Below are 55,192 nucleotides of genomic sequence, written 5' to 3'. Positions count from 1 at the left end.
TTAGGGGCGGATCAATTACGATACATAATAAACTTGAGCGTGAGATATTGACGCTACTTGGTGGGGTGAATTCGTTTTTCCCGGCAATACCATCCCATGCATTAATTACAGGGAACACGGAGCAGCGATATCTTCGATTGTATTTTATTCGCAACGTCAGCGACTTCATGATGGCAGAGATCGGGTCTAATTTATCCGATACCGCCGCCGGAGGGGCTGGGGCGTTGGGGGCATTGTTGGAGAATCTGCCGCCCGATCTCAACCTTCTCCATCTCAGTCTGAATCGCATACAGACGAATGGTTCCCAGGATACCGGCATAACCAGAATTGTTGGGAACTGGTCTGGGCATAGCGAAAAACATATTAGGACTTACGCAAACGTTTAAATCAAACTAGATTATTTAATATATCGGCGCCGATTTCGTGGTATTTGTGATAATATATTCACCATGAAACCCACGAGCCGAGACTACTGCCAATTTCTGATATCCACACAAATCAACTACACGCAGACCTATTTTGCGGATCACCATCAGAGGTTTTCTCATGACGCCATAAATCGCTACTTGCAGGCTGCCAATATCAGCCCGGCCGATGTCTGGAATCTGGCCCGACGAAACATCGAATTTGACGACGATGCCTGCCTGGTTTTCGATGACAGCGTTCTGGACAAGAACCACTCGCACAAAATCGAGCTGGTGCGCAAACAGTACAGCGGCAACGCCCACGGCCTGATCAAGGGCATTGGGGTGGTCAACTGCCTGTACGTGAACATCAAGACCGGCCACTACTGGATCATCGACTGGCGCATCTATGCGCCTGACGAAGACGGCAAGTCCAAGCTGGATCATGTCCAGGAGATGTTCGACAATGCCATGGCGCACAAGAAGCTGCCCTTTCGCACCGTGCTGATGGACTCCTGGTACGCCACCATGGATCTGATGAAGCACATCCACCGGGCGGGCAAGCACTTCTACTGCCCGCTCAAGAGCAATCGCAAGGTTGACGACAGCCAAGGCCAGCAGCCCTACAAGGCGGTCAGTACGCTGCAGTGGAGTGCCCAAGAACATGTGCATGGCAAACACGTCAAACTGTTCAAGTTTCCCAGTGACATCAAGCTGAAACTGTTCCGGGTTGTGGTTGATACCAATCGCACGGACTGGGTTGTGACAAACGACCTATCTCAAGATTCGACGGACGATACGCATGAGATGTGTGCCGTGCGCTGGAAGATTGAGCAGTACCACAGGGAGATCAAGCAGGTTCTTGGCATCGAAAAATGTCAGTGCAGAATGGCCCGGTCACAGAAGAATCACATCGCCTGCGCGATATTGGCCTGGGTCCACCTCTGCGAGACGGCCAAAGCGCTGAAGACAAACATCTACAGCCTGAAGAAGGGAATCCTCTCGGAATTCCTCAAGAAGGAACTTCGGTCACCAACCATTCGCATGGCACCCATCTGACATATTGAGTCGAAATGGCGAATCATTGCGCTAGCTGAAGTGACCCTGCGTAAGTCCTACATATGCAAGATCTTGTGGAGGCGCTCGAGTTCGAGGATATTGAGGGCAAGGTTCACAAGGGAATCTATCATCTAAAAGATTACGCTACCCCCTCAAGTGCTTATCCTCGCGTCTATGTGTCGTACTCCACCCGATTGGACGAAGATCGGTTGAGTTACTTGAGGAATTCCTTGGTGGAAAACAACTTCGACCCCCATGTGGGAACCGATCTCTCAGAATCAGCGATGCTCGGCGGCGGGCCTGTTTCCCCTGATGTGCTGACGTCTGCGATGAATGTAATTCCGACATGCGTGGCATTCGTCTCACTTCAGTCAAAGCGATCGGACTTTTCTCACCCAGACGGACGGTATACGTTGCCACCTTGGCTCATTGCAGAGGAGGTTTTTGCCTTTTCTCGGAATGTGAGGTATCTCGCTAGAATCCGCGAACGCGGTGTGGAGGATCCACGATACAACCCAAGTGCTTTCAACTATGAATTTTCTGATGAATCACAGTTTCGTGTCTGTGTCACCCAACTAATGCGCGACCTAAACGCGATGCGTCAGGCACCGGAGTTCGCCAATGCTCTGCGTGCGGCTCGACAGGCACAGGTTCGGATTCGATCAATACCGAACTAGCCACAAAGGGTTGCCATGCAACGTCCGCCGCGCGGCTTGCTCTCGGGGGGCACCGTTGACGCAACCGAATGATGTTTCTAGACTGGTCATTTGACTGGGCGGATTCAAGACTGAAGTGCAACACCTTGCCAACCCGGTAAGGTGTGAAGATGACGACGAGATACAAACAGCTGCAGCCTGAAGAACGCGTGACGCTGGCGAGCCTGCGACAGCAAGGACACGTATCTATTCACCCCCGCCCCCCAAGCGCCAACGCAGGCTTGCACCCTTACCTCAGCCGTGACTTGAAGGTCTACTTGTAAGTGGATGATTTTGCGAAGACACTGGCCGCATGAACAGCGCTGAGAGCGAGGACAATGCACCGTTCCAGCCGGTATCGATGACGATGCCGGCGACGCTGCCGGAGTGCCACGCGGTGATCGAGACGATGGCCCTGGAACTCGCCCAACTGCGCGAGCAGATGGCGTGGCTGCAAGAGCGGCTGAAGGTGGACTCGCGCAACTCATCGAAGCCGCCGTCGTCGGATGGACCGGGCAGCGGTAACCGCGCCCAGCGCCGCGCCAGCCAGCGCAAGCGCGGTGCCCAGAAGGGCCACCCCGGCGCGTACCGGGCGCTGCTGCCCGAGACGGAGGTGGACGGTGTCCAAGACTGTGTGCCCCCGGCGCAGTGCAACTGCGGCGGCGCGGTGAACGTGCAGGGCAAACCGGTGCGTCACCAGGTCTTCGACATCCCGCCGGTGACCCCCGATGTGCAGGAGTACCGGCTCTACAGCGGTGTGTGCACCCAATGCGGGCTGGGCCATCGGGGCGTTCTGCCGCAGGGTGTTCCCAGCGGGCAGATCGGGCCGCGCGCGCTGGCGCTGGTGGGTGTGCTGGGCACGCGCTTTCACCTCACGCAGGGCAAGATCCGGGACCTGCTGGCCCAACTGCTGGGGCTCGATTTCAGCGTGGGGGCCATCTCGCAGGCCCACGGCAAGGTAGCCGCTGCGCTGAAGGCGCCGGTGGCGGTCGCGGTGGCCTCGCTGGCGCAGGCCCCGGTGCTGCACATGGACGAGACGCGCTACCCGCGTGAAGGCTCGGCCAATTGGGTGTGGGGTGTGATCCAGCCCAAGCTGGCGGTCTTCAGCATCCTGCCCTCGCGGGCACGCTATGTCATTACGGACCTGATCGGCCAGGCGCCGCAGGGCGTGGTGGTGTCGGACCGCTATGCCGGCTACGCCCACCTCGACGCCAGCCGGCGCCAGGTGTGCTGGGCGCATCTGCTGCGCGACTTCACGCGCATCTCCCAGCGCAGCGGGCGTGCCGGGCACATCGGCCGGCGCCTGCTCGGGCTGGGCTGCGTGCTGTTTCGCTGGCGCGAGCAGGGCCGCAGCGCCGCGCAGTTCGAAGCCTTGCAGCGCCGGGTCCGGGCGGCATTGGATCGGGGCGCGGCACAGACCGGTTGCCGGCGCACGCAGGCCACCTGTCAGAACCTGCTCAAGCTCTGGCCGGCGTTGTGGGGCTTCGTGAACCACCCTCAGGTGCCGCCCACCAACAATGACGCCGAGCGCTCGATCCGCTCCATCGTGCTCAAGCGCAAGATCTCCGGGCCCACGCGATCACGGCGTGGCGACGAGTTCATCGCCCGGGGCTTCAGCGTGCACGAGACCTGCCGTCGCCAGGGCCTGGATCTGTGGGCCTTCCTGCACCGCGCCGTCACCGCCTGGATCGACAAGGCCACCCCGCCCAGCATGCTCCCGGCACCCACCGGTTGACTCCCCTCCTCGGGGCCGATCACCTCTGCTGGCGTTCACCTCAGCACTTCAGCGGGGGGGGTGAATAGATACCAAGGACACAGCCTGCGCTCGATTGCCAAGACGCTGGGGCGTAGTGCCAGCAGCCTGAGCCGAGAGGTGGCACGCAATGGGAGTGCGTCGGGCTATGCGTCCAGGCCTGCCGAACAGGCGGCGAGCCGGCGGCGCACACAGGCCAGGCGCTTGCCCAAGCTGCATCCCGAGGGCGCCTTGTGGGGCGTGGTCTCGCACCTGCTGACGTGGTTGTGGTCGCCACGGCAGATCGCCCGCACACTGCGCAGGATGTGGCCCGACAACCCCGAACGACATGTCTCGCACGAGAGCATCTACAACGCCATCTACGCCCACCCCAAGGGTGAGCTGCGCAAGTGCCTGGTGGCTTGCCTGCGCCAGTCGCGCAACACGCGCCGGCCGCGCTCGGGCGGTGAGGACCGTCGCGGCCAGATCCCGGAAATGGTCAGCATCCATGTACGCCCGCCCGAGGTCAACGATCGCGTGATGCCTGGTCACTGGGAAGGTGACTTGATCAAGGGTGCGGCCAACCGCTCGGCCGTGGGTGTACTGGTCGAGCGAACCACCCGTTTGGTGCTGCTGGCCAAGATGCCTGATGCCACCGCCGAGTCGGCGCTGGCGGCCTTTACGGCCAAGCTCAACGACATCGCCCAGCCGCTGCGCCAGACGCTGACCTACGATCAGGGCAAGGAGATGGCGCGCCATCGCGAGCTCGCTCGCAACACCAACATCCGCGTGTACTTCTGCGACCCGCACAGCCCCTGGCAGCGCGGCAGCTGCGAGAACACCAACGGCCTGCTGCGCCAGATGCTGCCCAAAGGGACGGACTTGTCTGTGCACGATCAACAGGCCCTCGACTCCATCGCCGATCTGCTCAATAACCGGCCCCGTCAAACCCTGGACTGGCGCACACCCGCCCAACTCTTCCGCGACCTCATGCAGGGCATCTCAGAACAGCGCGGCGCCACAATCCATTAATCCTGCGAGTGTTGCACTTCGAGTTTGAAACCGCCCTCAATCCCTTCGAGAGCAACAGCAACGCGTGAGGGGTGGGGCGGTCAGCGCCAGGCCGACACGCCCGCGTTCACAGCCGCAACCTCCCCACATACCCCGTCATCTCCAGATACCCCAGCCCCACGCGCCGGCCGGTGGCGGGGTCGAGCAGTTCGCTCAGGCCTTCCCAGTAGACGGTGCCGGTGGAGGCGCGGCTGTCGAGTTCCTGGTCGTCGGCCAGGGCGCGCACGAGGAAGCGGCCGGCGGGGCAGTCGATGGCCCATTCGACCGGGTAGCTGACGGGCGGCTGGTGGCGCGGGCTGGTCCAGCGGCGTTGGGGGGTGAAGCGCACCGCGTCGGGGGCGAAGCTGCGGGCGGGGCCGCCGGTGCTGCCGGCGCCGGGGCGCCAGGAGCCGCCGGCCCACAGCGCTGGGCCGGCCGGGTGGCCGTCGGGGCGGCGCAGGCGGAAGGCGGTGAGGGCGCTGCCGTCGAAGAAGTTGATGCCGATCCAGTCCCAGCCGACCGCGTCGGCGTCGAGCAGGGATTCGCTCCACTCGTGGTCCAGCCAGGCGCGGCCCTGCAGGGGGCGCTCGGGCTGGCCGTCCAGCGCCAGGCGGGCGCGCACGGCCAGCTGCGGCTGGCTGTAATAGAAGCTGGCCTGCGCCGGCTGCGGGCCCTTGCGTGACCAGCCGGCCTGGCCCTGCAGCAGCAGCGGCTGGGTGGCCGCCAGCTCCACGTCCAGCGTGAAGCCCGCGGCGGGGCTGGCGATGCGGCCCCGGTAGCGGCTGAGGTAGTGGCTGAGGTCGCGGCCCGGGTCCCTCGCCGCCCCGGCGTCATTGCCTGCGGCGGCGCCACCGTCACGGACCAGCTCCCAGCGGTTGCCGGCGTGCAGGTGCACCCGCGTGTCACCCACCGCGGCCTCGGCCAGGCCCAGGCCGGCGCGGGCGATACGCTGGTCGTGGCGCAGGGCCTTGCCGCCGAGGTCGCCCAGCGTGGTGACGGCGGCGTGGGCGAAGATCAATTGCCGGGGTGCGAAGGCGCTGCGCGAGTCGGCAGCCAGCCCGGTGCGCTGGCGGAAGAAGGTGAGCTGGAAGCCGTGCGTGGGCTGCGGGCCGGCGGGGGCCGGCGCGCTGGCTGCTGCCGGCGGGGAGGTGCCCGCTGCGGGCGCTGCCAGCCAGCCGGTGAGGTACCACCACTCGGTGCGCCAGCCGGGGTGGGCGCCGAAGTCGGCGGGAAAGCGCAGCGGGCGTGGGCCGCTGCCGGGGCGGTCCGTGGCCTCGGCGATTGCGGCGGCGGGGCCCTGCACGGCGGCGGGCTCGGGCAGCCAGCCGGTGGCGGCCAGGGCGGCCAGCCAGTCGCGGCGGCGCATCATCACCAGTCCTCCTTCACCGCCAGCGCCATCTGCCGGCTGGCGGCGGCGCGGCCGGCCAGCCAGGCGGTGCCGGTGCCGGCGGCGAGCACGGCCAGCGCGAGCAGGGCGAGGCGGCCCAGCGGCAGCGAGAGCTCCATCGTCCAGTGGAAGCTCTGCGGGTTGACCACGTGCACCAGCACCACCGCCACCGCCAGGCCCAGCGCCAGGCCGAGCAGGGTGCCCACGGCGGTCCACACGGCGCCCTCGGCACTGACGAGCGCCAGCACCTGCGCCCGGCTGGCACCCAGGTGCTGCAGCGCGCCGAATTCGCGCCGCCGCGCCAGCACCTGGCCGGAGAAGCTGGCGGCGATGCCGAACAGGCCGATGCCCACCGCCACCGCCTGCAGCCAGTAGGTGACGGCGAAGCTGCGGTCAAAGATCTGCAGCGAGGTGGCGCGGATTTCGCCCGGCGTGGCCAGCTCCAGCAGCGCCGGGTCGGGGGCGAGGCGGCGCAGCGCCTCGCGCACCGGGGCGGCGTCGGTGCCGGGGGTGAGCCAGAGCGCCAGGTCGTTGACGCGGGTGTCGCCGGTGGCGGCCAGCCAGTCGCGCCGGTCGATCACCAGCGTGCCCTGCTGGCGGGCGTAGTCGCGCCAGACGCCGCGCAGCCAGACGCGCAGGCGGCGGCCGTCGGGCAGGGGCAGGTCGAGCGTCTGCCCCAGGCGCAGGCCGCGCAGCGCCATCGCGGTCTCGCTGGCGTAGAGCGCGGGAACGGGTTTGCGGTCGGCCGTGAGCGGGCGCTCGCTGTCTTCGAGCAGCTCGCCCACCAGCGGCAGGTCGCTGGCGCCGGGGCCGACCTCGCGGGCCAGCAGCGCCATCGGCGGCTGGTCGGGGTCGAGCGAGATGGGCTGCAGGCGCTGAGCCTGCAGGCGGGTCACGCCGGGCAGGGCGGCGGCGCGGCGCAGGAAGTCCGGGCCCAGCCAGGCGGCATCGGCCTGGCTGGTGCCGGTGGCGGTGCGGGCGTAGAGATCGGCGGGCAGCACCTGGTCGAGCCAGCGGGTCACCGAGTCGCGGAAGCTCGCCACCATCACCGTCATCGCCACGGCCAGCGCCAGGCTGGCGACCACGCCGGCCACGGCGACGGTGGCGGTGGCGCGCTGGTCGCGGGCGCGCTCGATGGCCAGCAGCGCCACCGGCTGCAGGGGCGTGCGCAGCAGCGCGAGCAGGCCGCCCACGCCCATCGGCACGCAGAGGATGCCGCCCAGCAGCAGCAGCGCCACGCTCAGGTAGGCCGCCAGTGGCAGGTCACCCAGCGGCGGCAGGAAGGCCAGCAGCACGCCGCCGATCAGCAGGGCCGGCCCGCGCCAGGCGCCGCGCTGGCGGCGGCCGTCGTGCCCCAGGCCCTTGAGGCTGAGTGCCGGGGCGAGCCGCGCCGCCTGCCGGGCCGGGTGCCAGCCGCCCACCCAGGCGGCCAGCAGGCCGAGCGCGCCGTAGACCAGCGCCGCGCCGGTGGACCACTGCAGCGGCGGGGCCCCACCGCCGGTCTGGCCACCGATCAGGCCGCTGCCCAGGTCGCCGCCCAGCCACTGCAGCGCCAGGGCGGCGAGCGCCGTGCCCAGCGCCAGCCCGAGCAGCGCGCCCACCACGCCCAGCGCCAGCGATTCCACCTGCACCAGCCGCAGCCGCTCGCGCGCGGCCATGCCCAGCACGCCGAGCAGCGCCAACTGCGGGACGCGCTTGGCCACGCCCAGCGACTGCACGGAGAAGACCAGGAAGGCGCCGGTGAACAGCGCCACCAGCGAGAGCACGCCCAGGTTGACGCGGTAGGCGCGGGAGAGGTTGGACACGCGCTGGGCCGCTTCCTGCACCGGCGCCAGGCGCAGCCGGGCCGCGCCGGGCTGGCCCCGGTTGAGCTGATCGAGCAGCGCAGTGGCGTCCGTGCCGGCGGCCAGGCGCAGGTCGATGCGGCTCAGCTGGCCGAGGTGTCCGAAGTGCTGCTGCGCGCCGGCCAGGTCCATCACCACCAGTGGCGGGCCCTCGGCCGCGACGCTGCCGGCCACGCGCAGCGAGAGCATGCGCTCACCGGACTGCAGCTGCACCGCCTCGGGCAGGCCGCCCGAGCTGCCAGAGCCTCCCAATAGGCGCTGCGCGGCGGGGTTGAGGAAGACGCGGTCGGGGTCGAGCAGGGCGAGGCGGTCGGCGCCTTCGCGCGGGCGCGGCAGCAGGTCCGGGGCCAGGGCGGGGGCGCGCAGTGCGTCGATGCCCAGCACCCGCACCGCCTGCTTGGCGCCGCGGGTCAGGCCGGCGCGGGGGGCGGTGGGTGCGCTGCCGCTGCCGGAGGCGGCATCGGCGCGGCGGGGGGCGAGGGTCTGGGTGTCGATCTCCAGCACCGGGCTGGCCAGCGCCACCTGCGGATGCAGCGCGGCGCGCGGGTAGGCGGCCTCGTCGAGCCGGGTGCCCTCGGCCGGGCGCAGCACCGCGTCGGGCTGGCCGTTGACGGCGCGCACCGCCTGGCCGAACTCGGCCAGCGCCGAGGCGTTGATCAGGTGCACCGCAAAGGCCAGCGCCACGCCCAGCGCGATGGCCAGCACCGCCAGCAGGGTCTGCCCCGGGTGGTGGCGCCACTGCGCGAGCATCAGGGTCACCAGCAGGCGCGGCTGGCGCCCGGGGGCGGCGCGGGCGACCGTGGGCAGCGTGGGGGCGGTGGGGTCGATGCTGTCGTCCGTGCGCCCGGGCCGCGGGGCGACGATGTTCTCGGCGGGGGGCTTGGGCGGTGGGGGCATGGCAGCGGCGCGGGGCCCTGCAGTGTCGCTCAGGTCGGCGACGGGCGCCCGTCGCCGGGGCCGTGGACTGCCTGTTCAGGCGGGGAGGGCGTAGTGCTCCGGCGTCATCAGGTCGATGCCGCACTCCAGCGTCTGCACCCAGGCGATGAACTCCTGCACCGCCGGCCCGACCAGCGGGGCGCCGTGCTGCGGCGCGATCATCGCGATCGGCAGGCCGGCGACCATCTGCGCCCACAGCCGCAGGATCTTGTTGCTGGACATGTAGCGCCGGTGAAAGGGCGCCATGTAGGGGATGGCCTCACGCAGCGAGCGGATCGGCCGGCGCGGGTCCAGCCCCAGCGACACGCCCAGGTCGCCGGAGAACAGGATGCGGCTGGACGGGTCCCAGAACTGGAAGTTGCCCTCGGCGTGCAGAAAGTGCGCCGGCAGCGCGACGATGTCCCCCAGGCCGACGCGGATGTGCATGCCCGCATCGGGGATGCCGAGGATGCGGCCCTCGGTCTTGCCGGGCTTGCAGAAGTGCGGGACGAAGCGCTCCCAGACCGTGGAGATGTAGACCTGCGCGGGCGTGCCGGTCATCCAGCGGTCCAGCGAAGCAATGATGTCCGGGTCGGCGTGCGAGGCCAGGATGGCCGACAGCCGCGTGGGCGGGAAGTGCTCCACCATGCCCAGGTAGAGCGGGTGGTAGGCGAGGTTGCCGCCGGGGTCGATGATCGCGCCGGTGTCGCCGTTGACCAGCAGGAACTGATTGCTCTGCACCGCCTCGCCATGCTCGTTGTGCAGGTCGCAGAACATCAGGCGCAGGCACTCGCCCTGGCGGAACAGCTCGATCGGCATGGCGGATTCCGGACGGCGCCCCGCAGCGCGAGGATCCCGGGAAGGCGGTGGGAAAAGCTGCGAACTGTGACCGATTGCACACGATGCGCACTTGACCGGAGTCAATTCGGGCGCGTCGGTCCCGGGCCTCAGTTGTCAGCAGTTGTATCGCGTGGCGGCGGTGGCGACAGCGGCGTGGCTGCTGTGGGCGGCGTGGGCGGTGTGGCGCCGCCGTGGCCCTGGGCGAGGTGGCGCAGCAGGTCGCCGGGGGCCAGGTTCTCGATGCCTTCGGGCGTGAGCCAGAGGCTGCGGTCGGCGCGCTCGGTGGCGGCCGGCGCGTGGCTGACGATCAGGCAGGCGGCGTTCTGGGCGCGCGCCTGCGTGACCAGCAGGTCGAGGATGCGCGCGGCGGTGGCCGGGTCGAGGTTGCCGGTGGGCTCGTCGGCCAGGATCAGCGCCGGGCGGTGCACCAGCGCGCGGGCGATCGCCACACGCTGTAGCTGGCCGCCGGAGAGCTGGCGCGGCTGGCGTGCGCCGAAGCCGGGCAGGCCGACGGCTTCGAGCATCGCGCGCACGCGGTGCTCCACCTCGTCGCGCTCGCGCAGGCCCTGCAGCAGCAGCGGCAGGGCGACGTTGTCGGCCACGCTCAGGTGCGGCAGCACATGGAAGGCCTGGAAGACGAAGCCCAGCTTGGTGCGCCGCAGCAGCGAGGCGGCGTGCTCGCTCAGGCCACCCACGTCGTGGCCGGCGATGCGCACCGTGCCGACGTCGGCCTGGTCCAGCCCGGCGATGCAGTTGAGCAGGGTCGACTTGCCCACGCCGGATTCGCCCAGCAGGGCCACCACCTCGCCGCGGCCCACGCTGAGGTAGACCTCCTGGAACACCGGGGTGTTGCCGTAGTGCTTGGCCAGGCCGTGCACCTCCAGCAGCGCGGGCGCGGTGCCGGGCGCTGTGCCGGGCGGCAGGGGCGATGCGGCGGAGGGGGGCAGGGCGGCGGAGGGGGCGGTGGAGGCTGGGGTCATGGCGCCGGTGCGCCACCCGTACCGGAAGCGGCGGGGCCGAAGCGCGCCAGCAGTGTAGCCAGCGCGTCGGGCGCGTCGCAGGTCAGGACTTCACGCTGCGGCAGGCTGCGCAGCCAGGTGAGCTGGCGCTTGGCGAGCTGGCGCGTGGCGGCGATGCCGCGCTCGGCCAGCGTCGCCATCGGCGCCGCGCCGTCGAGCCCGCTGTCCATGAGTTCCCAGGCCTGGCGGTAGCCGACGCAGCGCATCGAGGGCAGATCCAGGTGCAGGTCGCCGCGCTGGCGCAGGCGCTGCACCTCGTCCATCAGCCCCTCGGCCAGCATCTGCTCGAAGCGCCGGGCGATGCGCGCGTGCAGCCAGGCGCGGTCGGTGGGCTCCAGCGCGACCAGCCGGCAGGGCAGGCCGGCGATGGCCAGCGGCGCGCGGTCGGCATGGGCGTCGCGGTCGAAGCGGCCGCTGTGGAAGCTCGACAGCGGCTGGCCGCTGACCTGCCAGACCTCCAGCGCGCGCTGGATGCGCTGGGCGTCGCGCGGTGCCAGCCGGGCGGCGGTGACAGGGTCCACCTGCGCCAGCTCGGCGTGCAGCGCCGGCCAGCCGAGCTCCCGGGCGCGCGCGTCGATGGCGGCGCGCACCGCGGCATCGGCGGAGGGCAGGGCGTCCATGCCACCGAACAGCGCCTTGAAATAGAGCATCGTGCCACCCACCAGCAGCGGCAGCGCGCCGCGCGCACGGATCTCGCCGACCCGCCGGGTCGCGTCGGTGACGAACTCGGCCGCGGAGTAGGCCTGCGTCGGCTCGATCAGGTCGATCAGGTGGTGCGGGAACTCGGCCAGCTCAGTGGCGCTGGGCTTGGCGGTGCCGATGTCCATGCCGCGGTAGACCAGCGCGGAGTCGACGCTGACGATCTCCACCGGCACGCCGGCCGAGCGCCAGGCGCGGCCCAGCGCCAGGGCTGCGGCGGTCTTGCCGCTGGCGGTGGGGCCGGCGATGGCCAGCACGGGGAGGCAACGGGGATCCATGTGGTCGATTAGAGCAGCGCCGCCGCCGCCTGCCTCCGTGGGGGATCAGCCCCGGCTGGCCGCGGCGCCCGCCGGCAGGGCGCTGCCAGGCGCGCCGTGGCGGCGCACCAGCGTCCAGCCGACCACGGCGGTCAGCGTGGCCCAGAAGGCGATGCCCAGCGCCATCGGGCGGGCTGTGCCGTCCATTGCCCAGCCCAGCCAGCGGCCGATGCCGAAGGCCACGGTGGCGAGCAGGCAGCCGGCCAGCGCGGCGGCGGTGCCGGCCTGGTCGCGGAAGGGGCCTACCGCGCCGGCCTGGCCGCAGGACTGGTGCATGCCGTGGCCGAAGGCGATCGCCATCTGCGGCAGGGCAATGGCCCAGATCGCCTGCACTCCCGCCAGCGAGAGTGCGCCCATCGACAGGCCGCCCGCCAGGGTGAAATAGCTGGCGCGGCCGATGGTGCCGGTCATGCCCAGGCGCACCAGCCAGCTGCGGCAGACGAAGGTGCCGATCAGGTAGGAGATCGAGCTGGAGCCCAGCACCAGGCCGTACAGCGTGGGCGAGAGGCCGAGCGTGTCGATGTAGACGAAGGACGAGCCGGCCAGGAAGATGAACAGCGCGCCGTAGGTGCAGGCCGTCAGGCTGGACCAGGCCAGGAAGGTGGGGTGCACGAGGATGCGCCGCCAGTTGGCCGCCAACGTGGGCGGGTGCAGGGCGCGCAGGTTGCGCTGTGGCACCGTCTCGGGCAGCTTCAGCCAGACGAACACGGCGATCGCCAGCGTGCTCAGGCCGATGAAGGCAAAGGTCCCACGCCAGCCGAACTGCTGCGCCACAAAGCCGCCGATCACCGGGCTGCTGATCGCGATCAGCCCCAGGCCGGACAGTGCCAGCGACATCACGTGCGCGCCCTCATGCGGTTCGTACAGGTCACGCACCGTCGCGCGCGCCACCACCACCGCGGCGGCCAGACCCAGGCCCTGCACGATGCGCGCGGCCACCAGCGCGTGCATGTCGAGCGCCAGCATGGCCCCCAGGCTGGCCAGGATGTACAGCAGCAGCCCGGCCTGCAGGACCGGGCGGCGGCCCCAGCGGTCGGCCAGCGGGCCCCAGACCAGCTGGGCCGCACCGAAGGCCAGCAACAGGGCCGACATGGTGAGCTGTGCCAGGTGCATCGGCGCGCCCAGGTCGCGGGTCAGGGCCGGGAAGGCCGGCAGGTACAGGTCGGTGGTCAGCGGCTGCAGGCCCAGCAGCAGCCCCAGCGCGGTGGCGGCGACGGCGGCGCTGGGCCGTGCCGCCTGCTGCGCGGCGGATGTCGGCGGGGAGGATTCGGAAGGCGGGGCAGACATCGGCAAAGACTAGCAGGCGCTTGCGGCGCGGCGCGGCGGCCTGTCCGCAGCGCGCCCGTTGCAATCGAGGGGCATTCAGGTGGGCGGAGGCGGCGCAGGGGTGGGACAGGGGTGGGGCAGGGCCGCGCCGGTTCAGCGGGTGGCGCGGCTGCGCACCCGCTCCAGGTAGGCGTGCGGATCGGGCGGCTGGCCGCTGCGCTGGGAGGCCCAGATCATTTCGCCCAGGCAGTCCATCACCTCGTGGTGGGCGGCGTGCAGGTCGCTGCGCTTCGCGGCCAGCAACTCGACGGCCTGGCGGATGCCGCGCGGCTGGTCGATCGAGCACTGCTCGCTGATCGACAGGTGCATCGACAGGTGCAGGAAGGGGTTCGTCCGGCCCTTCTGCCCGTCTTCGACCGTGTAAACCGCCGTCAGCGCGGCCTCCAGGTCCGACAGCTCGGCGTGGTACTCCGGGTGACGGGCGATCCACTCGGCGGCGAGCGTGTCCATCGGCGAGAGCGGCTCGCCGGCGCACTGCTTGCGCCAGGCCTCGCAGAAGAAAGTCCGAACGTCGTGCTGGCTGGGGGTGAACATCGCACAATTCTGCCCGTCCGGCCTTCTCCCTGTCCCTCCATCCCCCGTCCTTCACCTCATCAAGCACCACGAGACCCTGCACGATGCGCCACGCCCTCGACACCGCCGCCCTGGCCCAGCTCTTCACCGAAGCCCGCACCCACAACGCCTGGCGCGACGAGGCGGTGGCGCCCGAGACCCTGCGCCAGCTCTACGACCTGGCCAAGTGGGGCCCGACGGCGATGAACATCAGCCCGCTGCGGGTGCGCTTCGTGCAGTCGGCCGAGGCACGTGCGCGTCTGCTGCCGCTGATGGCCGAGGGCAACCGCGCCAAGACCGGTGCTGCGCCGGTGGTGGCCATCCTGGGCCGCGATGTCGATTTCCACACCCGCATGCCGACGCTGGCGCCGCACATGGCCGCGGTGGGCGAGCGCCTGGCCGGCCAGCCGACCGCGCGCGAGGCGATGTCCACGCTGAACGGCGGGCTGCAGATCGGCTACTTCATCCTCGCCGCACGCTCGCTCGGGCTGGACTGCGGCCCGATGGGTGGCTTCGACGCCGCCGCGGTGGACGCGGAGTTCTGGGCCGGTACGGCCGTCAAGAGCCTGGTGGTCTGCAACCTCGGCTATGGCGACCCCGCCGGCCTGCGCCCCCGGGCGGCGCGGCTGGACTTCGACGACGCCTGCGCGATCGTCTGACGTGGCCCGCCCGAATCATCCCGGGGCCGTCGCGTGACCGCCGACTGGCTGGCGGGTGCCTTCATCACGGAGTGGCATTTTTACGCGCTGGCACTGCCTGCAGCGCTGCTGATCGGGCTGTCCAAGTCCGGCTTCGCCTCGGGCATCGGCTCGCTGGCCACACCGATGCTGGCGATGGTGGTCACGGTGCCGCAGGCGGCGGCGGTCATGCTGCCGATCCTCTGCGCGGCCGACGTGATCGGCCTGTGGACGCTGCGCCGCAGCCCGGACTGGCGCGTGCTGCGTCAGCTGCTGCCCGGCGGGCTGCTGGGCATCGCGCTGGGCTGGGCGAGCTTCGGGCTGTTGAAGTCGTCGACCGTGGCCGGCATCGTCGGTGCGGTGACGCTGGGCTTCCTGGCGCTGCAGTTCCTGCGGCCTGCGCGCTCGGATGCGCCGCCACCGGGGCCGTTCAAGTGCGCGGCGCTGGCCTGGTTCTCCGGCTACACCAGCTTCGTCGCCCACGCGGGCGGCCCGCCGATCGCGATGGCGCTGCTGCCGCGCCGCATGGAGCCGCTGGCCTTTGCCGGCACCACCGCAGTGTTCTTCGCGACGATCAACTTCTCCAAGTGGCTGCCCTACGGCCTGCTGGGGCTGATCGACCTGCGCAACCTCGCCACCTCGGTGCTGCTGCTGCCCTGCGCCTGGGCCGGCGTGCGCCTGGGCGTGTGGGCCACGAAGCGCATCTCGCCGACCTGGTTCTACCGGCTGGTCTGGGGCGGCATGGCGCTCAGCGGCATCAAGCTGCTGGCCGACGGGCTGCGCGGCTGAGGTCGGATCGGCGGGCGCTCACCCCCGCTCACCCCACCAGCCAGATCACCTTGCGCCCCGAGGCCACCCAGGTCTCGTAGTGGCGGGCGTAGACGTCCTCGATGCGGTTGCGCTTGACCTTGAAGGTGGGCGTGATGAGGTCGTTGTCCACCGTCCAGGCGCTGGTGACCGCCACCAGGCAGGCCAACTGCTCGTGCGGGTCAAGGCGGGCGTTGATGGCGTCGAGGTGGCGGATCAGCGAAGCCTCCAGCTCGGCCTGCACGGCGTCCTTGGGCAGGCTGGCCACGGTCTCGGCGTTGAGCATCGCGATGCCCAGCGGCTGGCCGAGGTTGGCGCCGGTGACCACGCAGGCCTCCAGCGCCTCGTGCATCACGAGGCGGTCCTCGATCGGCGCGGGCGCCACGTACTTGCCCTTGCTGGTCTTGAACAGGTCCTTGACCCGGCCGGTGATGCGCAGCAGGCCCAGGTTGTCGATGTCGCCCTTGTCGCCGGTGCGCAGCCAGCCATCGGGGGTGTAGGCCGCGCGGGTCAACTCCGGTTCCTTGTAGTAGCCCAGCATCAGCGCCTGGCTGCGCATCTGGATCTCGCCCGTCGCCGGGTCGATGCGGTGCTCGACGTCGTCGTAGGCTGGGCCGACCGTGCCTTCCTGGTTCTTGCCGGCTTCGGTGATGTGCGAGAGCGCCAGGTTCTCGGTCATGCCGTAGCCCTCGTTGATCGGCAGGCCGAGCCGGCGGTACCAAGCCAGCAGCTCGATGGGCATCGGCGCGGCACCGCCCGCGGCCCAGCGGCACTGGTCCAGCCCAAGGGTGCGCAGGATCTTGCGGCGGATCAGGCCGCCGATGATCGGGATCGACAGCAGGCGGTCCAGCTTGGCCGCCGGCAGCTTGTGGTGCACGCCGTGCTGGAACTTGACCCACAGGCGCGGCACCGAGAAGAACAGCGTCGGCCGGGCGCGCTGCATGTCGGCGGTGAAGGTGTCCAGCGACTCGGCGAAGTACAGGTGCATGCCGGACTTCAGCCAGCCGTGCTCCACCAGCGTGCGCTCCACCACGTGCGCCAGCGGCAGGTAGGAGAGCATGCGGTCGCTCTGCGTCATGAGGATGCGCGAGCGCGTGCCGCGGTCCACCGCCCAGGTGAAGTTGCCGAAGCTGTGCATCACGCCCTTGGGCAACCCGGTGGTGCCGGACGTGTAGATGATCGTGGCCAGGTCGTCGGGATCGCGCGTCGGCTCGCCGGCCATCGGCGCGGTGCGCGAGCAGATCGCCTCCCAGCCGTCGTACGAGGCGACCGCATCCGGCGGCGAGAGCGGGTAGGCGATGCAGGGCAGGTCCGCCGGCACGCCGGACTTCATGTGCTCCCAGCCGTCGAGCTTGCCGACGAAGCAGGCGCGCGCCTCGCTGTGCGTCAGGATGTGGTGGATGGTCTCCGGCGCCAGCGTCGGGTACAGCGGCACCGAGACGTAGCCGGCCATCCAGATCGCCAGGTCGCTCATCAGCCACCAGGCGCAGTTCTTCGACAGGATCGCCACCTTGGAGCCTGGCTCCCAGCCCTGTGCTTTCAGGTGCGCGGCGATGCGGCGCACCTGGTCGGCCACCTCGCTCCAGGTGAATTCCTTCACCACACCGCCGCCCATCGGTTGGGTCAGGGTGATGCGGCTGGGGGCGTGGCGTTCCCAGTGGTACAGGCGCTGCAGGCTGAATGCGTCAGCGGGAAGGTCAGGGTGCATGGTCATGCGCTTGTCTCCTGTGGACCGGGCCGCGTCGGGCGCCGTACCGTGGCCGGGTGACAGAGTCTGCACGCCAAGCGGCAACCCTGGATTCGTGAGGCCTGTCACACGCCGTACGATGCGGGCGATGGCCCTTGACCGACCTTGCGCTCGGTCAAGGGGTACCGATGCGGCTTTCGGGGCGCGCGTCTAATCGGGCGTGGCACGGGGCCTTGCTGCTGCCGCTTCGGGGTCGCGTGCCCCCGGGCATTCACCGAGGCCGGCGACAAGGAGCCGTGGCAGGGGCGGCGCTAGCATCCGGGCCTGTCCGGTGGAGCGTGGCCGGGCGCAGGACAACAGACCATCGGAGACAAGTCATGGATCTGACCACCGTGTCGCTGCGGCGCCGCCGCGTGCTGGCTGCCGCCAGCCTGCTTGCCACGGCCGTGGCGTCACCCGGGGCGCTGGCCCAAGGCGGCGGCGCATGGCCCGCCAAGCCAGTGACCATCGTCGTGCCCTTCCCGGCCGGTGGCGGTACCGATGCCTTCGCCCGCCCGCTCACCGCGCAGCTCACCAAGCAGCTGGGCATGCAGGTGATCATCGACAACAAGGGCGGCGCGGGCGGCAACGTGGGCGCCACCGTGGCGGCCAAGGCGGCGCCGGACGGCTACACCTGGTTCATGGGCGCGGTGCACCACGCCATCGCCCCGGCGATGTACCCGAAGCTGGACTACAGCCTGCAGGGCGACTTCGTGCCCGTGGCGCTGATCTCCAACGTGCCGCAGGTGGTGGTGGTCAACCCGGCCAAGGTGCAGGCCAAAGACCTGAAGGAGCTGCTGGCCGCCGTGCGCGCCGCGCCCGGCAAGTTCAACTACGGCTCGGCCGGCAACGGCACCTCGCACCATTTGGCTGGCGAGCTGTTCAAGCTGCAGACGCGCACCTTCATCACCCACATCCCCTACCGCGGTGCCGGCCCGGCGCTGCAGGACCTGATGGCCGGGCAGGTGGACGTGATGTTCGACGGCCTGGGCTCCTCGGCTGCCCACATCCGCAGCGGCCGGCTGAAGGCGCTGGCGGTGGCCGCCACGCAGCGCGCGCCGGGCTTCCCGGACATCCCCACCGCCGGTGAAGGCGGCGTGCCGACTTACCAGGTCGCCACCTGGTACGGCCTGTGGGCGCCCAAGGGCACGCCGCAGCCGGCGATCGACCGCATGACTGCCGAGCTGGCCCGGGCCTTTGCGACGCCCGAGATCAAGGCCACCTGGACCAGCCTGGGCTCCGACATCCCGACGCTGACCGGCCGGGGCTTCGGCGACTTCGTGGCCGCGGAGATCAGGCGCTGGGGCGAGGTGGCGAAGGCCTCCGGTGCGAAACTCGACTGATCGCGGCTCTCATCTCTCTCGCCTGTGTCCTCCGCCCCCTTCGCCACCCCCGCCCCGACCTCCAGCGTCACCTTCGCCCCGCACCCCGAGTTGGCCGGCGTGGCGCTGCTCACCCTGTCCAACCCCGGCAAGCTCAACGCCGTCAGCGTGGCGATGTGGCAGCGCCTGCGCGAGATCTTCGACGGCCTGGCCGAGCGCGAGCCGGCGCTGCGCTGCGTCGTCGTGCGCGGCGAGGGCGGCTGCTTCGTCTCCGGCGGGGACATCGAGGAGTTCCCGGCCTTCCGCTTCGACGCGGCGCGGCTGCGCCACTTCCACGAACAGGTCGTCGGCCCGGCGCTGGACGCGATGTACCGCTGCGACGTGCCGCTGGTGGCGCAGATCGAGCGCGCCTGCGTCGGCGGCGGGCTGGAGATCGCCTGCCAGTGCGATCTGCGCATCGCCGGCGCCAGCAGCCGCTTCGGTGCGCCGATCGCCCGGCTGGGCTTCCCGATGGCGCCCGACGAGCTGGCCGGCGTGGCCCGCGTCGCCGGCCTGGCCACCGCCGCCGAGATCCTGCTAGAAGCCCGCCTGCTGGACGCGCCCACCGCTGCGCAGCGCGGCCTGGTCCACCGCGTGGTGGCCGACGACGCGGTGGCCGCCGAGGCCGAGGCCACCGCCCGGCGCATCGCCGCCGGCGCCCCGCGCGCCGCGCGCCTGAACAAGCGCACGCTGCGGCGGGTGGCGGCGCAGTTCCATTTCAGCGAGGCCGAACGCGCCGAGCTGGCCGCCTACGCCGGCGGCCCCGATCACCGCGAGGGCATCACCGCCTTCATCGAGAAGCGGCCACCCCAGTTCACCGGCCAGTGAGCCCGCCACTTCCGCAACCTCCGTCATCCCCGCTACGCCGTCATCCCCGCTCCCCCGTCATCCCCGCGCAGGCGGGGATCCACGCGCCATGACCACCCCAACCCATCTCAACCACAACCTCTTCGTCGCGCTGCGCGCGGCCTTCCCCGCCGACCTGGATGCCACCGCCATCGAGACCGAGACCGGCTTGCTCTACTCCTGGCGCGACCTGGACCGCGCCACGGCGATGCTGGCCAACCTGCTCGGCTCGCTGGAGATCCCCGCCGGCAGCCGGGTCGCGGTGCACGTCGAGAAGTCGGTCGAGGCGCTGCTGCTGTACCTCGCCACGCTGCGCGCCGGCTTCGTCTACCTGCCGCTGAACACCGCCTACCAGCAGGCCGAGCTGGACTACTTCATCGGCAATGCCGAGCCGGCGGTGGTGGTCTGCGCCGGCCGGAACTTCCCCTGGATCAGCAAGCTGGCCTTCGGCAAGGGCGTGGCGCACGTCTTCACGCTCAACGAGGACCGCACGGGGACGCTGCTGGACCGCGCCGCGCACTTCCCCGAGACCCACGTCCCGGCGGTGAAGTCGGCCGACGACCTGGCCGCCATCCTCTACACCAGTGGCACCACCGGGCGCAGCAAGGGCGCCATGCTCAGCCACGGCAACCTGCTGAGCAATGCCCAGGTGCTGAAGGACTTCTGGGACTGGCAGCCTGGGGATGTGCTGATCCATGCGCTGCCGATCTTCCACGTGCATGGCCTGTTCGTGGCCAGCCACGGGGCCCTGCTCAACGGCTCGAAGATGCTCTGGCTGAGCAAGTTCGACCCCCGTGCGGTGGTCGAGCGACTGCCGCGCGCGACCGTCTTCATGGGCGTGCCCACGCTCTACGTGCGCCTGCTGCAGGAGCCCGGGCTGACGCGCGAGGCCTGCGCGCACATGCGGCTGTTCATCTCCGGCTCGGCGCCGCTGCTGATCGAGACCTTCCGCGACTGGCAGGAGCGCACCGGCCACACCATCCTGGAGCGCTACGGCATGAGCGAAACCGCGATGCTGACCTCCAACCCCTGCCGTCCGGCCGACGGTGAGCGCCTGGGTGGCACGGTCGGCCCAGCCCTGCCCGGTGTGGGCGTGCGGGTGGTGGACGACGCCTTTGCCCCGCTGCCGGCCGGCGAGATTGGCCATGTGCAGGTGCGCGGGCCGAACGTCTTCAGCGGCTACTGGCGCATGCCGGAGAAGACGGCCGAGGAGTTCACCGCGGACGGCTGGTTCAAGACCGGCGACGTGGGCAGCTTCAACGCCCAGGGCTGGCTGACCATCGTCGGGCGCAGCAAGGACCTCATCATCACCGGCGGCTACAACGTCTACCCGGCCGAGATCGAGGGCTACCTGAACGACCTGCCCGGCGTGGCCGAATCGGCGGTGGTGGGCGTGCCGCACCCGGATTTCGGCGAGGCGGTCATCGCCGTGATCGTGCCCAAGCCGGGCGCTACGCCGGACGCCGACGCGCTGGTCGCCGCCCTGAAGTCACAGATTGCCAACTACAAGGTGCCCAAGCGCGCCTTCATCGTGGCCGAACTGCCACGCAACGCGATGGGCAAGGTGCAGAAGAACCTGCTGCGCGACGGGCACCAGGGGTTGTTTTCGGACGACGGGAAGGGTATTCCGCAGGCGTCGTGATGGACTGATCGGTCCCCGGGACAGGGGGTGTGGTACCTGGTCTCCCTTGATCAGGTGGCTGTGTCCCGAGACTGCAAACGCGAGACTCCGATGCGAGCGAGACCGGCTGTGCGATCTGCGGATCGAGGTGGGCGGGGGATCTCGCCACAACCAATCGCAAGGAGTCCGAATCTTGAAAAAGCGTCTTCACCAACTGGCCGCCGCCGCCGTGCTGTCGATCGCGTCGCTGTCCGCCAACGCGGCCTTTGACCTGACCATCAACTACACCGGCCCGGCCCAGTACCAGTCCTACTTCACCCAGGCAGAAACCTTCTGGGAGTCGGTGATCACCGGCTACCAGACCGGTGTGTCTCTGACGGGGTTCAGCATCGCGGCCAGCATCGCTTCCATCGACGGCCAATGGGGAACCCTGGGCTATGCAGGGCCGGATACCATTGCTTCTCACAGCGGTACTTGGTACACCCGCACGGCATCCATGGTGTTCGATCTGGACGACATGGCTTACATGACTGGCTCCGGCACGTTCGGCGATGTGATCCGGCACGAAATGGGCCACACGATCGGCATCGGAACCCTTTGGGAGCTCAACGGTCTCTACGCGAGCGGCTCTGGCCAGTACACGGGGGCCAACGCCTTGGCGGAGTACAAGACGGAGTACGGGCAGTCCTCGGCCACCTTCATCCCGGTGGAACTGGGTGGCGGAGCAGGTACCGCTGATGGACACTGGAATGAGGTAGACGGTGGCTGGGGCCTGACCGGCATCACCGACAGCCAGGGGCGCGACATGAGGAACGAGCTGATGACCGGCTGGCTGGATGCACCCACCTACGTCAGCCGCACCACCGTGGCTTCGTTGCAGGATCTGGGGTACACCGTCAACATGAACGCGGTGCCGGAGCCCGAGACGTATGCGCTGTTCGCGCTTGGTCTGCCGCTGCTGCTGCGCTTTGCCAAGCGCCGCCAGTCGAGCGTGGCTTGATGCTCGAATGCCCATCCCTCAACTGACCGACGTGGATCGTCGCAGCGCGCTTCGATACGTGCTCTGCAGCGGCCTGCTCTGGGCGTCAGCGGGGTGGGCTCAGCCTTCTGGCACGGGTTCGACCTTTCGCATGCCTGCCGACACCGGGGCCGTGATCATTCGCTGGAGCAGCTTGGGCGGCCTGCGAGTGGCCGGCACGGTGCAGGAACCTTCTCTCCTCGTACACGCTGACGGGCGCTTCAGTGCCCCCGGGCGGACGCCGGGAGGTCCGAGGCGCACCGGGCAACTGTCCAGGCAGCAACTTCAGGAGCTGCTCACAGATGTCCTCCTCAGGCAGCGCTTCGGTTCGATCGAGGCGTCCGACATCCAGGCTCGGATCCGGGCAGTGGCGCAGGTCGACGGGCAGGGGCGCGTCCTGCTCGGCATGGACGGTGGGGTCACCCACATCGAGGTGGATCTGCCCGACGTGCGCCACCGCGTCGAGTGGCCCGGCCTGCATCAGGCGCAGAGCACCTACCCGGAAGTCGAGCCCCTGCAGCGGCTGTTCGCTGTGCAGCGCAGGCTGCTGGCACTGGCCGCCACGGCGCGCTGAGCGTCGCGTTCAACTCCCCATTTCCCACCGCGCTGCAACTCCCGCTGCTCAAACGACCCCGCCAGCTCCAGGTTGCCCCGCTTGGCCCGAGCGACCAGCTTTTGGGTGTCTTGGCGGCATGGCCAAGTGTGCTTGATGATGCAGGGGAGCGTGCAAGTGCATCCATCAAGCGCGAGTGCGGATGACGCGTCATGGACACGATGTCGGCCATGGTCTGGCGCAAGCCGCCGCGAGCTACAGCGCGTGCCGCACCCGCAGCACGGCGGTATCGCCAGGGGCGGGGTCCAGGGTGAAGCCGAGCCGGCCCGCGAGTTCGACCATCGCGCTGTTGCTGGCCGTCACCCAGCCTTCCATGGTGGTGTAGCCGTCGCGCTGCGCCTGGGCCAGCAGGGCGGTCATCAGTGTGGTGGCCAGGTGGCAGCGGCGCCAGTCTTCGGCCACGGTGACGGCGAACTCGCAGGTCTGGTCGCCACCCTCGTCGGCGCGCACGTACTGCGCGGCACCGACGATGTCGATGCCGTCGGGTGCCGGGATGGTGGCCACGAAGGCGAAGTCGCGCCCGGCCAGCGGGTGCACGCCGCGCTGCAGGGACGCGCTGTCCAGGTGCTTCTTGTGCCGCATGAAGCGGTCGTAGCGTGACTGGGCCGACAGCCGCTCGAACGCCTGTTCGATCTCCGGCGCATCGGCCTCGGTGATTGCACGCAGGGTGACGGTACGCCCGTCCCGCAGCTGGACGAGCTGCGCGCCCTCCCGAGATGGCGGCGCCGTGGGTTCTGCCGCCGGACTGCCCGGGGTGCCGCGCAACTCGCGGCGCAGGACCTTGCCGATGTTGGTCTTGGGCAGCGGCTCGGTGCGGAACTCGACGACGCGCGGCAGCTTGTAGCCGGTCAGGTGCGACTTGCAGTGGGCCAACAGGTCCTCCTGCGTCAGCGCCGGGTCCTTGCGCACCACGACGACCTTGACCGCCTCGCCCGAGCGCTCGTCGGGCACGCCGATCGCCGCGGCCTCCAGCACGCCGGGGTGCAGGGTCAGCACGTCCTCGATCTCGTTGGGGAAGACCTTGAAGCCCGACACCACGATCATGTCCTTCTTGCGGTCGGTGAGGCGGATGCCGCCCCGCTCGTCCATCACGCCCATGTCGCCGGTGCGCAGCCAGCCGTCGGCGGTGAGCACCTGGGCGGATTCCTGCGGCCGCTGCCAGTAGCCCGCCATCACCTGCGGGCCGCGCAGGGCGATCTCGCCCACCTCGCCCAGGGGCACGGGCTGGCCGGCCTCGTCGAGCAGGGCGGCGTCGGTGCTGGGCAGCGGCACGCCGATGTGACCGCTCCATTCCTCGATGGTGACCGGGTTGGCGATCGCCACCGGGGCGCTCTCGGTCAGGCCGTAGCCCTCCACCAGCGGCACGCCGCTGCGCTCCTTCCAGCGCTGCGCCACCACCTGCTGCACCGCCATGCCGCCGGCCACGGCCAGCTTCAGCGGCCGCAGGTCCACCGCGGCAAAGGCCGGTGCGTCCAGCAGGGCGCGGAACAGCGTGTTCACGCCGATGAGGGCGGTGAAGGGGGTCTGCCGCAGCGCGCCGATGAAGGCCGGCAGGTCGCGCGGGTTGGCGATCAGCACCGTCTGCGCCCCGCGGCTGAAGAAGGACAGGCAGCCCGTCAGCGCGAACACGTGGTACAGCGGCAGCGGGATGACCACGGTCTCCTCGCCGTCGCGCAGGTTGGGGGAGACCCAGGCGGCCACCTGCAGCACGTTGGCCACCATGTTGCCGTGCGTGAGCATCGCGCCCTTGGCCACGCCGGTGGTGCCGCCGGTGTACTGCAGGAAGGCGAGGTCGCTGGCGCCGAGGGCCACGTCGTCGAGTGCCAGCTCACGCCCGGCGGCCAGCGCAGTGCGCCAGTCCACCGCGCCGGGCAGCTGCCAGGGCGGCACCAGCTTCTTCACGTGCTTGACCACCGCGTTGGTCAGCCAGCGCTTGAGCGGCGGCAGCAGGTCGCCCACCTGGGTGGTGACCACGCTGCGCAGCGGCGTGGCACCGATCACCTGCGCCAGCGTGTGCGCAAAGTTCTCCAGCACCACGATGGCGGCGCAGCCAGCGTCCTTGAGCTGGTGCTCCAGCTCGCGTGGCGTGTACAGCGGGTTGACGTTGACCACCACCAGGCCTGCGCGCAGCACGCCGAACAGCGCCACCGGGTACTGCAGCAGGTTGGGCAGCATCAGCGCGACGCGGTCCCCGCGCTGGAGCCGGGCCACTTTCTGCAGCCAGGCGGCAAAGTCGCGACTGGCCTCGTCGAGCTGCCGGTAGGTCATGACCGTGCCCATCGAGCGGTAGGCGGGGAGGTCGGCAAACCGGCTGCAGCTGGAGGCCAGGACCTCCTTCAGCGAGGCGAACGCGTGGGCATCGATCTCGGCCGGGACACCCGCCGGATACTGGGCCAGCCAGGGTTTTTGCATGGGGAGCGCCACTTTCCTGCGGGCGAAGGGGCCCGCATGGCCCCAGTGTGGGGCCGGGCCGGCCCGCCGGGTCTGCGCGATGACAAGGTGTGCGCCGGTGACCGCCGCGCCTCAGCGCGCGGGCGGCCGTGGCGCCAGGTCCGGTTCGCGCAGCATGACGGGCTCGATGGAGCCGCCGGCCACGCGGCGGCGTACCGCGGCGTGGATCTCGTCGACATGGGCGCGGTAGGTTTCCAACGCGTCGTCGTCGCTGCGCTGGGGTTGGTAGCGGTAGTGCAGCGTCTGCATGGCCACGGAGGCGCCCACCTGGGCGTCACCGATCACGACCCAGAAACGGACCGCGCCGGAGGGCTGGTGAAAGAAGGCTTCGTCGGGCTGCATGGCGTGCGTCAGCGGGCCAGCCAAGTCACTTCTTGCGTGCAGCCGGCGCTGCGGGGAGGCCGGGCAGGCCAGGGACGGGCGCACCCGGCTTGACCACCACGCCAGGCACCTGCTTGGGCTTCTTTGCTTCCTTGTTGCCGCGTTGTAGCTTCTTGGACATCGTGTTCCTTGTTTCTGCGTCAGGGGGCACAGGCTGTGCCTCACCCGATGTTGGGTGCGGGGCCGGGGCCTGTCCGTGCGCTGCCGCACACAAGGAGGTGGTGCCGCACTCGGTGCGGCGAGATTCAGGGCCTGGCGCCGTTGTCCCAGCCGCCGCTGCCGGGCCGCTGGGCCCGGTCGGCGCGCTCCTGCGCAAACAGCTCCTCCAGCTGCTGACTGCCCTGCTTGGCCAGGGCGACGAGTTTCCGGGTGTCCTGCCGATGTGGCCAGGTGCGCTCGACGATGGCATGGTTGAAGCGCCGGAAGCGCATCGCCAGCTGCCAGGCGCGGTGCGGCTCGTGGCCCATCAGCGCCAGCACGCTGCGCCCGCTGGCCAGCGCGGACTCGAAGGTCTCGCGCTCGATGTGCACGACCCCGCGCTCGCGCAGCGCGTAGTGGTGCTGCACGTTGCGGGCACGCACCACCAGCTGCGCCTGCGGGAAGTGGGCCTGCGCCAAGTCGACAATCTCTAGACTCTGGTCCACGTCGTCCACCGCCACCACGATCACCCGGGCCTGCTCGGCCCCGGCGGTGCGCAGCAGGTCGAGCCGGGTCGCGTCGCCATAGAAGACGCGGAAGCCGAAGCGCCGCATCACCGCCACCTGGTCGGCGTCGTGCTCCAGGATGGTGACCTTGTGCCCGCTGGCGTAGAGCAGCCGGCCGACGATCTGCCCGTAGCGGCCGTAGCCGCAGAGGATGACCGGCGCGTCCTGCGGCTCGTCCAGGGGGTGCTCCGGTGCTGGTGCGGCCGCCCCCTTCGCCGCGGCCAACCTCGGGGCGATCCAGCGGTCCAGCGCCACCAGCAGCAGCGGCGTCAGCAGCATCGACAGCGCCACTGCGCCGGTCAGCACCGAGCCGACCTCGTCGCGGAACACACCCGCCTGCGTGGCCTGCTGGAAGACGACGAAGGCGAACTCGCCGCCCTGCGCCAACAGCAGCACCCAGACCGGCCGCTCCACCGCGGGCAGGTCCAGCCGCCGGGCCAGCAGCGCCAGCACCAGTGCCTTCAGCGCCATGAAGCCCAGCAGCAGCGCCGCGACGATCCAGGGGTGCTGGCGCAGCGCGGCGAAGTCGATGCTCATGCCCACGGCCATGAAGAACAGGCCCAGCAGCAGGCCCTTGAAGGGCTCGACGTCGGTTTCCAGCGCGCGCTTGTACTCGCTCTCGGCCAGCAGCACGCCGCCCAGGAAGGCGCCCAGTGCCATCGACAGGCCCACCGCCTGCATCAGCGCCGCGATGCCCACCACCAGGCCGAGCGAGGCGGCGGTGAAGACCTCCGGCGTGCGGCTGGCCGCCACCCAGCGCAGGCCGTGGCGCAACAGCAGCCGGCCGACGAGCACGATGGCCACCACCACGCCCAGTGCCTCGGCCGCGTCCGCCCAGGGGTTGCCGGAGGCCTCGCCCTTGCGGCCCAGCAGCGGCAGCAGCGCCAGGATCGGGATGGCCGCCACGTCCTGGAACAGCAGGATGGCGAAGCCGGACTGCCCGCTGCGGGTGGGCAGCAGGTTGCGCTCGCCCATCACCTGCAGCGACACCGCGGTGGACGACAGCGCCAGCCCCAGCGCCGCCACCACCGCCCAGCGCCAGGGCACGCCAGCCAGCACCGCTGCCCCGCCCAGCGCCGCGGCGCAGGCCAGCAGCTGCGCACTGCCGGCGCCGAAGATCGGCCGGCGCAGCGCCCAGAGCCGGCGCGGCTCCAGCTCCAGGCCGACGAGGAAGAGCATCAGCACCACGCCGAACTCGGCGAAGTGCAAGGTGGTGTCGGGGTCGTCCACCAGCCGCAGGCCGAAGGGGCCGATGGCGATGCCCGCGCCCAGGTAGCCGATGATGGCGCCCAGCCCGAGCGCGCGGGCCAGCGGCACGGCGATCACGGCGGCGCCGAGGAAGACCAGGCTGTGCGTGAGCCAGTTCGAGGTCATGCGCGGTCCTCCTGCCGGGCCGCCGGGCGGTCCTGGTCGGGGGTGTCGCAGGCGTCGCAGCCTGGCAGGTCGTCCAGTTCGGGCCAGGCGGGGTAGGTCGCGAGCCGCTCGACGTAGGCTTGCGCGTGGGCGGCCAGTTCGGCCTCGCCGACGCGCAGTGCACCGTGCAGCACCAGCGGCGGCAGGAAGCGCAGGCCGCACAGGGCGGCGGTCTGCTCGTAGGGCGGCAGGAAGGCGTCGAAGAAGTGGCGGTTGTAGCCCGTCGGGTGGTAGGCGGCCTCGCTGCCGCCGGTGGACAGCACCAGCCACAGGTCCTTGCCGGCCAGGGCGTGGCCCCCGTGGCCGTAGGCCCAGCCGTGGCGCAGCACCTCGTCGACCCAGAGCTTCATCAGCGCGGGCATGCTGTACCACTGCAGCGGGTGCTGCCAGACGATCAGGTCGGCCTGGCGCAGCGCCGCCTGCTCGGCGTCGACGTCGATCGCAAAATCAGGATAGAGCGCATAGAGGTCGCGGACCTCGATGGGCTGCGCTCCCGCGGCGGCCAGCGTGCCAGCCTGGTTCAGCAGGCGGCGGTTGACGCGCGAGCGGCGCAGGTCGGGGTGGGCTGCCAGCACCAGCACCCGGGCCTTGGGCAGAGGCGTTTTCGTCATGCCGGCGAGTGTCGCAGGCCACCAAGCCGCCATGCCAGTGTTGCGCGGCGGTGGCCGGGGCGCGCGGGTTTCCCATGCCTTGTGGGTGCGGTCTATTACACCAATTCATCTGCAATTGGGATCCACCTTTTGGGGGTGTCTGAGGGTGTCCCTACACCCTTACGATCCAGTTCGTCAAGGCGTGTAAAAGTACCGCCCCGCAGCTGCGGTTCATGGCGGAGAAGAACATGAAGGTCCTGCTGATCGACGATCACCCGCTGATCCTGTCGGCCATACGCCACGTGATCCGCGACCTGGCCGAGGACGTCGTGGTGGTCGGGGTGGAGTCGGCGGTGGAGGCCCGCAGCGCGCTGCGGCGTGAGCCGGACTTCGATCTGCTGCTGCTGGATCTGAACCTGGGCGACATCCCTGGCTTCGACCTGCTGGCGGAGTTGCGGGCCTGCTACCCCGCCATTCCGGTGGTGGTGATCTCGGGCTCCGAGCGGGCCAGCGACGTGATCCAGTCGATCGACGGCGGCGCGATGGGCTTCGTGCCCAAGCGGGCCAGCACGGAATTGCTCTTCGAGGCGTTGCACCTGGTGATCTCTGGCGGCATCTACGTGCCGCCGATGGCCTACCTGCGCGGTGACAGTGTCGGCCCCCCCCTGGCCGATGTCGGACCGCTGTCGAACGACTCGCAGACCGCGGTGGTCGACTTCGATGTGGCATCCGCCAGCGCGCCGGCACCGCCGCGCAGCACCCCGCCTGCGGGCACCGCGACGGCGCCCCTGTCTGTCGAGGGCCTGGGCCTGACGACGCGGCAGTGCGAGGTGCTGATCCTGCTCTTGCAGGGCAAGTCCAACAAGGTGATCGCGCGGGAGCTGAACCTGTCGGTCGAGACCGTCAAGGACCACGTGGCAGCGGTGCTGCGCAGCCTGGGGGTGAACTCACGCACCCAGGCGGTGCTGGCGGTGAGCCAGTTGCAGGAAGGCGGCCGCCAGGCACTGCGCCCGGTGCGTGGTTGAAGGGCGAGGGCCGGCGTGCTCGACCACTCGCACCAACCGCAACGCCCGAATCGCCTGCCCGCCGCGCCGCGCTGGTCCCAGCGCATGGCCGCGCTGGGGGTGCGACCCGATTACCGGCTGGCGCACAGCGACCGGCCCGACCCGGATCTCACGGCCAGCCTCTATGCCCGCACGCCAGCAGCCCTGCTCGGCCACACGCTGGGGGCGGTGGCGGTCATCACGTTGTGCCGGGGCTCGGCGCCGCGCTGGCTGCTGCTGGGCTGGCTGCTGCTGTTTGCCGCCGCGTGGGGTGCGCGGGTGGCGGTGGCACGCCGCTATGCGGCCTCCCGGCCGGCGTCGACCGAGGCCTACCGGCGCTGGCAGCAGGCCTGGAACGTCACCAGCCTGGCCTGCGGGGCGGTGTGGGCGCTGGCGGTGGCGGCCTTCTACGACGACGGCCACAGCCTGCAGAGCACCGCGCTGATCCTGCTGGTGTACAGCTACTGCATCGGCTCGCCGGCAACCAGCTACCGTGTCTTCGTCGTCTACCTGCTGATGTGCTTCGTGCCGATGGTGGCGCACGTGGCGGCCGACGGCCTGCCCGACAGCCTGCCGATGGCCGGGCTGATCGTCGGTGGCCTGCTGGTGACCCTGGTGATCGGCCGGCAGTACCGGCAGGCCTTCGGCGAGCTGCTGGCGCTGAAGGTGGGCAACGAGCAGCTGGCCGACCAGCTGGCGATCGAGAAGGCGGCGGCCGAGGAGGCCCGAGCCTCAGCCGAGCAGGCCCGCGCCGCGGCCGAGGAGGCCAACCGGGCCAAGACGCGCTTCTTCGCCGCGGCCAGCCACGACCTGCGCCAGCCCCTGCACGCGCTGTCGCTGTTCACCGAAACCCTGCGCCAGCGCGCCCGCGAGGACGAGACGGCGCTGCTGGCCGGGCGCATCGCCGAGTCGGTGGCGGCGCTGGAGTCGCTGTTCGGCGAGCTGATGGACCTCAGCCGCCTCGATGCCGGGGGCGTCGAGCTGGCGGTGCAGGACTTCCCGATCGCCGAGGTCTACGCGCGGCTGCGCCTGCACTTCGAGCCCCTGGCCTTCGACAAGGGGCTGGCGCTGCGCTTTCGGGGGTGCGCGCACTGGGTGCACGGCGACGCGGTGTTGGTGGAGCGTGTTTTGCGCAACCTGGTGTCCAACGCGGTGCGCTACACCGAGGACGGCGGGGTGCTGGTCGGCTGCCGCCGCCGGGGCGACCGGCTGCTGCTGCAGGTCTGGGACAGCGGCATCGGCATCCCGGTCGAGGCGCAGGCGCATGTCTTCGACGAGTTCTACCAGGTTGTCCATACCCACGCCCTGGCGGCGCCGCGGCGCGGCGGCAGCGGGCTGGGGCTGGCCATCGTGCGGCGCCTGGCGCAGCTGATGGGCGCGCCGATCGACTTGGCCTCTCAGCCGCAGCGGGGCACGGTCGTCACGCTGACGCTGCCCGTGGGGCAGCCTCGCTCACGTGAGGTCGAGCCGGCAGATGGCCTCGCCACGCCCGTGCGCACGCTGTCGGGCTGCCGCATCGTGGTGGTGGAAGACGATGTGGCGGTGCGTGAGGCGATGTGCGTCCTGCTGCTCAGCTGGGAAGCTGAGGTGGTCGGGCTGGACAGCCTGGTGCAGGTCGACGGCTGGCTGGCGGCTCGGCCGCAGGGGGCACCGGTGCCCGAGTTGCTGATCGTCGACCGGCAGTTGCCCATGGGCCACAGCGGCGCCGAGGTGGTGCAGCGCCTGCGCGCGGCGTTCGGCGCGGAGCTGGGCGTCATCATGGTCACCGGGCAGGTCGATGCGCAGGACGAGGCCATGGCCCGCGCACTGGGCTGCCACCTGCTCTACAAGCCGGTGGCGCCCAACCGGCTGCGCGCGCTGATCGGCTACAAGCGCAGCGAGCGGCAGCGGCGTGGCTGAATCGCCCGGGTGCCCGGGAGTCCGGTGACCGGCGTGCCAACTGTGCACGCATACAATCACAGACCCAATCGAAGGGACCTCACATGGGCATGGACGATCGCGACGGCAAGATTTGGATGGATGGGCAGATGGTGGATTGGCGCGACGCCAAGATCCATGTGCTGACCCACACGCTGCACTACGGCTGCGGCGCCTTCGAGGGCGTGCGCGCCTACAACACCGTGAACGGGACGGCGATCTTCCGCCTGCGCGAGCACACCGAGCGTCTGTTCAACAGCGCCAAGATCCTGCGGATGAAGATGCCCTATGCCTTCGACGAGGTCGTCGAGGCCCAGAAGGCCGTGGTGCGCGAGAACAACCTGGAGAGTTGCTACCTGCGCCCGCTGGTGTGGATCGGCTCCGAGAAGCTGGGCGTGAGCCCGAAGGGCAACACCATCCACGTGATGATCGCTGCCTGGCCCTGGGGTGCCTACCTGGGTGAAGAGGGCCTCAAGCGCGGCATCCGCGTCAAGACCTCCAGCTACACCCGCCACCACGTCAACATCACGATGACGCAGGCCAAGGCGGTGAGCAACTACACCAACTCGATCCTGGCCAACATGGAGGCCACCGACGAGGGCTATGACGAGGCGATGCTGCTGGATTCGGCCGGCTTCGTCAGCGAAGGGGCGGGCGAGAACCTCTTCATCATCAAGGACGGCGTGATCTACACGCCCGACCTGTCCGCCGGGGCGCTCAACGGCATCACCCGCAACACGGTCTTCCACATCGCCCGCGACCTGGGGCTGGAGATCGTGCAGAAGCGCATCACCCGCGACGAGGTCTACATCTGCGACGAGGCCTTCTTCACCGGTACGGCCGCCGAGGTGACGCCGATCCGCGAACTGGACCGCATCGAGCTGGGGGCCGGTTCGCGCGGCCCGATCACCGAGAAGATCCAGAGCGCCTTCTTCGACATCGTCAACGGCCGCAACGCCAAGTACGCCGAGTGGCTCAGCAAGGTTTGAGATCATGAGTGACAACAAGGCTGTCGTGGAAGTCACTGCCAAGGACCTGCAGGGGCCAGGCGTCGTTTTCTGCCCCAACCCCAAGCAGGCGCTGTGGAGCGGCCACCCGCGCGTGTTCATCGACGTCGCCGGCCACGGTGAGGGCCACTGCCCGTACTGCGGCACCGTCTACCGGCTCAAGGCCGGTGAGAAGGTCTCCGGCCACCACTGATCCGCCATGTTCCGGTCCCTGGTCATCGCGCCGACCTCGGTGCGCGAGGCGGTCATGTCGCAGCCGCTCATCGCCGCCCTGGCTCGCCGGGGCGAGGTGGTGGCGGTGGCGGCGTGTCCCGACGTGGCGCCGGTCTATCGGGCCATGGGCGTGGCGGTGGCGCAGGTCTACGAGCTGCCGCTGCGACCCGGCCGGGTGGACTGGAGCCTGCGCCGTTCCGTCGGTGCCAACTGGCGGCGCCGCTACGACGTTGCCTATGTGCTGTCCGATGCCCTGTCCGATGCCCTGCTGCCCTGGTTCGCCGGGGTGCCGAGGCGCATCGGCCATGCGGGGTCGCGCCGCCCGCTGCTCATCAACGAGCCGCCGGTCGGCCCGCAGCCACGGTCGGGTGTTGCGCGCTTCCTGGCACTGGCCGGGGAGCCTGCGGGCGAGTCGCCCCAGCCGGCCCTGGCACCGGCGCCAGAACGGCTGGCCACGGTCTGCGAGGCCCATGGCGTCAAGCCCGGGGGCTACTGGGTGCTGGCGCCTGGAGGGGACGGCGCCCCGGCTCGCTGCTGGTCACCGGGTCAGTATGCGCAGCTGATGCGTCAGCTGCACGGCCGCACCAGCTGCCCGGTGTTGCTGATGGGCTCGGGTCAGGACGTGGCGCTGGCGCAGCACATCGCCGCCGAGGCCGCGGGCGTGCCCAGCCTGGTGCTGGCCGGTGTGGTGAGCTTGGACGACGCGATGGCGCTGCTGGCTGCGTCGGCCGGTGTGCTGGCCGGCGACAACGGCTGGATGCAGCTGGCCTCCGCCCTGGGCGTGCCGCAGGTGGCGCTGTTCGGGCCGACCACGCCCGACGACTGCGGCCCCCTGCACCGGCACACCCGGGTCCTGCGGCTGGAGCCGACCGCGGCGCCGGCCTGCGCGCCCTGCAACGCCCGCTCCTGCCCACCCGGCCATGGCCGCTGCCTGCGGGACCTGGACCCCCAACAGGTGCTTGAGGCGCTGCTGGCCCAGGCCCAGCAGGCTGCCGAGGAGCCGGCGCCGAGCCCGCCCAGGCGGGTGGGGTTTCCCACCGCCGTGCCGGTCGAGCCGCCGGCCCGACTGGCCGTCGTCGGCGCCTGAGCCCCGGCCCGCGGGGGAGGAAGAGGGATGGCGGCGGGGCGGCCCGTAGAATCCGGCCCACCATGTCCGTGACCCCTGCCGCCCCCGCTCCCGCCGTCGCCCCCGCCGTCGCCCCCGCCGTCGTCCCCGCCGCTTCCAGCGCCAGCGAATTCGTCCTGACCCTGTCCTGCCCCGATGCCAAGGGCATCGTGCACGCCGTCTCCGGCCTGCTCTACCAGGCGGGCTGCAACATCCTCGACTCGCAGCAGTTCGGCGATGTGCGCGGCGAGGACGCCACCGGCCTGTTCTTCATGCGGGTGCACTTCGATGCCCCCGTCCACCTGGCCGATGCGGCCACGCTGACCAACCTGTTCGGGCATGTGCGCAGCCAGTTCAGCATGCGCGTCAAGTTCCACAGCCTGTCGCGCCGTCCGCGCGTGCTGCTGATGGTCAGCAAGCACGGTCACTGCTTGAACGACCTGCTGTTTCGCTGGAAGAGCGGTCAGCTTGAGGTGGACATCCCGGCCATCGTGTCCAACCACCCGGACTTCGCCGAGCTGACCGGCAGCTACGGCATCCCCTTCCACCACCTGCCGCTGCACCGTGACAGCACCGGCAACAGCGCCGAGGCCAAGCGCGCCCAGGAGCGCCAGGTCGAGGCCTTGTGCGAGCGCGAGGAGGTGGATCTGGTCGTGCTGGCGCGCTACATGCAGATCCTCAGCCCCGAGTTCTGCGAGTTCCTCGCCGGCCGCGCGATCAACATCCACCACAGCTTCCTGCCCAGCTTCAAGGGCGCGCGCCCCTACTACCAGGCACACGAGCGCGGCGTGAAGCTGATCGGCGCGACGGCGCACTATGTCACCGCCGACCTCGACGAGGGGCCGATCATCGAGCAGGACGTCGACCGCGTCGACCACACCCTCAGCCCCGAGGACTTCACCGCGGTGGGCCGTGACGTCGAGTGCGTCGTGCTGGCGCGCGCGGTGCGCTGGCACGTCGAGCACCGCGTGCTGCTCAACGGCCGCAAGACCGTGGTGTTCCGCTAGCCTCATCATGGCCCAGCCCAAACCGTTGCAGGCCCTGTTGCTGGCCACGCCCGACGACACCGAGGCCCAGTTCTACGAGTCCCAGCAGCAGGCCGACATCGAGCGCATGATGGCCATCTGGGCCGATGACGAAGAGATTGCCTGCGTGCATCCGCAGGGGCCCCGGCTGGTGGGCGCCCACGCGATCCGTGCCGGCTTCGACGAGATGTACGCGCACGGCGGTGTGGACGTGCGCGCTGTGCAGGTGCGCCGCAGCGTGATCGGCAGCTGCGCGGTGCACCAGGTGCTCGAACAGGTGCGGGTGGCCACGCCCGAGGGGCCGCAGACCGGCTACCTGATCGCTACCAACGTCTATCTCAAGACGCCGCAGGGCTGGCGCATGTTCCTGCACCACGCCAGCCCAGGCGGTCAGCGTGAGCTGCATGAGATCGGCGAGTCGCCCTCCACCCTGCACTGAGGCTGATCAGGCCGGCCACGCCGGCTTGCTGCCGGGCCCGCCGCGCTGGCTGCCGGGCGGGCAGGCGCAGACGATCTGGCCGGCGCTGTGCTCGCGCCGCCACCTGGGCCCGGCCCCTCGCTTTCGGCGCGAACGCTGGACCACCCCCGACGGCGACTTCATCGACGCGGACTGGCTGGCCGACCCGTTGCCTGGCCCGTTGTCTGGTGCCGGGCTGCCGGCCCCGGGTGACCGCCCGCTGCTGGTGCTGTTCCACGGCCTCGAAGGCTCGTCACACAGCCACTACGCGCAGGCCTTTGCCGACGCGGCGCGGCGGCGGGGCTGGGGCTATGTCGTGCCGCACTTCCGGGGCTGCTCTGGCGAGATCAACCTCGCACCGCGCGCCTACCACTCGGGGGACCACGCCGAGATCGGCTGGATGCTGGCGCAGCTGCGCCAGCGCCACCGCGGGCCGGTGGTGACGGTGGGCGTCTCGTTGGGGGGCAACGCCCTGTTGCGCTGGGCCCAGGAGGCGGGCGAGTCCGCTGCACAGCAGGTTGCGGCCGTGGCGGCGGTGTGCTCGCCGATCGACCTGACGGCGGGCGGGCGCCGCATCGGCGCGGGCCTGAACCGCTGGATCTACACGCCGATGTTCCTGCGCACGATGCGTGCCAAGGCGCTGGCCAAGTGGCAGCAGCACCCGGGGCTGTTCGACCGCGAGCGGCTGCTGGCCGCGCGCAGCATCGAGGCCTTCGACGACGTGTTCACCGCGCCGCTGCACGGCTTTGCCGGCGTGGCGGACTACTGGCGGCGGGCCTCCGCCAAGCCGCACCTGGCAAGGCTGCGCCTGCCTGCGCTGCTGCTCAACCCGCTCAACGATCCCTTCGTGCCGGCCGCCTGCCTGCCCGCGCCACAGGAGGTTGGCCCCTGCGTCACGCTGTGGCAGCCCGCTGGCGGCGGGCACGTGGGGTTTCCCAGTGGTCGCTTCCCTGGCCACGTGCTGGGCCTGCCGGCGGCGGTGACGGGCTGGCTGGCGGGGCATCTCCCTGCTGAACGTGCGGGACCGGGCTGAGGCAACATCCCGCCATGGATGACATCGTCAAGGCGGCCCTGAAGAAGTGGCCCAACGTGCCGGCCTGCTGTGGTTGGCTGGGGCTGGATGCGCGGGGTGATTGGTACCTGCGCGACGCGGCGGTGCAGGCGGCGGGATCCTTCCCGGGGGTCAAGGGCAGCCGCCTGCAGCACGAGAAGCTGCGCGAATTCATCGGCCGCAACTACGAGGCCGATGGGGACGGAGCCTGGTTCTTCCAGAACGGGCCGCAGCGGGTCTTCGTGGAGCTGGAGGCCGCGCCCTGGGTGCTGGGCGTACAGCGCCTGGATGGGGACTGGCTGGTGCACACCCACACCGGCGAGCCCTTTGGCCGGGTGACCGAGGCCCTGCTGGACGAGGAGGGGCGCCTGTTCCTGGCCAGTGCGCGCGGTCTCGGACTGGTGCGCTCGGTGGACATGGCCGCGGCGGCCGACGCCGTCGAGCAGGGCCGCTGGCCGCTGGAGGACGTGCCGTTCGAGTTGCTGCCGGCCCGCTTTGGCTACCGCCTCAGCCCGGCGGTCGATCTGGCGCAGCGCCCATGAAAAAGCCGACCCTCGGGTCGGCTTCTGGTCGCTCCGGCCGACGCCACGGGGCCGTGGCATCGGGCGAGCGTGGGGCTTACTTCGACGCCGCGGCGTCCGGGGCCTTCGGTTCTTCGAACTTGGCGCCACCGGCATTGGCCATGTAGGCCACCGCGCGGCCGATCTCCAGGTCGCTGAAGTCGCCGCCGCCCTGGGCACCCATGTTGCCCTTGCCCTTCAGGGCCGAGTTGAGCAGTGCGGCAAAGCCGGTACCGATGCGCGGGCCCCACGCAGCGGCGTCGCCGAACTTGGGCGAGCCCGCCAGACCGGCGGAGTGACAGGCACTGCACTGGGCCTTGAACACTTCCTCGCCCGTCTTCAGCGGGCCACCTTCGAGCTTGATCGTCACGGCGCCAACCGGCTGGATGCGGGCGTTGGCCGCCTCAACCTCACCACCGTTGCTGGCGGCCGACTTTGCCGGACCCTTGCCCAGCATCATCGCTGCGACCACCGAAACCACCAGGGCAGCGGCGCAGGCCAGGACGATCTGGGAGGAGGACAGGCCGACGGGGCCGCCGCGAGAATCAGACTTGTGTTGAGCTTCGCTCATGGGTTCCTCTGGCTGGGGGGCGAGGCGCGTGCATCGTGCGCAAAACCCAAAGATTATAAGGGGAGGGGTGTCGGCTTGGGTGTTGTGTGCACGCCGCGCCGCCAGGCCTGCTAGAATCCCAATTTCCGCGCCCGTAGCTCAGTGGATAGAGTATTGGCCTCCGAAGCCAAGGGTCGCTGGTTCGATCCCAGCCGGGCGCGCCACCCATCTCGTGGGTGATGACCTTGATTGCCAAACGCCCATCTGCGCGAGCTTGATGGGCGTTTCTGTTTTCTGCTGCCGATCTGAGTGGCGGCATGGGTGGTGAATGTGTGATGTAAGTCACACGGTTGCGCCTGTGCCAGGGGCCAGCTAACCTCAGTGGGACGTGCCGCCCGGCACGCCTCACCACAGGAGCGTTTCACCATGGGATTGTTCAGCTTCATCAAGGAAGCCGGCGAGAAACTGTTTGGCTCGGCCAAGCCCGAGGAGGCGGCCCAGCAGGCCCAGGCCGCACCGGATGACGCCGCGCTGCAGGCCCGCGCCTCAGAGGCCAACCGCATCGCGGGTGAAGCGATTGCGCAGTACATCGTGGCCCAGGGGCTGACGGTGGAGAACCTGCAGGTGGCCTTTGACGGCGGGCCCTGCGAGGCCACCGTGAGCGGCAACGCGCCCGACCAGGCTACCAAGGAAAAGGTGCTGCTGTGCGCTGGCAACGTGCAGGGCGTCAAGGGCGTGAACGATGACCTGACTGTCACCGAGGCGGTGGAAGAGTCGCGCTGGCACGACGTGGTGCGCGGCGACACGCTCTCGGCCATTGCCAAGATCTACTACGGCAATGCCAACCTGTACCCGAAGATCTTCGAGGCCAACAAGCCGATGCTGAGCCACCCGGACAAGATCTACGTCGGGCAGAAGCTGCGCATCCCGCCGGTCTGAGTGCGGCTCAGGGCCGCGCGACCGCCGGTGCTGCGATGAAGCGCTGGTGGATCGGCCCGGTGAGCAGCAGCACGATCACGTAGCGCACGATGTGAAAGGCGGTCACCAGTGGCACGCCGAGTTCCAGCACCTTCGCGGTGATGCACATCTCGGCGATGCCGCCCGGTGAGTTGCCCAGCAGCACCGCAGCCGGTTCCAGACCGGCCGCCTGGCCCACGGCCCAGGCAAAACCGGCACTGGCCAGGATCATCCCCAGCGTGCCCAGCGCCACCGCGCCCAGCCAGCGCGGCGCGGTGTGCAGGAAGGCGGGGGTGAAGCGCGTGCCCAGCGACACGCCAATCGCCAGCTGCGCCGCCTGGCTCAGGCCGGGCGGCAGCGCACTGGGCGTGTGGCCGCTGGCGGTGATGGCCAGCGCGACCGCCAGCGAGCCCAGCACCCAGGGATTGGGCTGGCGCAAGCGCAGCATCAGCCAGGATCCTGCGGCCGTGGCCGCAGCCAGCAGCAGCAGGCCGAGCGGCTGCACGCCCACCGCAGCAGCTGGCGCGGGCGTGCTGCCATGGATCTGGGCAAACTGGTAGGTGAAGGGAATCGTCACCACCACCAGCAGCACGCGCAGCGAGTGCGCCGCCGCCACCAGATCGACCCTTGCACCGAGCCGTTCGGCAAAGGCTGCCATCTCCGAGGCGCCGCCGATCACCGCGGCAAAGTAGGCCGTGCCGGCATCCACCGCGCCGCCGGGTGTGCGTGCCATGCTCCAGCGCAGCCAGCGGTAGAACAGATGGCCCAGGCCGAGGGCCCAGGCGGCGCCGAGCAGGGTCCAGGGCGCCAGGCGCAGCACCTGCGCCAGCACCTCGGGCGTGAAGTACAGGCCCAGCGCGGTGCCGATGACCCACTGTCCGCCATTGCGCAGGCGCTGCGAGGCCAGCAGCGGCACGCCGACGATCGACAGCGCTGCGCTGCCCAGCAGCGGGCCCAGCATCCAGGGCAACGGGGAATGCAGCCACTGGCACAGCCCGCCCGCGGCGGCGGCGATGGCCAGGGTGAGCAGCAGGCGCAGGAAGCGAGGCAGGGGGCGGGGCAGGGAAGGGGGCGCAGCAGCGGACACGGGCAGGATCGATGTGGCCGGGAAGGGAGGGAAAGGCTGGGAAAGGCCTGAAGGGGCCGGGATGTTACGGCGCTGCGGCGTGGCAGGGACTTCCGCACGGCGGCCCGCGGTGCATGGTGGCAAGATCCCTGCTGCTCAGCCGCAGGTCGGGCCAGGCCCCCTGCAGCGGCTTGGCCCGACTCGCCTTTCCACGTCTCTCACGCTCACCGCCGTCCCGATGCCCAAGCCCCGTTTCCTGCCCCAGGCCACCCTGGAAGACTCCAACCGCAGCGCCAACCCCTCCATCTGGGAGGTCGCCGCCCAGGGCGAGGCCAGCCGCAGGCAGATGCTGCGTGGCGGGCTGGCCAGCCTGCTGGGTGGGCTCACGGGGGCCCTGGCCACGCCGCTGGCACAGGCGGCGGATGCCGGCACGGGAGCAGGTGCGGGCGAACTGGCCTTCGCGCCGCCATCGGCCGGGCCGGCGTCCGCACCGGCCACGGAGGCGGCGAAGCTGGGCCGGCGCATCGGCTTCACCGCGGTGCCAATGGGCGTCACCCAGCCCCTGGTGGTTCCGGTGGGCTACAGCGCGCGGGTGCTGTACCGCTGGGGCGACGCGGTGGGCATCGCCGGGCGCATGCCGGCCTTCAAGGGCGATGGCAGCCACACCGCGGCCGAGCAGGCCCTGCAGGCGGGCATGCACCACGACGGCATGGGCTGGTTCCCGCTCGGGGAGGGGAAAGACGCAAAGGACGGCAAGGAGGGCCGGGGCGGCCCGGGTGAATCGCGCCACGGCCTGCTCGCCGTCAACCACGAGTACACCGACGAGGCGCTGCTGCATGCCGACGGCATGATGAGCTGGAGCGCGGACAAGACCGCGAAGTCGATCGCGGCACACGGTGTGTCGGTGGTCGAGGTGCGTGCCGAGCCGCCTGCGCGGCCGGGCGAGCCGCCGCGCTGGGCGCTGGTGCGGCCCTCGCGCTATGCGCGGCGCATCACCGCATCGACGCCGATGCGCCTGGCCGGGCCGGCGGCCGGCCACCCGCTGATGCGCACCGCGGCCGACCCGGAGGGCCGCCAGGTGCTGGGCACCTACAACAACTGCGCCGCGGGCGTCACGCCCTGGGGCACCTACCTGACCTGCGAGGAGAACTTCTACGGCTACTTCGAGCCGCCCGAGCAGCTCGATGCCCACCACGTCCGCTGGGGCCTGAAGCCGGGCGGGCGCTGGCACCGCTGGCACGAGTTCGAGGAGCGCTTCGACATGAGGCGCCACCCCAACGAGTTCAACCGCTTCGGCTGGGTGGTGGAGATCGACCCCTACGACCCGCAGTCGGTGCCGGTCAAGCGCAGCGCGCTCGGCCGCGCCACGCACGAGGGCGCCACCAGCGCGCTGCTGCGCGATGGCCGGGTGGCGGTGTTCATGGGCGAGGATGCGCGCTTCGAGTACATCTACCGCTTCGTCAGCCGCGACCCGGTGCGCCCGGGCGGCGCCGCGGCCAACCGAGACCTGCTCGACAACGGCACGCTGTCGGTGGCGCGCTTCGATGCCGATGGCCATGGCCGCTGGCTGCCGCTGGTGCATGGCCGCGGCCCGCTGACGCGCGAGAACGGCTTTGCCGACCAGGGGGAAGTGCTCATCAAGGCCCGCCAGGCCAGCGACGCGCTGGGCGGCACCAAGATGGACCGCCCCGAGTGGACCGCGGTGGACGCGGCGACCGGGCAGGTCTACGTGACGCTGACCAACAACAGCGCGCGCGGCCGGCCCGGCCAGCCCGGGCCCGACGCGGCCAACCCGCGCGGGCCCAACCCGATGGGCCACATCCTGCGCTGGAAGCACCACGGCGACCTGGGCGCCGAGACCTTCGACTGGGAGCTCTTCGCGCTTGGCGGCGAGGCGGGCGGAGACGCCTTCGGCGGCCCGGACGGGCTGATGCTCGACCCACGCGGGGTGCTCTGGATCGCCACCGACCACTCGCCCAACGCCGTGCCCGCCCAGCCCGGTGAGCGGCTCTGGCTGCCGCGCAACCAGCTGCTGGCCTGCGACCCGAGCCGCGCGGGCGGGGCGCAGCCGCGGCGCTTCCTGGTCGGCCCGCATGGCTGCGAGATCACCGGCCCGGTGATGACACCGGACTGCCGCACGCTGTTCATCAACGTCCAGCATCCTGGCGTCGACCCGGCGGTGGACGGCGCGGCCGGCGACCTCTGGGCCGGTTCCTGGCCCGAGCCGGGCATCCGCCCCTGCTCGGCCACGGTGGTGATCACCAAGGACGACGGCGGCGTGATCGGCACCTGAGCAACTCCTGAGGCACGCACGATGCACGACACCGATCACGCGAAAGAGCCCAGCCAGTTCGCGCTGCTGCGCCAGCGCCGCTTCGCGCCCTTCTTCTGGACCCAGTTCCTCGGCGCGGGCAACGACAACCTGTTCAAGTTCGCGCTCACCATCCTGGTGACCTACCAGCTGCAGGTGGCCTGGCTGCCGCCGGCGATGGCGGGGCTGGCGATCGGGGCGCTGTTCATCCTGCCCTTCCTGCTGTTCTCGGCCACCAGCGGCCAGCTCTCGGACAAGTACCCCAAGGAGCTGGTGATCCGCTTCGTCAAGACGCTGGAGATCGCCGTCATGGCGCTGGCTGCCTGGGGCTTCGGGCGGCAGGACGTGGCGGTGCTGCTGGCCTGCGTCTTCCTGATGGGGCTGCACTCCACCCTGTTCGGCCCGGTCAAGTTCGCCTACCTGCCGCAGCACCTGAACGAGCGCGAGCTCACCGGCGGCAATGGCATGGTGGAGATGGGCACCTTCGTGGCCATCCTGCTGGGCAACGTGGCCGGCGGCCTGCTGATCGCCCTGCCCGGCATCGGCGCCAGCGCGGTGGCGATGGCCTGCCTGGGCCTGGCCGTGCTGGGGCGGCTGACCGCGCAGGTGATTCCCGCCTCGCCCGCCACTGACCCGGCGCTGCGCATCAACTGGAACCCGGTCAGCGAGACCTGGCGCAACCTCCAACTCGCGCACGGCAACCTCGTCGTCTTCCGCTCGCTGCTGGGCATCAGCTGGATGTGGTTCTTCGGCGCCGTCTTCCTGGCCAACTTCCCGGTCTTCGCCAAGGACGTGCTGCATGGCGACGAGCACGTCGCCTCCCTGTTGCTGGTGGTGTTCTCGGTGGGCATCGGCATCGGCTCGCTGCTCTGCGAGGTGCTGAGCAAGCGCCACGTCGAGATCGGCCTGGTGCCGGCCGGCGCGATCGGCATGACGGTGTTTGCGGTCGACCTCTACTTCGCCGCGCGCGCCCTGCCGCCGGTGGCCGCTGCCTGGAGCGTGGCGGAGTTCATCGCCCGCCCAGCGCACTGGCGCGTGATGGCCGACCTGGGCCTGCTGGCGCTGTTCGCTGGCCTGTACAGCGTGCCGATGTACGCGCTGATCCAGCTGCGCAGCCAGCCCACGCACCGCGCGCGCATCATCGCGGCCAACAACATCCTCAACGCGCTGTTCATGATCGCCAGCTCGCTGCTGGCCGGGGCGATGCTGGGGGCGGGATTCACGGTGCCGCAGGTCTTCCTGGCCGTCGGCCTGGCCAATGCGCTCGTGGGCGCCTACATCTTCCTGCTGGTGCCGGAGTACCTGCTGCGCTTCGTGGCCTTCATCCTCACGCGCACCATGTACCGGCTGCGCGTGGTGGGCGACCACCACATCCCGGTGCAGGGCGCGGCCATCGTGGCCTGCAACCACGTCAGCTTCGTCGATGCGATCGTGCTGATGGCGGCCAGCCCGCGGCCGATCCGCTTCCTGATGGACCACCGCATCTTCCGCGTGCCCGTGCTGGGCTGGCTGTTCCGGCTGGCCAAGGCGATTCCGATCGCGCCGCAGAAGGAGGATCCGGCGGCCTACGCGGCGGCCTTCGAGGCGGCCGACCGCGTGCTCGCCGAGGGCGACCTGCTGGGCATCTTCCCCGAGGGGGGCATCACCCGCGACGGCGAGCTGCAGCCCTTCAAGGCCGGCATCGTCAAGATCCTGGAGCGCCGGGCGGTGCCGGTCATCCCGGTGGCGCTGCAGAACCTCTGGGGCTCCTACTTCTCGCGCATCGAGAACGGCACGGCGATGGTGCGGCCCTTCCGGCGCGGGCTGTTCAGCCGGGTGGGGCTTGTGGCCGGCGAGCCGATGGTGGCCGAGGCGGTCAGCCCCGAGGCGCTGCGCGAGCGCGTGGCCGCCCTGCTGCGCAGTTGACCGAACGGTTCAGCTGCCTCGGCCCGCGTCGCCGCGCAGGTGCTGCCCCCAGCGGGCGGCGAGTTCGCGCCCCAGGCGCCGCAGCCGGCGGCGCAGGACGCGCGCGAGCCGCCACGCGCGGGTGGCGCGGGCCTGGGCCAGCAGGCTCGCCTTCCAGGTCATCCACCGCCCGTGCAGGCGCGCAAACCACGCCATCTGCATGAGCGCGGGCTGGGTCAGGGTGTAGAGCCGGGCGACCAGCGCGGTGCCCACCAGCTTGGCCAGCACGATCACCAGCGCCCCGAGCAGGGCCTGGCCCTGGCCGATCAGCCACAGCGCCGCCAGCTTGACTGGCAGGAGCAGCAGGGTCGGGAGCAGGAACACGGCCAGCGCGCCATGCGGGCCGAGCCGCGCGACCGCCGCCTCCAGCTGGCGCAGCAGCGGCAGCCGGCCGAGCCGCGCCACTGCACGCTGCAACGGCTCCCAGCCCCACTCCTCGAACAGCAGCAGCAGCACCAGCAGGGCGCGCAGCACCGCGCGCAGCAGGCGCCAGGACCAGGTGAGGAGTTCCTTCAGCATCGCGACGCCAGTCTCGCACAGGGGCCGCTGCGCCGAGGCCGGCCGCACCGGGTCAGGTCACTGCGGCGTCAGCCCGCGGTAGACCGCCTCGGCGAGCATGGCCAGGCGCTGGCGGTCCAGCTGGGCCGTCAGCGCGTAGCCCAGACGGCCGTCGAGCCAGTAGAAGCTCTGCCGGGCATCGCCGCCGCGGCCAGTGGTGGCGAAGCGGAACGCGGTGTCTGGCGCGTCCGCCGCCGTCCCCGCCGGCTGTGGCTGCACCGAGACGTAGAGCGTCAGGCGCTCGCCCTGGGCGTTCTCGTACATGAACTGCGCCCGGGCGATGCCGGGGCCACTGTCGGCACCGCCGCCGGGCGCGTTACCTGCCGTTGCGGACGCATCTCCGCCGCCCGGCAGCAGCCGGCCACCGACGAGGTGGAAGCCCTGCGCGGACAGCACCGGCACCCGCAGCGTCGTGCCCAGGCGCTTGCTCAGCCACTGCACCAGGTGCTCCTCCTGCTGCGCGCCCACCTCCACCGGGTGGCGGCGCTCGGGGGTGTAGAGAGCGTGGGCCAGCGCAGCGTCGCGCACGAAGGCGGGGATGGCGGCGCTGCCTCCCGCCCCAGGCCCCGGATCCGCCGTCAGCAGCGGCCGCACCGACCAGCCCAGGCCGAGCCCGAGCAGCAGCATCGCCGCCGCTGCCCAGGGGCCGTTCGCGGCCCGACCAGTGGCGGCCAGCCAGCGCCGCGTCGGCTTGCCGGTCCCGGTGGGAGTTTCGTTCAAGGCCGACCGGAAGCGGGCCGGCAGCGTTTCCTCCAGCAGGTCCCGCCGCAGCGCCTGCAGCTGGCTGCGCTGGGCCTGCCAGCCCAGCACGCGCTCGGCATCGGCCGGGTGCTGCTGCAGCCAGCCGGCGACCCGGGCCGCGTCTTCGGCCGTCAACTGGCCGTCCACGTAGGCGTGCAGCGTCGCGTCGTCCATCGCGGGCTCGTTCGGGGTCATGGTTTCACCACCCGCAGGCCGGGGCTGCCCGTGCCGCTGCCTTCCATCAGCAGGCGCAGCCGTTCACGGGCGCGCGACAGGCGCGACATCACCGTGCCCACCGGCACACCCAGCACCTGGGCGGTGGCTTCGTAGGACAGCTCCTCCACGCACACCAGCAGCAGCACCTCGCGGGCGGCATCGGGCAGCAGAGCCAGCGCCCGCTCCAGATCGATCCGCGCCTGCCACTGGCGCACCGGCTCGTGCAGCGGGTCCTGCTCGCCGGTGTAGGGCTCCATCAGGTGGGCGTGCTCGTCGCGGCGCTGGTTCAGGTAGAGGTGGTGCATCAGCGTCAGCAGCCAGGCGCGCAGGGCGGTACTCGGGTCCCCGTCGGCCGGTGGCCGCCACAGCGCCGCCTTGCGGGCCGCACGCTCCAGGGTGTCCTGCAGCAGGTCGTCGGCACGCGCCGCGTCGCCCGCCAGCAGCCGTGCGTGGCGGCGCAGGCGGGGCAGGTGGGGCAGCGCGTCGTCCAGCGTCATGGGCGGGCCATCATGCCTGGAGCAAGCCCGATCGGCTCCTTCACCGGTTCAGGGCTTGACGACGTGCCAGACGTTGTTGAAGCCGTCGCCGGTCCGGTCGCCCGGCTGCTTGTCCTTGATCCAGAAGTACAGCGGCCGGCCCTTGTAGGCCCACTGCTTGGCGCCGTCGTCGCGGGTAACGATGCTCCAGTCGCCCGCAGCCTGGGCGTAGGCGTCGGCCGCCAGCGGCGGCCAGTTGGTGGCGCAGGGGCCATTGCACACGCTCTTGCCACCGCCCGCCGGGTCGCGGTCGAAGGTGTAGAGCGTCATCTGGTTGGCTGCGCCCACCAGCACCCCATCCATCGCCTTGGCCGGCCCGGCGGACGAGCCGCCCATGCCGGCGCAGGCTGAAACCGTGGCGCAGATGGCCGCGAAAGTCGCCCAGCGCGTGCTGCGCAGGGTGGTGATGCTCAGGGTGTCGGCAACGAGTGCGGGCTGGACCATGGGGACTCCTCGGCGTGGATGCGGGCATGCCGAAACGTTCGGCACATCAGCAAGAACACGCCGGGGAGGCGGCTTATTCCCGCCGCGCTCAGGATTGCTGGGCGAAGAAACCCTCGGTATGGATGCGCTGGGGCTGTGCGCCCAGCTGCTTCACCCGCTCGACGCAGGCGTCGACGAAGTCGGTCGAGCCGGCGATGAAGACGCTGTGCTCCCACAGGTCCGGAAACTCCCGGCCCAGCAGCGCCGGGATGCGGCCGTGCAGGATCCCCGGCTTCTGCTCACGCGTCAGCGTGGGCACGTAGCGGAAGTGGGGGTGCCGCGCCTGCCACCAGGCCATCAGGCCGCGGTCGTAGAGGTCGGCCTCCTCGCGGGCCGAAAACATCAGTGCCACCGGCTGCGGGTAGCCGCGCTTGAGCGCCGCCTCGGTGAGCGAGAGGATCGGCGCCAGCCCGGAGCCCGCTGCCAGGCAGAGCACCGGTGTGTCCACCGACGGGTCGCCGATGAAGGTGCCGTGCGGGCCCGACAGCGTCAGCTGGGCGCCCACGGGCACTTCGTCGTGCAGCCAGCGGGAGGTGCGGCCGGTGGTTTCACCCTCGCCCTGCTGGGCGATGCCGTTCCCCTGGCGGGTCACCTGCAGGCTGATCTCCCCGTCCGGCCGCGGCGCGTTGGCCAGCGAGTAGGCCCGCATCGGCACGCCCACCGCCGGATTTCCGAGCATCACGTACTGGCCGGGCCAGAAGCGCATCGGCGCGCCCAGCGGGCGCAGCACGAACTCGGTGATCAGCGGCGTGCGGGCGATGCGGTCCACCACCACGTAGGCCTGGTCCTCGCGCGGCGGGAAGAGCTTGGGCTTGGCGTCCTCCGTGCCCCAGTCGATCTCCAGCACCGGCGAGATCGGCTTGGCCATGCACATCAGGCCGTAGCCCTGGTGGCGCTCCTCCTGCGACAGCGCCATGTCCAGCACGAAGCCCTGGTCGAACTGCCCGGCCGTCACCTTGACCTTGCACTCCCCGCAGGCCCCCGCGCGGCAGTTGTTCGGCAGCGCGAACCCGGCGCGCTCCAGCGCCTGCAGCACGGTGTCACCGTCCTGGCAGGCAACGGACTTGCCCGAGGGCTTCAGCTTGATTTCATTCATGGCGGCGTCGGTGGGTCGTCAGCGAATCAGAAGACGGGGATGATGTCTTCCATTTCTACATCGGAAACTTCCTGGCCGGTGATGCCGACTTCCGGGATGGCGGGGAACGGGATGCCGTACTTGTCCAGCACGCCCTTGAGGTTCAGGATCGCCGCGCGCCAGTTGTTCTTCTTGGCCTCGTAGGCGGGGATCGCAAACCCGGCCGCGCGGGCAATGGCCTCGCCTTCGCGCTGGTTGTCGATGAAGTCGCCCGGCAGGTCCCAGAACTCCATCGGCGGCTCGAACAGCACGGCCGACAGGAACAGGTAGCCCGCGCGGATCTGCTTGGTGATGACGGCGCGGTCCTCCACCGGCAGCTTCGGGTAGTCACGCTCCATCAGCGCCATGCAGATGCCCATGTGCCGGCCCTCGTCCTTGCCGATGTTGCGGAAGGCGGCCTTGAACACCGGCTCGGTGCAGCCCGCAGCCATCTGGTGGAAGATGGTCGCGGCGGCGATCTCGCCCATCAGGAAGGAGCTGAACAGCACCGCCAGGCTGTACTTCGGCACCGCCTGCTTGTAGCCCGTCCAGTAACGCCCGCCATTGAAGTAAAGCCACTTGGCGTTCTTCTGCAGGCGCCGGCCGAGTTCGGTCTTGGGTTCGTAGGTGATCGGGTCCGGATGCTCCAGGAACTTGGTGATCGCCAGCCCGCACATCTGCTCGTGGTTCTGCTCGTCGCGGGTGACGCTGAAGAAGCAGCGGCGCACCGCGTCCTCCTCATGCGCCTCGTAGGTCTTGATGAAGGCCGAGGCGAACACCGGCGGCGCCGAGGCGTCGAACACGCTCAGCAGCGTCCACCAGTAGGCAATCGCCTCGCGCTGCTCCCAGGTGTAGCGGCTCACGTCGAAGCTCTCCCAGGGCAGCTTCTTCGGGTCCCAGTTCTCCCGCTGCGCGGCGTCCCAGATCTCTTCGAGCTTGGCGGTCTGGGCGTGCCAGCTCAGCGGGTAGACGTTGGGCTGCTCCGTGGCAGGCGGGAATTCCATCGTCTGCGCGAGCTTGTCCTTGTTCATGGCCATGGGGGTGTCTCCGGTGGGGGTGTGGGGGCGACCGGCCAGGTGGCGGCGGTCCTGTGCAACGCGGAGTGAAGGTTAAAGTGATACACATGATTGCGCAATAGCAATTGCATGTGTATCACATTGATCTCGGGTAAGTCCCAGGTGGCGAGCCGGAGCGGGCGGCAGAGACGGGGCGAAGCCGCCCCCCTCCTGCCGCGCTCCCCCGTGACATCTTCCCGCCCGCCCATCGCTGAACGTTGCGCCGCTCCCCTTGCCGCGGCACCCGGCAGTGCCCAGAATCAGCAAATCGCACACGCCGCTTTCGGCGGCGGTTTTAGTACTGTGTGGCGTTGCAGTCGAAGAGGGAGAAATCGAAATGCATCAAGGACTTGTCGTGGTTTCGGTATTTTTCGTAAGACGACTGTGGTCGAGCATAACGGTGTAAGGTTGTTGTCTAGAACACGATTGACTCACCATGACCACACAAGATTCCGACGCGCATGCCATCGCCTCCTTTCGGAAGTTCTATTTATTGCTTCCGCGCGGAAACGATCTCTCTTTGCTGATTCTCAAGCTGCATTTACTCGTTGAAGAGCAAGTACGAGCTTTTGTTGACGAGCGATTGCAAAATAAAAATGCGCTAACTCGCGCAAAGTTGGAATGTCATCAGGCCATCTGTCTTGCGGAAGCAATATCCAGCGAGGAAATTAACGGAAACATATGGGAAGCAGCACGCAAGCTCAATAGCTTGCGGAACCATATTGCGCACAATCTGGAGCTTACTGGCGTCATCGACAGAATGAATCACATCTCACAACTCCTTGGCGTGTCCAAGGGGGCGACTCATATCGAAGGCAAAGGTCCCGGCGATTTTGCGGTGGAAAACTTCACTTTTGTAGGACTTACGCAGGGTCACTTCAGCTAGCGCAATGATTCGCCATTTCGACTCAATATGTCAGATGGGTGCCATGCGAATGGTTGGTGACCGAAGTTCCTTCTTGAGGAATTCCGAGAGGATTCCCTTCTTCAGGCTGTAGATGTTTGTCTTCAGCGCTTTGGCCGTCTCGCAGAGGTGGACCCAGGCCAATATCGCGCAGGCGATGTGATTCTTCTGTGACCGGGCCATTCTGCACTGACATTTTTCGATGCCAAGAACCTGCTTGATCTCCCTGTGGTACTGCTCAATCTTCCAGCGCACGGCACACATCTCATGCGTATCGTCCGTCGAATCTTGAGATAGGTCGTTTGTCACAACCCAGTCCGTGCGATTGGTATCAACCACAACCCGGAACAGTTTCAGCTTGATGTCACTGGGAAACTTGAACAGTTTGACGTGTTTGCCATGCACATGTTCTTGGGCACTCCACTGCAGCGTACTGACCGCCTTGTAGGGCTGCTGGCCTTGGCTGTCGTCAACCTTGCGATTGCTCTTGAGCGGGCAGTAGAAGTGCTTGCCCGCCCGGTGGATGTGCTTCATCAGATCCATGGTGGCGTACCAGGAGTCCATCAGCACGGTGCGAAAGGGCAGCTTCTTGTGCGCCATGGCATTGTCGAACATCTCCTGGACATGATCCAGCTTGGACTTGCCGTCTTCGTCAGGCGCATAGATGCGCCAGTCGATGATCCAGTAGTGGCCGGTCTTGATGTTCACGTACAGGCAGTTGACCACCCCAATGCCCTTGATCAGGCCGTGGGCGTTGCCGCTGTACTGTTTGCGCACCAGCTCGATTTTGTGCGAGTGGTTCTTGTCCAGAACGCTGTCATCGAAAACCAGGCAGGCATCGTCGTCAAATTCGATGTTTCGTCGGGCCAGATTCCAGACATCGGCCGGGCTGATATTGGCAGCCTGCAAGTAGCGATTTATGGCGTCATGAGAAAACCTCTGATGGTGATCCGCAAAATAGGTCTGCGTGTAGTTGATTTGTGTGGATATCAGAAATTGGCAGTAGTCTCGGCTCGTGGGTTTCATGGTGAATATATTATCACAAATACCACGAAATCGGCGCCGATATATTAAATAATCTAGTTTGATTTAAACGTTTGCGTAAGTCCTATTTTGGAGTCAGCATACTCCACGGATGCATCTCAGGCCATGTGAAGCGTAAGTCAGCGCATGTACTTCCAATCGTTCCAAAACGAGAGGAGTAGCCGCCGGTGCAACACTGTGCCTTCGTGCCCCAGCCCGACTGGGCGTTCAAGCGGACGCCGACACTGGCCGTGGCTTCGCCATTTTCATTGCCAGTGTCGGTACCCTCCGCCCTATCGGGCACTGGCGACGCTTACTTTGGGCGTTGGACCGCACGCTAAATGGACGACCTTCACCTCTACGACCGCGTCGCCGATGAACTTCGGCGGGATGGCCCGCAAGCTGGCTTATGGGCGAAGGCGTTTGCAGAGAGTGAGGGGGAAAAGTCGCGTGCTGAAGCGCTGTATCTCAGACTCCGCGTTGCACAACTGGCAGCATCGGAGCTTGCGGTGGCCGAGTCGGAGCGGGCGCAAAGGGAGCAATTGAAGCGGGAGGCCGCGGAACGACTTGAGTTGGAGCGACAAGCAAGAGCGAAGGCTGAGGGACTCACACCGATTCATTGGCTTCTCATTGGCTTAATCGTATCCTTCCTCATACTTATTGCCTTCCGTGCGGTTCTTGGCCCCTGACGCAACTTCGCCGCGTTTGGCGCGAGCGGTCCAACATGGCAGTCGATGCGGACGCCCTATCGGCGGGCTCTCGCCCGCCTCCTGGTCGCCGGTCACCTCGACGTTCCTTCGGAATCTGTCACCCGTCGGTGGCGCTGGCAGTTCGCCCGTTCAATTGAACAGCTGCAACGCAACATTCCCCGACCAGGGTTCGGTCAGGCCACGGCCGCCGCCGAGATCTTCGAGGATGGGGCGGAGTTTGTCGAGGTTGCTGATCATGGCCGGGCGGGCGGCAGCCATGGCGTCCAGGCTGTCCCATTCACCCACGACCATGAAGCTGCGCTCGCCCGAGCGGACCAGCCAGAAATTGCGCACGCCCGGCATGTTGCGCGCGTCCATGTCCTTGTGGATGCGGACGAACTCATCTTCCTGGCCGGGCTTGACGCGCATGTGCACCACGTTCATGGCAGTCATGGTTGACTCCTGCATGACAAAGGAGCTGGCAGGCTAGCACCGGGGGCGCGGCCCGGTCGTCGTGCCGAAGATGGCACTACAGGGCGTGCACGTAATCGCGGAGGGGCGGCCGCGCTGCATCGGTTGCCTGGGCCGGATCAGGCTTTGCCGCGCTGCTCCTCGTTGACGACTATGCGCCCTGGGAGTAGATTTTGACATGCTCACCGTTGTCGAGAGCCCGATCTTTCAGAAGCTCTGGCCGCTGTACTGGGACGAGGAGGAAAGGGCGGAGTTCGCTTCCTTCATCGCCGCGAATCCAGAGGCCGGCGCAGTCATTCGTGGATCGGGCGGCGTCCGCAAGGTTCGCTGGGCGCGCGAGGGGACTGGCAAGTCTGGGGGCGTCCGAATCGTCTACCTCACACGCAATGAAGCCGGTGAGGTCTATCTGTTGACCCTGTACGCAAAGTCCAAGTCGGAGAACATCTCCCTGGCAACCCTGAAGGAGATCCGCCGTGTCCTTGAAGCCTAATAAGCTTACACCTGCCGAACTCAAGGTTCACGAGTCAACGCGTGACATCGGGGCCGAGATCCTGCAGTCCATCCAGGACATGAAGGCGGGCAAAGGCAAGGTCGTGCTGTCGTCAGCCGCCGAGGCGCGGGAGGCCACGGGCCTGTCGCAATCGCAGTTTGCCAGTCTGCTGGGGGTGTCCGTTCGCACCCTTCAAGGTTGGGAGCAGGGCCGCAAGCAACCCAGCGGTGCAGCGCGCACGCTGCTAGCCATCGCCAGGACCAATCCCAAGGCCATCTTGGCCGTCTCTGCACAGTCGATGTAGGGCGCTGGCGACTGCGCAGCGCAGTGATTCAGAACTTACGGTGCCGGGCTCGTCTGGTGGAGGCAGCGTTCAAGGTCGCAAATTGCGACCTTAGAGCTGGCGATGCCCTCGCTATCAGCGCACTGGAAAGCCCCCTGGTCAATCCCCCAAAGGAGCCGAGAACCGCTGCCGAAACGCCGCATCCGCCTGCGGCGCCCGCTCAAGATCGGGCACCTCCAGCTCGGCCATCAGCCAGGCCGCGGCTGCGGCGCTGACCTGGCGGTAGAGGTCGCGGCACAGGGCCTGGGCGGCGATGCCGGGCCAGTCGGCGGGCAGCATCGCGGCGGGGAACTGGGGGTCGCGCAGCAGGGCGCGGCGGAAGAGGTGGACCAGCAGGCTGCGCAGGCGGAAGGCCTGTTCGCCGTCCAGCGCGGCGCCGCTGTCCAGGGCGTCGCGCAGGGGGGTGAAGACGGCCAGGAACTCCTCGTACAGCGCGGCGATGCTGGGCATGTCCTGGCGGGCGAGCACGAGGTCGCGCAGGGACTCGTCGCCGGCCGAGCCTCCTGCCGGGCCGGCGCAGCGGGCGGTCATCTGCACCACCTTGCCGGCCAGGCCGAGTTCGGCCACGGTGGCCTGCACCACGGCGTCGGCGATGCCCGGGTGCACGTAGACGCCCGGCGCCACGCCGCCGAAGCCCAGCCAGCCGAACTCGCGCTGCAGGGCGCTGCGCTCGGCATCGGTCAGCCCGGGGTGCAGCGCCAGGGCGATGCGCCAGGCACCGTCCCAGGGCAGCGGGCGCATGGCGTAGATGCGGGTGTAGACGGCGTCGATGCGCTGGCGGCCCGCATCGGTCAGGCCGTACCAGCTGCGCCGGCCCACCGGCACGCTGCGCAGCCACTGCTCGGTGGTGAGGCGCTGCACGGCGGTGCGCACCAGCCGTTCGTTGATGCCCAGCGGCGCCATGACGCGGATCAGGCTGCCCATCCAGAGCCGCCCGCCGTGCGGCGCGATGCTGTCGCCGAAGACGGTGACGATGAGCGACTTGGCGCGCGGGGCGATGCGGGCGAGCGCGGTGTCGATCAGCGCAGCGAGGGGAGCGTCGGGGGCAGGGGCGGGCACGTCGGGTGGGCGGGGGAGTGGCGGGTGGATTGTCGCTGCGCGACACTTGACCGATGCACGACGCCAACGCACCGCTCACCCGCCCGCTCACCCGCCCGCTCGCCGACCTGGAAACCCCCGCCTTGCTGCTCGACGAGCCGCGCCTGCAGGCCAACTTGCAGCGCATGGCCGCGCGCATGGCGCAGCTGGGCGTGCGGCTGCGCCCGCATGTGAAAACCGCCAAGTGCCTGCCGGTGGCCGCGGCCACCGATTCCGCGAACTTGGCGGCGGGTGTGCCCGGGGCCGGCGAGCGCGGGCCGATCACCGTGTCCACGTTGCGCGAGGCCGACCAGTTTGCCGCCGCCGGCTGGCGCGACATCACCTACGCGGTGGGGCTGACGGCCAACAAGTTCGCTCATGTGCACCGGCTGCTCGATGCCGGGGTGGCGTTGACGGTCATCCTCGACAGCGTGGACGCGGCCCGGGCGCTGAGCGCCGCGGCAGCCGACTGGCCCGTGCCGGTGGCGGTGCTGATCGAGGTCGACACCGACGGCCAGCGTGCCGGGCTGCGGCCTGATGGGGCGGCACTGTTGGAGGTGGCTGCAGCCTTGAGCGGCTCCGGTGTGCGGCTCGATGGGGTGCTGACGCACTGCGGCGGCGCCTACCACGCGCACGGCGAGGCGGCGCTGCGGGCCATTGCCGAGCAGGAGCGTGCCGGCGCGGTGCAGGCGGCGCAGCGGCTGCGTGCGGCGGGCTTTGCGGCGCCAGTGGTCAGCGTCGGTTCGACGCCCACGGCGCTGTTCGCCGAGCAGCTGGCCGGCGTCACCGAGGTGCGTGCCGGCGTCTACGTCTTCATGGATTTGATGATGGCCGCGCTGGGCGTGTGCCGGCTCGACGAGATTGCCGCCAGCGTGCTGACCAGCGTGATCGGCCACCAGCCCGACAAGGGCTGGACGTTGATCGATGCGGGCTGGATGGCGCTGTCACGCGACCGTGGCCTGGCCGGCGGTTTCACCGACCAGGGACTGGGGCTGATCTGTGACGCCGATGGACGTGTGATCGGGGACGGTGGGGGCGAGTGGATCGTCTCGTCCGCCAACCAGGAGCACGGCATCGTCACCCACCGCAGTGGTGACCCGGCGCGCCGGCTCGATCTGCCCGTGGGCACGCTGCTGCGCGTGCTGCCCAACCACGCCTGCGCCACCGCGGCGCAGCATCCGCACTACGAGCTGCTGGGGGCCGATGGCGCCGTGCGGCAGCGCTGGGCGCGGTTCATGGGATGGTGAGCGGGTTGTCGATCAGCGCCGGGTCCCAGGCGTGCACCGTCTGCTGCTGCTCGCCCAGGCCGGCGATGCCCAGGCGCATCACATCGCCGGGTTTCAGGAAGATCGGTGCCGGCTTCTGGCCCATGCCAACGCCGGCAGGGGTGCCGGTGGCGATCAGGTCGCCGGGGTAGAGCGTGCAGAAGCGGCTGATGTAGGCGATCAGCTGTGCCACGCCGAAGACCATGGTGGCGGTGCTGCCGTCCTGGAAACGCCGGCCGTTGACCTCCAGCCAGAGCGGCAGCGCCTGCGGGTCGGGCAGCTCGTCGGCCGTGACCAGCCAGGGGCCGACCGGGCCGAAGGTGTCGCAGCCCTTGCCCTTGTCCCAGGTGCCGCCGCGCTCGAGCTGGAAGGCGCGCTCGGACACGTCATTGACCACGCAGTAGCCGGCCACGTGCTGCAGCGCATCGGCTTCGGCCACGCAGCGGGCGGTGCTGCCGATCACCACGCCGAGTTCGACCTCCCAGTCGCCCTTGCTGGCGTCGGCGGGCAGCACGACGGGGTCGTTGCAGCCGATCACCGCGCTGGTGTGCTTGGTGAACAGCACCGGCTCCTGCGGCAGCGCCATGCCGGATTCGGCCGCGTGGTCGGCGTAGTTCAGCCCGACGCAGAGGAACTTGCCCATGCCGCGCCAGGGCGGCGCGAGCCGGCCGGGCTGGGCGACGGTGGGCAGGGCGGCCGTGTCCACCTGGCGCAGCGCCGCCAATCCGGCGGGCGTCAGCGTCTCGGCGGTGATGTCGGCCAGCACGCTGCCCAGGTCGCGCACGCGGCCGTCGGCATCCAGCAGGGCAGGGCGCTCGGCGCCCTTGGGGCCGTATCGCAGCAGCTTCATCGGGGGTCTCCCTTGGGGTCAGTCGGCGGTCATTCGAGGCTGATGTTGCCGCGCTTGACCAGGGCCTCGTAGACCTTGGACTTCACCTCGGCCTGCCTGATGATTTCCTCGGGCGACCAGGGCA

54 protein-coding genes, 1 tRNA gene and 1 pseudogene (2 of these 56 running past the window's edge) are annotated in these 55,192 nt (G+C 69.6%); 29 read left to right on the top strand and 27 right to left on the bottom strand.

What is annotated here, in order from left to right; genetic code table 11:
- The 4 genes from NGK70_RS21665 to NGK70_RS21650 form a co-directional block, all read left to right on the top strand.
- Window positions 1-386 carry the final stretch of a hypothetical protein gene (locus tag NGK70_RS21665; RefSeq protein ID WP_251970536.1) on the top strand. 568 nt of this gene lie to the left of the window's left edge, so 386 of the gene's 954 nt are visible here — the last part of the coding sequence; the start codon falls outside the window, past its left edge; it ends in the stop codon at window positions 384-386.
- A gap of 63 nt (window positions 387-449) precedes the next feature.
- Entirely contained in the window at window positions 450-1,463 is a 1,014-nt protein-coding gene (locus NGK70_RS21660; RefSeq protein WP_251969112.1) for an IS701 family transposase, read from the top strand.
- 1,008 nt (window positions 1,464-2,471) lie between these two features.
- Window positions 2,472-3,893 carry an IS66 family transposase gene (gene tnpC, locus NGK70_RS21655; protein ID WP_251970535.1) on the top strand — a complete coding sequence of 474 codons (1,422 nt, stop codon included), beginning with the start codon at window positions 2,472-2,474 and terminating at the stop codon, window positions 3,891-3,893.
- Window positions 3,894-3,911: 18 nt separating this feature from the next.
- On the top strand, window positions 3,912-4,922 hold the full coding sequence (locus NGK70_RS21650; RefSeq protein ID WP_251973862.1) for an IS30 family transposase: 1,011 nt from the start codon (window positions 3,912-3,914) through the stop codon (window positions 4,920-4,922).
- 106 nt (window positions 4,923-5,028) lie between these two features.
- Here the strand turns inward: NGK70_RS21650 and NGK70_RS21645 are convergent, their stop codons facing one another.
- The 7 genes from NGK70_RS21645 to NGK70_RS21615 all read right to left on the bottom strand — a co-directional run bounded on the left by NGK70_RS21645 (window position 5,029) and on the right by NGK70_RS21615 (window position 13,821).
- A complete protein-coding gene (locus tag NGK70_RS21645) occupies window positions 5,029-6,309 on the bottom strand; it encodes a lipocalin-like domain-containing protein (RefSeq protein WP_251970534.1) in 1,281 nt (426 codons plus the stop codon).
- Window positions 6,309-8,921, bottom strand: a complete 2,613-nt coding sequence (locus NGK70_RS21640; RefSeq protein WP_251973861.1) for an FtsX-like permease family protein — start codon at window positions 8,919-8,921, stop codon at window positions 6,309-6,311. Before NGK70_RS21640 ends, NGK70_RS21645 begins: the two co-directional genes overlap by 1 nt.
- Window positions 8,922-9,143: 222 nt before the next feature.
- A complete protein-coding gene (locus NGK70_RS21635; RefSeq protein WP_251970533.1) occupies window positions 9,144-9,905 on the bottom strand; it encodes an oxygen-binding di-iron domain-containing protein in 762 nt (253 codons plus the stop codon).
- Window positions 9,906-10,033: 128 nt separating this feature from the next.
- On the bottom strand, window positions 10,034-10,813 hold the full coding sequence (locus NGK70_RS21630; protein ID WP_251973860.1) for an ABC transporter ATP-binding protein: 780 nt from the start codon (window positions 10,811-10,813) through the stop codon (window positions 10,034-10,036).
- 89 nt (window positions 10,814-10,902) lie between these two features.
- Window positions 10,903-11,922 (bottom strand): tRNA (adenosine(37)-N6)-dimethylallyltransferase MiaA, encoded by a 1,020-nt coding sequence (gene miaA, locus NGK70_RS21625; protein WP_251970532.1) that lies wholly within the window; start codon window positions 11,920-11,922, stop codon window positions 10,903-10,905.
- Window positions 11,923-11,967: 45 nt separating this feature from the next.
- Window positions 11,968-13,248 (bottom strand): multidrug effflux MFS transporter, encoded by a 1,281-nt coding sequence (locus NGK70_RS21620; protein ID WP_251970531.1) that lies wholly within the window; start codon window positions 13,246-13,248, stop codon window positions 11,968-11,970.
- A gap of 132 nt (window positions 13,249-13,380) precedes the next feature.
- Complete coding sequence (locus NGK70_RS21615; protein ID WP_251970530.1) at window positions 13,381-13,821, bottom strand: DUF1841 family protein; 441 nt, start codon at window positions 13,819-13,821, stop codon at window positions 13,381-13,383.
- 83 nt (window positions 13,822-13,904) lie between these two features.
- On the opposite strand from NGK70_RS21615, the gene NGK70_RS21610 reads away from it, so the two are divergent.
- A complete protein-coding gene (locus NGK70_RS21610; RefSeq protein WP_251970529.1) occupies window positions 13,905-14,498 on the top strand; it encodes a malonic semialdehyde reductase in 594 nt (197 codons plus the stop codon).
- 33 nt (window positions 14,499-14,531) lie between these two features.
- Window positions 14,532-15,305 carry a sulfite exporter TauE/SafE family protein gene (locus NGK70_RS21605; RefSeq protein ID WP_251970528.1) on the top strand — a complete coding sequence of 258 codons (774 nt, stop codon included), beginning with the start codon at window positions 14,532-14,534 and terminating at the stop codon, window positions 15,303-15,305.
- 28 nt (window positions 15,306-15,333) lie between these two features.
- On the opposite strand, the gene NGK70_RS21600 is transcribed toward NGK70_RS21605, so the two are convergent.
- Entirely contained in the window at window positions 15,334-17,037 is a 1,704-nt protein-coding gene (locus NGK70_RS21600) for an AMP-binding protein (RefSeq protein WP_251970527.1), read from the bottom strand.
- A 350-nt stretch (window positions 17,038-17,387) separates the two neighbouring features.
- Here NGK70_RS21600 and NGK70_RS21595 point away from each other — a divergent pair, with 350 nt between their 5' ends.
- The 5 genes from NGK70_RS21595 to NGK70_RS21575 all read left to right on the top strand — a co-directional run bounded on the left by NGK70_RS21595 (window position 17,388) and on the right by NGK70_RS21575 (window position 22,469).
- Window positions 17,388-18,392 carry a Bug family tripartite tricarboxylate transporter substrate binding protein gene (locus tag NGK70_RS21595; protein ID WP_251970526.1) on the top strand — a complete coding sequence of 335 codons (1,005 nt, stop codon included), beginning with the start codon at window positions 17,388-17,390 and terminating at the stop codon, window positions 18,390-18,392.
- A gap of 24 nt (window positions 18,393-18,416) precedes the next feature.
- Complete coding sequence (locus NGK70_RS21590) at window positions 18,417-19,238, top strand: enoyl-CoA hydratase/isomerase family protein (protein WP_428985545.1); 822 nt, start codon at window positions 18,417-18,419, stop codon at window positions 19,236-19,238.
- An 88-nt stretch (window positions 19,239-19,326) separates the two neighbouring features.
- Window positions 19,327-20,898 carry a malonate--CoA ligase gene (locus NGK70_RS21585; protein ID WP_251970525.1) on the top strand — a complete coding sequence of 524 codons (1,572 nt, stop codon included), beginning with the start codon at window positions 19,327-19,329 and terminating at the stop codon, window positions 20,896-20,898.
- 172 nt (window positions 20,899-21,070) lie between these two features.
- Window positions 21,071-21,877 (top strand): PEP-CTERM sorting domain-containing protein, encoded by an 807-nt coding sequence (locus NGK70_RS21580; protein ID WP_251970524.1) that lies wholly within the window; start codon window positions 21,071-21,073, stop codon window positions 21,875-21,877.
- 130 nt (window positions 21,878-22,007) lie between these two features.
- Complete coding sequence (locus NGK70_RS21575; protein WP_251970523.1) at window positions 22,008-22,469, top strand: hypothetical protein; 462 nt, start codon at window positions 22,008-22,010, stop codon at window positions 22,467-22,469.
- Between the two features lie 234 nt (window positions 22,470-22,703).
- On the opposite strand, the gene NGK70_RS21570 is transcribed toward NGK70_RS21575, so the two are convergent.
- From NGK70_RS21570 to kefF, 6 genes and pseudogenes are all read right to left on the bottom strand, one after another.
- Window positions 22,704-23,273, bottom strand: coding sequence for a GNAT family N-acetyltransferase (locus NGK70_RS21570; RefSeq protein WP_251973858.1), 570 nt, complete (start codon window positions 23,271-23,273; stop codon window positions 22,704-22,706).
- Window positions 23,247-24,920 (bottom strand): annotated as a pseudogene (locus tag NGK70_RS21565) (AMP-binding protein); the annotation flags it as partial. The pseudogene NGK70_RS21565 and the gene NGK70_RS21570, both read right to left, overlap by 27 nt.
- Window positions 24,921-25,031: 111 nt before the next feature.
- Window positions 25,032-25,301, bottom strand: coding sequence for a DUF1488 family protein (locus tag NGK70_RS21560; RefSeq protein WP_251970522.1), 270 nt, complete (start codon window positions 25,299-25,301; stop codon window positions 25,032-25,034).
- Between the two features lie 25 nt (window positions 25,302-25,326).
- Window positions 25,327-25,461: a hypothetical protein gene (locus tag NGK70_RS26405; RefSeq protein ID WP_256490700.1), complete on the bottom strand. Its 135-nt coding sequence runs from the start codon at window positions 25,459-25,461 to the stop codon at window positions 25,327-25,329.
- Window positions 25,462-25,585: 124 nt separating this feature from the next.
- The gene (kefC, locus tag NGK70_RS21555) at window positions 25,586-27,418 is read right to left on the bottom strand and encodes a glutathione-regulated potassium-efflux system protein KefC (protein WP_251970521.1); all 1,833 of its coding nucleotides are present in this window, start codon (window positions 27,416-27,418) and stop codon (window positions 25,586-25,588) included.
- A complete protein-coding gene (gene kefF, locus NGK70_RS21550; protein ID WP_251970520.1) occupies window positions 27,415-28,068 on the bottom strand; it encodes a glutathione-regulated potassium-efflux system oxidoreductase KefF in 654 nt (217 codons plus the stop codon). Before kefF ends, kefC begins: the two co-directional genes overlap by 4 nt.
- 227 nt (window positions 28,069-28,295) lie before the next feature.
- Here kefF and NGK70_RS21545 point away from each other — a divergent pair, with 227 nt between their 5' ends.
- The 9 genes from NGK70_RS21545 to NGK70_RS21505 all read left to right on the top strand — a co-directional run bounded on the left by NGK70_RS21545 (window position 28,296) and on the right by NGK70_RS21505 (window position 36,407).
- Complete coding sequence (locus NGK70_RS21545; RefSeq protein WP_251970519.1) at window positions 28,296-29,072, top strand: response regulator; 777 nt, start codon at window positions 28,296-28,298, stop codon at window positions 29,070-29,072.
- Window positions 29,073-29,087: 15 nt separating this feature from the next.
- Complete coding sequence (locus NGK70_RS21540) at window positions 29,088-30,989, top strand: ATP-binding protein (RefSeq protein WP_251970518.1); 1,902 nt, start codon at window positions 29,088-29,090, stop codon at window positions 30,987-30,989.
- An 83-nt stretch (window positions 30,990-31,072) separates the two neighbouring features.
- Complete coding sequence (locus NGK70_RS21535) at window positions 31,073-31,996, top strand: branched-chain amino acid transaminase (RefSeq protein WP_251970517.1); 924 nt, start codon at window positions 31,073-31,075, stop codon at window positions 31,994-31,996.
- 4 nt (window positions 31,997-32,000) lie between these two features.
- A complete protein-coding gene (locus NGK70_RS21530) occupies window positions 32,001-32,207 on the top strand; it encodes a zinc-finger domain-containing protein (RefSeq protein ID WP_251970516.1) in 207 nt (68 codons plus the stop codon).
- A gap of 6 nt (window positions 32,208-32,213) precedes the next feature.
- A complete protein-coding gene (gene waaF / locus NGK70_RS21525; protein ID WP_251970515.1) occupies window positions 32,214-33,314 on the top strand; it encodes a lipopolysaccharide heptosyltransferase II in 1,101 nt (366 codons plus the stop codon).
- A gap of 62 nt (window positions 33,315-33,376) precedes the next feature.
- A complete protein-coding gene (purU, locus tag NGK70_RS21520; RefSeq protein WP_251970514.1) occupies window positions 33,377-34,339 on the top strand; it encodes a formyltetrahydrofolate deformylase in 963 nt (320 codons plus the stop codon).
- A gap of 7 nt (window positions 34,340-34,346) precedes the next feature.
- Complete coding sequence (locus tag NGK70_RS21515; RefSeq protein WP_251970513.1) at window positions 34,347-34,796, top strand: YybH family protein; 450 nt, start codon at window positions 34,347-34,349, stop codon at window positions 34,794-34,796.
- Complete coding sequence (locus tag NGK70_RS21510) at window positions 34,762-35,847, top strand: YheT family hydrolase (RefSeq protein ID WP_428985544.1); 1,086 nt, start codon at window positions 34,762-34,764, stop codon at window positions 35,845-35,847. The genes NGK70_RS21515 and NGK70_RS21510 overlap by 35 nt, the downstream gene beginning before the upstream one ends.
- A 14-nt stretch (window positions 35,848-35,861) precedes the next feature.
- On the top strand, window positions 35,862-36,407 hold the full coding sequence (locus tag NGK70_RS21505) for a DUF2946 family protein (protein ID WP_251970511.1): 546 nt from the start codon (window positions 35,862-35,864) through the stop codon (window positions 36,405-36,407).
- A gap of 76 nt (window positions 36,408-36,483) precedes the next feature.
- Here NGK70_RS21505 and NGK70_RS21500 read toward each other — a convergent pair whose 3' ends face one another.
- The gene (locus tag NGK70_RS21500; protein ID WP_251970510.1) at window positions 36,484-36,996 is read right to left on the bottom strand and encodes a c-type cytochrome; all 513 of its coding nucleotides are present in this window, start codon (window positions 36,994-36,996) and stop codon (window positions 36,484-36,486) included.
- Between the two features lie 127 nt (window positions 36,997-37,123).
- Between NGK70_RS21500 and NGK70_RS21495 the strand changes: the two genes are divergently transcribed.
- Both NGK70_RS21495 and lysM read left to right on the top strand, forming a co-directional pair.
- Window positions 37,124-37,199, top strand: a tRNA-Arg gene (locus NGK70_RS21495).
- Window positions 37,200-37,401: 202 nt separating this feature from the next.
- Window positions 37,402-37,914 (top strand): peptidoglycan-binding protein LysM, encoded by a 513-nt coding sequence (gene lysM / locus NGK70_RS21490; protein WP_251970509.1) that lies wholly within the window; start codon window positions 37,402-37,404, stop codon window positions 37,912-37,914.
- A gap of 7 nt (window positions 37,915-37,921) precedes the next feature.
- Here lysM and NGK70_RS21485 read toward each other — a convergent pair whose 3' ends face one another.
- Window positions 37,922-39,019: an AbrB family transcriptional regulator gene (locus NGK70_RS21485; protein WP_251970508.1), complete on the bottom strand. Its 1,098-nt coding sequence runs from the start codon at window positions 39,017-39,019 to the stop codon at window positions 37,922-37,924.
- Window positions 39,020-39,236: 217 nt separating this feature from the next.
- Between NGK70_RS21485 and NGK70_RS21480 the strand changes: the two genes are divergently transcribed.
- Both NGK70_RS21480 and NGK70_RS21475 read left to right on the top strand, forming a co-directional pair.
- Window positions 39,237-41,291 (top strand): PhoX family protein, encoded by a 2,055-nt coding sequence (locus NGK70_RS21480; RefSeq protein WP_251970507.1) that lies wholly within the window; start codon window positions 39,237-39,239, stop codon window positions 41,289-41,291.
- A 21-nt stretch (window positions 41,292-41,312) separates the two neighbouring features.
- Complete coding sequence (locus tag NGK70_RS21475; RefSeq protein ID WP_251970506.1) at window positions 41,313-43,214, top strand: MFS transporter; 1,902 nt, start codon at window positions 41,313-41,315, stop codon at window positions 43,212-43,214.
- A gap of 9 nt (window positions 43,215-43,223) precedes the next feature.
- Here the strand turns inward: NGK70_RS21475 and NGK70_RS21470 are convergent, their stop codons facing one another.
- From NGK70_RS21470 to NGK70_RS21445, 6 genes are all read right to left on the bottom strand, one after another.
- Entirely contained in the window at window positions 43,224-43,772 is a 549-nt protein-coding gene (locus tag NGK70_RS21470; protein ID WP_251970505.1) for a hypothetical protein, read from the bottom strand.
- A gap of 57 nt (window positions 43,773-43,829) precedes the next feature.
- A complete protein-coding gene (locus NGK70_RS21465; RefSeq protein ID WP_251970504.1) occupies window positions 43,830-44,747 on the bottom strand; it encodes an anti-sigma factor family protein in 918 nt (305 codons plus the stop codon).
- Window positions 44,744-45,265: an RNA polymerase sigma factor gene (locus tag NGK70_RS21460; protein ID WP_251970503.1), complete on the bottom strand. Its 522-nt coding sequence runs from the start codon at window positions 45,263-45,265 to the stop codon at window positions 44,744-44,746. Before NGK70_RS21460 ends, NGK70_RS21465 begins: the two co-directional genes overlap by 4 nt.
- 48 nt (window positions 45,266-45,313) lie before the next feature.
- Window positions 45,314-45,640 (bottom strand): COG4315 family predicted lipoprotein, encoded by a 327-nt coding sequence (locus tag NGK70_RS21455; protein WP_251973857.1) that lies wholly within the window; start codon window positions 45,638-45,640, stop codon window positions 45,314-45,316.
- A 196-nt stretch (window positions 45,641-45,836) separates the two neighbouring features.
- Window positions 45,837-46,883: a 2Fe-2S iron-sulfur cluster-binding protein gene (locus tag NGK70_RS21450; protein ID WP_251970502.1), complete on the bottom strand. Its 1,047-nt coding sequence runs from the start codon at window positions 46,881-46,883 to the stop codon at window positions 45,837-45,839.
- Window positions 46,884-46,909: 26 nt separating this feature from the next.
- Window positions 46,910-47,938, bottom strand: coding sequence for a hypothetical protein (locus tag NGK70_RS21445; protein ID WP_251970501.1), 1,029 nt, complete (start codon window positions 47,936-47,938; stop codon window positions 46,910-46,912).
- A gap of 454 nt (window positions 47,939-48,392) precedes the next feature.
- On the opposite strand from NGK70_RS21445, the gene NGK70_RS21440 reads away from it, so the two are divergent.
- Window positions 48,393-48,842: a hypothetical protein gene (locus NGK70_RS21440; protein ID WP_251970500.1), complete on the top strand. Its 450-nt coding sequence runs from the start codon at window positions 48,393-48,395 to the stop codon at window positions 48,840-48,842.
- A gap of 30 nt (window positions 48,843-48,872) precedes the next feature.
- Here the strand turns inward: NGK70_RS21440 and NGK70_RS21435 are convergent, their stop codons facing one another.
- Window positions 48,873-49,886, bottom strand: coding sequence for an IS701 family transposase (locus NGK70_RS21435; protein WP_251969112.1), 1,014 nt, complete (start codon window positions 49,884-49,886; stop codon window positions 48,873-48,875).
- A 338-nt stretch (window positions 49,887-50,224) separates the two neighbouring features.
- Here NGK70_RS21435 and NGK70_RS21430 point away from each other — a divergent pair, with 338 nt between their 5' ends.
- Window positions 50,225-50,572 carry a hypothetical protein gene (locus NGK70_RS21430; RefSeq protein ID WP_251970499.1) on the top strand — a complete coding sequence of 116 codons (348 nt, stop codon included), beginning with the start codon at window positions 50,225-50,227 and terminating at the stop codon, window positions 50,570-50,572.
- 150 nt (window positions 50,573-50,722) lie between these two features.
- Here the strand turns inward: NGK70_RS21430 and NGK70_RS21425 are convergent, their stop codons facing one another.
- Entirely contained in the window at window positions 50,723-51,025 is a 303-nt protein-coding gene (locus tag NGK70_RS21425) for a putative quinol monooxygenase (protein ID WP_251970498.1), read from the bottom strand.
- A 196-nt stretch (window positions 51,026-51,221) separates the two neighbouring features.
- Here NGK70_RS21425 and NGK70_RS21420 point away from each other — a divergent pair, with 196 nt between their 5' ends.
- Both NGK70_RS21420 and NGK70_RS21415 read left to right on the top strand, forming a co-directional pair.
- Window positions 51,222-51,533 (top strand): type II toxin-antitoxin system RelE/ParE family toxin, encoded by a 312-nt coding sequence (locus tag NGK70_RS21420; RefSeq protein ID WP_251970497.1) that lies wholly within the window; start codon window positions 51,222-51,224, stop codon window positions 51,531-51,533.
- Window positions 51,517-51,837, top strand: coding sequence for a helix-turn-helix domain-containing protein (locus NGK70_RS21415; RefSeq protein ID WP_251970496.1), 321 nt, complete (start codon window positions 51,517-51,519; stop codon window positions 51,835-51,837). Before NGK70_RS21420 ends, NGK70_RS21415 begins: the two co-directional genes overlap by 17 nt.
- 138 nt (window positions 51,838-51,975) lie before the next feature.
- Here NGK70_RS21415 and NGK70_RS21410 read toward each other — a convergent pair whose 3' ends face one another.
- Window positions 51,976-52,935, bottom strand: coding sequence for a PaaX family transcriptional regulator (locus NGK70_RS21410; RefSeq protein ID WP_251970495.1), 960 nt, complete (start codon window positions 52,933-52,935; stop codon window positions 51,976-51,978).
- 53 nt (window positions 52,936-52,988) lie between these two features.
- On the opposite strand from NGK70_RS21410, the gene NGK70_RS21405 reads away from it, so the two are divergent.
- A complete protein-coding gene (locus NGK70_RS21405; RefSeq protein ID WP_251970494.1) occupies window positions 52,989-54,200 on the top strand; it encodes an alanine racemase in 1,212 nt (403 codons plus the stop codon).
- Here the strand turns inward: NGK70_RS21405 and NGK70_RS21400 are convergent.
- Both NGK70_RS21400 and NGK70_RS21395 read right to left on the bottom strand, forming a co-directional pair.
- Complete coding sequence (locus tag NGK70_RS21400) at window positions 54,187-55,068, bottom strand: fumarylacetoacetate hydrolase family protein (RefSeq protein ID WP_251970493.1); 882 nt, start codon at window positions 55,066-55,068, stop codon at window positions 54,187-54,189. The two genes, NGK70_RS21405 and NGK70_RS21400, sit on opposite strands and share 14 nt — an antisense overlap.
- Before the next feature lie 29 nt (window positions 55,069-55,097).
- On the bottom strand, window positions 55,098-55,192 hold the 3' end of the coding sequence (locus NGK70_RS21395; RefSeq protein WP_251973856.1) for a Bug family tripartite tricarboxylate transporter substrate binding protein. It continues 883 nt past the right edge of the window; the window shows 95 of its 978 coding nt (coding positions 884-978); its start codon lies off the right edge, out of view; it ends in the stop codon at window positions 55,098-55,100.

This window comes from Sphaerotilus microaerophilus (assembly GCF_023734135.1).
GTDB lineage: Bacteria > Pseudomonadota > Gammaproteobacteria > Burkholderiales > Burkholderiaceae_C > Sphaerotilus > Sphaerotilus microaerophilus.
This window is presented reverse-complemented; position numbering and strand designations above follow the sequence as displayed.

Excerpts from the sequence above, each read along its gene's own strand:
- NGK70_RS21660 (WP_251969112.1), top strand. The coding sequence starts at position 450 with ATGAAACCCACGAGCCGAGACTACTGCCAATTTCTGATATCCACACAA.
- tnpC (WP_251970535.1), top strand. The coding sequence starts at position 2,472 with ATGAACAGCGCTGAGAGCGAGGACAATGCACCGTTCCAGCCGGTATCG.
- NGK70_RS21645 (WP_251970534.1), bottom strand. The coding sequence starts at position 6,309 with ATGATGCGCCGCCGCGACTGGCTGGCCGCCCTGGCCGCCACCGGCTGG.
- NGK70_RS21640 (WP_251973861.1), bottom strand. The coding sequence starts at position 8,921 with ATGCTCGCGCAGTGGCGCCACCACCCGGGGCAGACCCTGCTGGCGGTG.
- NGK70_RS21635 (WP_251970533.1), bottom strand. The coding sequence starts at position 9,905 with ATGCCGATCGAGCTGTTCCGCCAGGGCGAGTGCCTGCGCCTGATGTTC.
- miaA (WP_251970532.1), bottom strand. The coding sequence starts at position 11,922 with ATGGATCCCCGTTGCCTCCCCGTGCTGGCCATCGCCGGCCCCACCGCC.
- NGK70_RS21620 (WP_251970531.1), bottom strand. The coding sequence starts at position 13,248 with ATGTCTGCCCCGCCTTCCGAATCCTCCCCGCCGACATCCGCCGCGCAG.
- NGK70_RS21615 (WP_251970530.1), bottom strand. The coding sequence starts at position 13,821 with ATGTTCACCCCCAGCCAGCACGACGTTCGGACTTTCTTCTGCGAGGCC.
- NGK70_RS21610 (WP_251970529.1), top strand. The coding sequence starts at position 13,905 with ATGCGCCACGCCCTCGACACCGCCGCCCTGGCCCAGCTCTTCACCGAA.
- NGK70_RS21600 (WP_251970527.1), bottom strand. The coding sequence starts at position 17,037 with ATGACCATGCACCCTGACCTTCCCGCTGACGCATTCAGCCTGCAGCGC.
- NGK70_RS21595 (WP_251970526.1), top strand. The coding sequence starts at position 17,388 with ATGGATCTGACCACCGTGTCGCTGCGGCGCCGCCGCGTGCTGGCTGCC.
- NGK70_RS21585 (WP_251970525.1), top strand. The coding sequence starts at position 19,327 with ATGACCACCCCAACCCATCTCAACCACAACCTCTTCGTCGCGCTGCGC.
- NGK70_RS21575 (WP_251970523.1), top strand. The coding sequence starts at position 22,008 with ATGCCTGCCGACACCGGGGCCGTGATCATTCGCTGGAGCAGCTTGGGC.
- NGK70_RS21560 (WP_251970522.1), bottom strand. The coding sequence starts at position 25,301 with ATGCAGCCCGACGAAGCCTTCTTTCACCAGCCCTCCGGCGCGGTCCGT.
- NGK70_RS26405 (WP_256490700.1), bottom strand. The coding sequence starts at position 25,461 with ATGTCCAAGAAGCTACAACGCGGCAACAAGGAAGCAAAGAAGCCCAAG.
- kefC (WP_251970521.1), bottom strand. The coding sequence starts at position 27,418 with ATGACCTCGAACTGGCTCACGCACAGCCTGGTCTTCCTCGGCGCCGCC.
- kefF (WP_251970520.1), bottom strand. The coding sequence starts at position 28,068 with ATGACGAAAACGCCTCTGCCCAAGGCCCGGGTGCTGGTGCTGGCAGCC.
- NGK70_RS21545 (WP_251970519.1), top strand. The coding sequence starts at position 28,296 with ATGAAGGTCCTGCTGATCGACGATCACCCGCTGATCCTGTCGGCCATA.
- NGK70_RS21535 (WP_251970517.1), top strand. The coding sequence starts at position 31,073 with ATGGGCATGGACGATCGCGACGGCAAGATTTGGATGGATGGGCAGATG.
- NGK70_RS21530 (WP_251970516.1), top strand. The coding sequence starts at position 32,001 with ATGAGTGACAACAAGGCTGTCGTGGAAGTCACTGCCAAGGACCTGCAG.
- waaF (WP_251970515.1), top strand. The coding sequence starts at position 32,214 with ATGTTCCGGTCCCTGGTCATCGCGCCGACCTCGGTGCGCGAGGCGGTC.
- purU (WP_251970514.1), top strand. The coding sequence starts at position 33,377 with ATGTCCGTGACCCCTGCCGCCCCCGCTCCCGCCGTCGCCCCCGCCGTC.
- NGK70_RS21515 (WP_251970513.1), top strand. The coding sequence starts at position 34,347 with ATGGCCCAGCCCAAACCGTTGCAGGCCCTGTTGCTGGCCACGCCCGAC.
- NGK70_RS21510 (WP_428985544.1), top strand. The coding sequence starts at position 34,762 with ATGAGATCGGCGAGTCGCCCTCCACCCTGCACTGAGGCTGATCAGGCC.
- NGK70_RS21505 (WP_251970511.1), top strand. The coding sequence starts at position 35,862 with ATGGATGACATCGTCAAGGCGGCCCTGAAGAAGTGGCCCAACGTGCCG.
- NGK70_RS21500 (WP_251970510.1), bottom strand. The coding sequence starts at position 36,996 with ATGAGCGAAGCTCAACACAAGTCTGATTCTCGCGGCGGCCCCGTCGGC.
- lysM (WP_251970509.1), top strand. The coding sequence starts at position 37,402 with ATGGGATTGTTCAGCTTCATCAAGGAAGCCGGCGAGAAACTGTTTGGC.
- NGK70_RS21480 (WP_251970507.1), top strand. The coding sequence starts at position 39,237 with ATGCCCAAGCCCCGTTTCCTGCCCCAGGCCACCCTGGAAGACTCCAAC.
- NGK70_RS21475 (WP_251970506.1), top strand. The coding sequence starts at position 41,313 with ATGCACGACACCGATCACGCGAAAGAGCCCAGCCAGTTCGCGCTGCTG.
- NGK70_RS21470 (WP_251970505.1), bottom strand. The coding sequence starts at position 43,772 with ATGCTGAAGGAACTCCTCACCTGGTCCTGGCGCCTGCTGCGCGCGGTG.
- NGK70_RS21465 (WP_251970504.1), bottom strand. The coding sequence starts at position 44,747 with ATGACCCCGAACGAGCCCGCGATGGACGACGCGACGCTGCACGCCTAC.
- NGK70_RS21460 (WP_251970503.1), bottom strand. The coding sequence starts at position 45,265 with ATGACGCTGGACGACGCGCTGCCCCACCTGCCCCGCCTGCGCCGCCAC.
- NGK70_RS21455 (WP_251973857.1), bottom strand. The coding sequence starts at position 45,640 with ATGGGCGGCTCGTCCGCCGGGCCGGCCAAGGCGATGGATGGGGTGCTG.
- NGK70_RS21450 (WP_251970502.1), bottom strand. The coding sequence starts at position 46,883 with ATGAATGAAATCAAGCTGAAGCCCTCGGGCAAGTCCGTTGCCTGCCAG.
- NGK70_RS21445 (WP_251970501.1), bottom strand. The coding sequence starts at position 47,938 with ATGGCCATGAACAAGGACAAGCTCGCGCAGACGATGGAATTCCCGCCT.
- NGK70_RS21440 (WP_251970500.1), top strand. The coding sequence starts at position 48,393 with ATGACCACACAAGATTCCGACGCGCATGCCATCGCCTCCTTTCGGAAG.
- NGK70_RS21435 (WP_251969112.1), bottom strand. The coding sequence starts at position 49,886 with ATGAAACCCACGAGCCGAGACTACTGCCAATTTCTGATATCCACACAA.
- NGK70_RS21430 (WP_251970499.1), top strand. The coding sequence starts at position 50,225 with ATGGACGACCTTCACCTCTACGACCGCGTCGCCGATGAACTTCGGCGG.
- NGK70_RS21425 (WP_251970498.1), bottom strand. The coding sequence starts at position 51,025 with ATGACTGCCATGAACGTGGTGCACATGCGCGTCAAGCCCGGCCAGGAA.
- NGK70_RS21420 (WP_251970497.1), top strand. The coding sequence starts at position 51,222 with ATGCTCACCGTTGTCGAGAGCCCGATCTTTCAGAAGCTCTGGCCGCTG.
- NGK70_RS21405 (WP_251970494.1), top strand. The coding sequence starts at position 52,989 with ATGCACGACGCCAACGCACCGCTCACCCGCCCGCTCACCCGCCCGCTC.
- NGK70_RS21400 (WP_251970493.1), bottom strand. The coding sequence starts at position 55,068 with ATGAAGCTGCTGCGATACGGCCCCAAGGGCGCCGAGCGCCCTGCCCTG.